Below are 57,671 nucleotides of genomic sequence, written 5' to 3'. Positions count from 1 at the left end.
AGCTGGGCGGCCAGGGCCGCACCCGAACTCCCGCCGGGTACCGTCCCGGCGGTCGCTCCGTCGTCCTCCGGGAGCACACGGGCCGGCCAGAACACGCCGACCGCCATGGACGTGGCGAGGTGGGGGCCGAGCATGCCCGCAGTAAATCCGGCTTTCGAGTACTCATTGACCGGGAGGCAGCAAGTGGATCGGAAGTTCCCGGCCGCTGTCCGAAAGAACAGGTCTGCGAGGCCGAAACGATGGTATCGGCGCCATTTCCTCTGGACGGTCATTCAAATCATCATCTATCTAGCAGGGTTCCTCGTATTCGCCTGGTCGGTGTATTTCTTCCTCTTCGTCGAAGCGTTAGGCTGGAAGCTCCCAGAATTCCTCAAGAGCGCCGAGACCAGCTGCGCCGAAAACGGCCTCACCTGCGCGCTCACCTCTGGATTCGCGGCACCGCTGCTATCGCTCGCACTGACCTCCGCGATTTTCGTGCTCATCAGAATCCGCCGGGTGACGCAGCACATCATGAAGCTCGCCCGGAAGAGACCGAGTGACCTGGTGGAGACGGCCGGGAAGATCGATCGCGTGGTGGGCCGCAGGGACCTCTGTCAGGTGATCATAAACAACATGCGCGAGCGTCGGATCCGCCGTCCGCACCTGCTCGTGGGCGGTGTGGGCGCAGGGAAGACCGCCGTCCTGGTAGACCTGACGAAGCGCCTGGCCAAGCACGGCGCGGTCCCCGTGCCGATCCGGCTCCGCGACGTTCAGGATCCGAACCGACTGGTTTTCCGTGAACTGGCTTACAAAAGGTTCCTCTCGGAGGTTGAGCCCAGGCTGCTGTCGACTAACGAAGGTGAACGGGTATGGCGGAACCTCTGCCGGGACAGCAAGATCGTCGTGCTCGCGGACGGCCTGGAGGAATGCCTCAGCCGGGACGCCGCCAGCAATCGCGACACCGTCATCCGCCTCGCCATTCACAAAGCCGACGAAATGGCACTGCCGCTGATCATCACCTCCCGGCCGCACGAGTCACTCCAGAGCGCAAGTGCCGTGATCATGGAGCTGGAACCGCTGAGCCAGCAGGCCGCACTGAGCTACGTGAGCAGACCTGGCACCCGCGGTGAGGACCAGCACCGGCTGGGCTGGATCGTGGCGACCGCCGAAGTGGCGGAGGCCCCGATCTACCTCAAGATCACGCATGAGCTTCACGAGAACGGGCTGGACCGCACCGCCGCCGCGTGGTCCGAGAACGCTCTGGACACGCGCTGTGCCGACCGCTCACGGCTCCGGTGGCTCCTGCTCGACACCTGGATGCAGGCAGTACTCGAAGGCCACCTGCACGGGGACGTCTCGCTGGAGCGGACACAGCGAGAGCAGGCCGTAGCGCTGCTCTCAGCATTGGCCTGTGTGGGGCTGAAGATGGACACACTGGATGTCCGCTTCACCGACCTCGTCGGCAAGCCCGGGAGCCCGGACAGGCCATGCGTGAAGCTCCGTAACAGGCTGGAGACCGAGCTCGGGCATCCGCCGTCCCGTCCGGAGCTGCTCTGGGCCGCGTCTTTCGGCGAACGGCTCGACCTCGTCGAGGTGCATCAGAGCGGGGTGCGCTTTCAGCACAGCGTCATGCAGGCCTATCTCGGATCCCGGCTGCTGGAAACGGCTCTCGCGGACCCGGGGTACCTCAACGACGCGCTGTGCGATCCGGCGGACCGGGTGGATCCTGGCAAGGAATTCCTGATCGCGCTCGTACTCTGCTCCCGCGCGGCACCGGACCCCGACGGGCAAGCCAGAAAGCGAGCCAACACGGAGCTCACGAGGCGGCTTCTCCGGCGGGCGGCGACTCCCGATGGCACCAAGGCCATCAAGCTGATCAATGCTTTCGCCGCGGCATTCGAGATCGACAGCGCCAGTGACCAGCCGAGAATCCACGACATCGCGGACCAGCTGAAGAAGAGGTGGAACGACCTCAAGGAGGCGGCGGACCCGCGCAGCCTTGAGGAAGCCAAGCTCCAACTCGTAGTTCGCTTCGGTGAAGCCGCTCGCGCCATTTCCGAGCGCGGCACCCGGGATGACTCCACTGATCTGAACGAAGCGGTTCAGCGCGCATACCGTGCGCTCTTCAAGATCGGCGTGACCGAGAGATGCTATGCGGTGCGCTTCGCAATGGCGCAGCAACTCGGCGCGGGTGGCGCCGATGCGTTCCACGCTCTCCAAGACGACCTCGTTCGGGCGTGGACGTCGCGCGCCGAGGAGGTGGAGAGCCGCGGCCCCGAGGAATGGAGCAGCCTCGTCACGTGCGCCTGGATCACGCCACTCCTGGTCGGCTCCATGCCGGAGTATCCCGCGCCAGGTCAGGGCGACGGACTGTCGCAGCTGAAGCGATGGCTGCGTGGCTGGGGGGACTCTCCCCAGGAGCAGGCCTGTCGGTCGATCTCCTTCGAGATGGCACTCGCGCAGGGCTTCAAGTACGCGGCGAACAGGGGACCGCGCCATCCTCGCGCCCCGAAGTGGGCCCGGGACGTGCTGTCCGAGACCGCGGCTGGGATGCTCAAGGGGGCCCGTTTCTGGTTCTCGCAGCTCACGCTCGTTCAAGCCCTCGTGCTCTACACCTTGTCCGAAACCGGAGGAAGACCGCCTCGCCGCGGTCACGGATCACATCCCAAGCAGACCGTCCGCCACTGGCTTGAACTCGCGGCGACGGGAGCCGCAGTCGAGCGCCCCGAACACCTCCATCCGTTCGTGTGTCAGACCGGCAGACTGGCCGTGCGGGCCCTCATCAAAGCCGAACCAGAGCGATTCCTCTGGATCGACGAAGCGGGCGTCGTCGCCCATGTCGGGTCGCGCGCGACCGCCCCGGCCGAGGACCGCAAGCTGTGGATTCCGCCGTCCACCGGCTGGGTCGTGCTCGACCACAGAGCTCAGCGGCTGGTCGCCGACGTCTTCGTCCTGCTCAATCTGGCCGAACGCGGGGGCGGGATGAGCGACCGTGAGGGGCACCTCGCCCAGACGGCCACCGTCGGTGTGCCGCCATGCCTTACGGAGAGCCGCGATCCGCTCCGTCTCGACCTGACGGTCGGCACCGGGACAGCCCCGGTGGCCGGATCGACCTGCAAGGACGGCTGCCCGTTCGAGCTCTGCCCCTACCCTCCGAGGGGCGGGGACTCCGTCCGGGCCGAGCTCAGCGAGGCGTTCTGCCACCGGCAGCAGCTGCTCACGCTGGGGGTTCTTCGTGCCTGGCCGAAGCGTCACCTCAGGCCGTCTGGAGGGCGATGGCTACCCGGGCGAGCACCACGATCCGCCCGAAATAGGAGCAGGGCGGTCACCGTCGATGACTGCTGCGACACTGCATCGGATCAGCACCACGATCCAATCACCAAACTTTCGGCACCAGCACGCCCACCCGGAGACGGTCGACTCGGTGCTCCGGAAGCTACTGCGGAAGCCCGGGTTCACCTGGAGCGAGCATGGCGCGGAACTGCTGCGCCGGCGCAAACCCCTGGTACTACGAGCAGGAGCTCCGCCCTGGCGTTTCCGTGATCGGCGAGCGCCTCACCGAGCTTGCTGCGGGCGGCCGACGGCGAAGCTTCACGAGAGTGCGACGCGCCTGAGGTAGGCGCCGGCAGTCAGTAACGCCCGCCCCATGTACGGGATCGCCCTCTCGGTCAAATCGGTGATCGCCTGGTCGACAGGACGCTGAGGAACGGTCGGACCCGCTCATCTCGATTCAACGGCAATGCATCCAACCTGGTGCGAGATGTCGGCGGTGCCTGGTATTAACTGTGTGCATCCTTCACATAAACCACCTGGTCGGCGGGCTTGACTAGGTGGCGTGTCCGGCCTACGGAGGTATCGCTGAGCATGCAGGACCGGTCGACATCGCGTTCCGTGCCCACCAAGCCCGGCGACCCCGGCCTGGACCGGCTGACGACAGTGCTGGGGAGTTGGCGGAACTCGCTGCTCGACATGGGCGGGCGCAACCGATTGCTCAACTTCCGGCACACGAGGTCGTCCACGCTCGAACTGCTGTCCCCGGATGTCTCCGCCGTACTGGCCGGGCTGGCCAAGGGGTGGGACTTCGCGCCGGTCGACGAGGAGGCCGCGGCGGAGGAATCGGCGGTGTGCGTACCAGCCGACGCGATCCCCGGACTGGTCACGCAGAAGGCCACTCAGAGGTCGCTCGACGGCGCACTCCACCAACTGCGCGGCAAGTCCCAGCAGATGTTCAACGACTACGGCCTGTGGGTGCTCTGGCTCGGCGTCGGGATCCTGGACTGGTGTGAGGACGGGGCGAGCGAGACGAGTTCGGCACCCCTGCTGCTCGTTCCCGTCGAACTGCGCCGGGACGGTCGAGGACGGGTCCAGCTCTGGCTGGGGGAGGACCAGGACAGGATCCACAACCCGGCGCTTGCCGTGCGGCTTGAGCGCATGGGCATCGACTGGAGCCCCGTGACCGGCACCGACGTGGGCGATCCGTCCGCCGTGCTGGCCGAGGCTCGGCAGATCGCCGCTGAGCGCGAGGGCTGGCAGGTCGAGGAGCGGCTGGTCCTCGGCCTCTTCGCCTCGTACAAGGAGGCGATGTACCAGGACCTCCAGCAGAACGAGGCCCAGATCTCCGCCCACCCTCTGGTGCGGTCTGTCGCGCTGGGTCCGGACTCCGGCTTGCCCCCCGAACTGATCGACTTCACGCCGGCGGACCTGGACCGAATCGATGAGCTTCAGCTCCCCGAGCGGACGCCGCTGGTCCTGGACGCCGATGCCTCGCAGCGCCAGTGCATCGCCGCCGCCCTGGAGGGTCGTTCATTCGTCATGAGCGGCCCACCCGGTACGGGCAAGAGCCAGACCATCACCAACATGATCGCCGCCCTGATACACGCGGGGCGCAGTGTCCTGTTCGTCAGTGAGAAGGCAGCGGCACTCGACGTGGTGCGCAACCGCCTGCGCGGCGTCGGCCTCGGCGACTTCGTGCTGTCCCTGCACAGCGGCGACACCTCCCGTAAAGCCGTGGCGGTGGAGCTCGCCAGGGTACTGACCACCGAGGCACGGGTGACGGGCGCGGCCGAGTACGAGCTGGACCGGGCCCGGCAACTGCGCGAGGAGCTGTCCGCCTACGCCGCGGCCATGAACCAGACCCGTGGGCCGCTCCAGCGGTCCCTGCACGACGTCCTCGGCCGGTTGGTTCTCCTGGAGCGAGCCGGTACACCGCAGGTGCCGCTGAACGCCGGGAACGTCGGCTCCGTGCGGGCGCTGGAAGCGGGGGCCCTCCAGGCTATGCTGGCCGCCGCCGAGGCCATCGGCCGGGCCTGGCGTCCGGTTGCCGAAGGCGAGTCGTTCGCATGGCGCGGGCTGATCGGGGCGGCGGCGCTGGCCGCCGCGGAGGAGGCCGCCGACGCGCTGACCAGCATCGGTGCGGCCTCCGCGTGCCGGCCGTTCGCGACGACCGTCCCGGAACCGCAGACGTCTGATGCGCTGAACCAGCTTGTTGGGGAGGTGCGAGCTGGTCTGCCGGAGCGGGCTTCCGGCGTCGGCGCCGCTCTGCCTTCCGCATGCTCCGCAGCGCTGGCTCAACTCGCCGGTCTTCTCGGGATGCCCGAGCCGGCCACACCCAGAGCCGCCTTCGCGCTCCTTGAGCTGGCCGATCTCGCCTCCGCGGCACACCGCCCGCCGCGGGAGTGGTTCGACGCCATGACCCTGCGGCAGGCGCGGCAGGCCGAGCAGGCGCTCGACGTCGCGATCACCACGGCGACGCACGCCCGCAGCGTCGCCGAGGACGTTTTCGGGGAGCAGGTCCTCACCGCCACCGAGCTGCCGGAGCTGGTCCGGCGCTTCGCGGAGGAGCACCGCGGTCTGATGGGTCGGTTCTCCGCCCGGTACAAGGCTGATCGGGCGGCCGTGAGCGCGCTCGTCCATGACGGGATCCCGGCCCGGACGGGCATCGGGCGCCTGCCCCAGGCACTGGCCTGGTACTCGGCCTCGGCTGAGGTCGAACGGCTCACCCGGCTCCACGGTGCGCTGTTGGGCCGGTACATGCCCCGTGTGCCGGGCGACCAGCCGGCGCTTCGTGAGGCGCTGGCCACCGCCGCCCGCATCGGTGAGTTGACCCACAGTGTCGAGTACCGGGACCGGTTGGTCGCGCAGCTCGCCGACGGGGCCCAGTCGGGTGAGCTGGCGCGAATCGCGGCCCGGGCCGCCCGGGAGGCGCTCACCGACTGGTGCGAGGCGACGCAGGAACGGGTCACCCGCTGCTCCAAGGCGTTCGCAGCGCTGCTCGGCCTCTTCGACAACTCGCGACAGATCGAACTGTCGCTCCAGTTGTCGAGCTCGCTCGACCAGGCCCGGACGGTGGTGGACGCACTGCTCGCCGACCGCGACGGCCCCGAGGAGTGGCGGGCCTACCAGGACGGCCTCGCCGTGCTGGCACGCCACGGTGCTGATGACCTGGTGGCCAGGACGGCCGAGCGCGGCGGGCTTCCCCGGCAACTGCCCGATGTGGTCGAGCAGGCCGTACTCAAGGTTTGGGCGGACGACGTCCTGTCGACCGATCCCCGGCTCCGCACCACCCGCTCGGCCGACCTAGATGCCAGAGTCGCGGACTTCCGGGATGCCGACCGCCGGCTGGTCGCCGCCGCGGCCGGTGCCGTGATCGAGGCCTGCAACAAGCGGAGGCCGCGGCAGCTGGCGAGTGGAGCGGCCGCAGTGATCGTCCGGCAGGCCGAGCTGAAGACCCGCCACATGCCGGTGCGCGACCTGCTCGGACGGTCGCGCCAGGTCGTTCCCTCGGTCAAGCCGTGCTTCATGATGAGCCCGTTGACCGTCAGCCAGTACCTGCCGGCCGATTACCACTTCGACGTCGTCATCTTCGACGAGGCGTCGCAGGTGCGTCCGGGTGACGCGATCAACTGCATCTACCGCGGCGACTCCCTGGTTGTGGCGGGTGACGCCAAGCAGCTTCCCCCCACCTCGTTCTTCGATTCCTCCGTGGAGGAGGAATCCGACGAATACGACGAGGACGTGCCGGACTCGTTCGAGTCGCTGCTGGACGCCTGCAAGGCCGGTGCCATGCGGGAGCTGCCGCTGCGGTGGCACTACCGCAGCCGGCACGAGGATCTGATCACGTTCAGCAACCGCTCCTTCTACCAGAACTCCATGGTGACGTTCCCCGGAGCCGTGGAGGCGGGAAACGACGTCGGTATCGAGTTCTTCGACGCTCAGGGCCGCTACGACCGGGGCGGCCGTCGCGACAACCGGACGGAGGCCGAGTTCGTCGCCCAGCGCGTGATCCACCACTTCGACACCCGCCCGGGCCGCACTCTCGGCGTGGTCGCGCTCTCCCAGTCCCAGGCGGCGGCGATCGACGAGGCCGTCCAGCAGGCGCGCCTGCGACGACCCGACCTGAACGGCCACTTCACCGAGGACCGACTCGACGGCTTCTTCGTCAAGAATCTCGAATCAGTCCAGGGCGACGAGCGCGATGTGATGATCATGTCGATCGGATACGGGCCGGACGAGCACGGCAAGCCAGTCGGCCTGAACTTCGGTCCGATCAACAAGGACGGTGGCTGGCGGCGTCTGAACGTGGCGGTGACCCGGGCCCGGTACCGGATGGAGGTGGTCGCCTCCTTCCGGGGTTCCCACTTGTCCGACAGCCCGAACCCGAGTGTCCAGCACCTGAAGCGGTACCTTGACTACGCCGAGCACGGTCCGGCTGTCCTCGCCCGCGATCTCGTCCAGGAGCAGGCCGAACCGGACAGCCCGTTCGAGGAGTCCGTTTTGCAGGTCCTGCGCGGCTGGGGCTACCAGGTGCAGCCACAGGTCGGCGTCGCCGGCTACCGGATCGACCTGGGCGTCCGCCGGCCTGACGCTCCTGGTGCGTACGTCCTTGGGATCGAGTGCGACGGCGCGATGTACCACTCTTCTCGGGTGGCACGCGACCGGGACCGCCTGCGTGAGGAGGTGCTTGCAGGGCTGGGCTGGCGGCTGCACCGGATCTGGGGGACGGACTGGTACCGAGGGCGCGCCGCGGCCGAGTCACGGCTGCGCGAGGCGGTGGAGCAGGCCATTGTACTGGCGTCGCTGAACGCGCCGGTTCGGGGGGACCACTCGGCTTCCGGTGTCGCGGCGACCGGTGCGCAGCCGTCGGGCGAGCATCGAACGGAGGGGGCCCGTTCGGACGGTCGGCGACTCGACCACGTTCCCCCGCAACCTCCGGCACCGGTCGAACACGAGCGGGTGCCGGTCGCCGCCCCGGACCGCGAGTGGAGCGTGCCCTACGAGACCTACCAGGTCTCGGTCACCTCGTCGTACGACCTGCACACCCCGGAAGCCCGGCCCGCCGTCGAACGCGTCCTGCTCGCGATCATTGAGCAGGAAGGGCCGATCCACGAGGAGATTCTGGTACAGCGAGTGCGCGAGGCCTGGGGAGTCGGGCGGGCGGCTTCGCGCATCCGGGACAACATCCGTGTCGTGCGCGACCGTTTGGTCCGATCGGGCCGAGCCACGCTGGACGGTGACTTCGTCGACCTGGTGCGCGATGGCGACCCGGCGGCGCGCCATCCAGGGCGCCACGCGGCGCGGAAGCTCGTCCACGTCGCACCCAGGGAACGGTGGCGTGCGTTGGTGGAGCTGGCCAACGAGTGCCCCGGCATGTCCCAGGACGAACTGGTGCGTCAGGCATGCGAGTTCTTCGGCTGGCAGCGGGTGACCAAGGAGACCCGGACCGGCCTGGAGGCCGATATCGCGAACCTGCGTGCGCAGGGCGTCTTCGACGTGACTTCCGGACACATCGCGACCACGGGACAGGGGGCGTGATCAGCTCTCCCGGTAGCGCGCGAAGACCCGGGCCCGCTCCTGCTCCCAAGTCCAGTCCGCTGCCGTGCGGTGGAACGGGGCCCCCTTGGCGAGCTCGAAGAACTGCCCCGCGGGCCTGCCGGTTGCCTTGAGGATCACGATGGCGGAGAGCATGGGATCAAGGCCCTGGCTGTCACTGCGGCAGGCGTCACCGAGCAGGAGGCTGATGATCGGGCCGCGGTAGTGGACGCCATGCCCCTTGGCCTTCAACTCCTCGCTGAGCGACTTGTACCAACCGTCGGAGCGGCCTTCTCGCGCCCAACGCCGGAGAATGTCCACCGTCTCGTCGAGTGCGGCCAGGTACTCGGCGTCGCCCTGCTTCATCCCAACCCCCTGTGTCCGACAACTCGCCTACCCTACAGGCGGCTTCATGATTGACTGCGCGCCATGCGGACAACGATCAAGTCTCCGCGGGGAGTCACCGGCTACGGTGCGGCAAGTGTGCAGGCCGCGCCGGATCTCGCCCGGATCCGGCTCGGCGTGGAACGGACCGAAGCAACGCCGCAAGAGGCCTTCACCGCCGCTCGCGCCGCGATATCCAGCCGTCCGACCTGGACGCCGCCGTGTGGACCGGAGTGGGCACCTTCCTGCGGGCCTTCGGTCCCGCCCGCCGGCGGGCCGGCCGCCGCGGCTGACGCTGAGATGTCCATCCGGCGGCGCGGGGATACGCTGAAAAAGCCCTGCGTAAAGCCAACACATGTCGGGTGGGCATCATGACCGAGATATCACGCAGGAATACCAAGAGCAACGACAAGACGCACCGTCGGATCGCGAGACCCCTGGTGGCGGCTGTGGTCGCCGCGGGGCTCGGCGCGCTCGGCGCCGGGGGCCCGGCGGCCGCACAGTCGCACGGGGTCGCGGCGTCCGCGGTGTCGCAGACGGTCCTGACGGCCGTGCCCAAGGCCCCGGCCGCCGGAGCACAGAAAGTCACCATCGCGAACTTCGCGTTCTCGCCCAGCACACTCACGGTCAGCGCGGGCACCACCGTCACCTGGACCAACACCGACAGCGACACGCACACGGTGACCAGCACCGGTTCCGGCCCGCTCGCCTCCGCGCCGCTGAACCAGGGCGCCTCGTACAGCTACACCTTCACCACGCCCGGGACGTACGCGTACATCTGCTCGATCCACCCCTTCATGCAGGGCACGGTCGTGGTGCAGTAGATCATCGCGAAGGAGGCCGGCTGAGTGGAATGCCGCGCCCGCGGCCACGTCCTGACTCTGTCTGAGATCGCGATTCGGCATCGCGTGCCGGTCGCCGACCGGCGGGGCACGGAGACACCGTTGGAGGCATTCCACCATGTCCGTCGAGCTGAACCACACCATCGTCTTCTCCCGTGACCGTCAGGAGTCCGCCGAGTTCGTGGCCGGCATCCTGGGCCTCGAACTCGGGGCGGCGTGGGGCCCGTTCCTGCCACTCGCCACGGCGAACGGAGTCACCCTCGACTTCGCCACCGCAGATCCCGAGCGCCTCACCCCGCAGCACTACGCTTTCCTGGTCTCGGAGGCGGAGTTCGACGGCATCTTCGCCCGGATCCAGCAGGGAGGCATCGAGTTCTACGCCGACCCGCACATGCAGCGGGTCGGCGAGATCAACCACAACGACGGCGGCCGCGGCGTCTACTTCCGGGACCCGTCCGGCCACGATCTGGAAGTCATCACCAGGCCCTATGGCAGCGGGTCCTGACGCTTCGTCACAGCGTGGGGCCTATCGGGCGGCGGCTCTGGAGCGTGAGGCCTCGATCTCGGCGTAGGCGTCGGCCTTGTTCGCCCAGTGGGAGCCCTCGACGGACTTTCCGGGTTCGAGATCCTTGTAGACCTCGAAGAAGTGGGTGATCTCGTTCAGGTCGTGCCGGGGCATGTCGTCGATGTCCTGCAGACGGGTGAAGCGGGGGTCGTGGGCGGGCACGCAGAGGATCTTCTCGTCCGGCCCCTTCTCATCGGTCATGACGAACATGCCGATGGCGCGGCAGGTGATGCCGCATCCGGGAAAGGTGGGCTCGTCGACGAGGATGAGGGCATCGAGGGGGTCGCCGTCTCCGCCGAGGGTGTCCTCGATGAACCCGTAGTCCGCCGGATAGCGGGTGGCCGTGAACAGCATCCGGTCCAGGCGGATCCGTCCGGCGGCATGGTCCATCTCGTACTTGTTCCGTGAGCCCTGCGGGATCTCGACGATCACCTCGAAGTCCACCTCGAAGTCCATGTCGCTCTCCTTCGCGATCCGTGGCGTCCGACGGCGTCGGCAGCACCATCTTCGAGGGGATCACTCGCCGTCGCATTCCGGGCACGCGATTGCCCTAACCCCCGTGGAGACCTCCGGCCCCCGGGGTTAGCCTCGGTCTGACAGTTCCCGGGCGGCGAATTCGCGCACCTGGCACCCCAGACACGACGTCAAGGAGGACGGAATGGCTGGGATCTTTCCTGTGGGCGCGTCCGTTGCGGCCGCGCCCGTGTTGACCGGGTCGGGCCGGACACTGCTGGTGATCGTCGCAGTGATCGGGGCGGGAGCCCTGATGGTGGCCGGGGCGTTCGCCCGCCAGGTCCTGGCCGCGGACGAGGGCACCGAAACGATGCGGCGGATCGCCGGGGCGGTTCAGGAGGGTGCGAACGCCTACCTGAGGCGTCAGTTCCGCACCCTGGGCGTCTTCGCGGGGGTGGTGCCCTTCGTGCTTCTGCTGCTGCCGGCGGACAACTGGGGGCAGCGGATCGGGCGTTCGGTGTTCTTCCTGGTCGGGGCGGCCTTCTCGGCGACGACGGGGTACATCGGGATGCAGCTCGCCGTGCGCAGCAACGTTCGGGTGGCGGCGGCGGCCCGGGCGGGGACGGCGCCGGTCCCGGCCGCCGAGTCCTGGGAAGGACCGACGGCGGCATCGATCGTGCGAAGGGTGTCGCACCGGGCGATGCGGATCGCCTTCCGTACCGGCGGGGTGGTGGGGATGTTCACCGTGGGGCTGGGCCTCATGGGGGCGGCGACGGTGGTGCTGATCTACCAGGCGAACGCACCGAAGGTGCTGGAGGGCTTCGGCTTCGGTGCGGCGTTGCTGGCGATGTTCATGCGGGTGGGCGGTGGGATCTTCACCAAGGCCGCGGACGTGGGAGCGGACCTGGTGGGCAAGGTCGAGCAGGGAATCCCCGAGGACGATCCCCGCAACGCGGCGACGATCGCCGACAACGTGGGTGACAACGTGGGCGACTGCGCGGGGATGGCGGCCGACCTGTTCGAGTCCTACGCCGTGACCCTGGTCGCCGCGCTGATCCTGGGCAGAGCCGCCTTCGGTGACAACGGGCTGACCTTCCCGCTGGTGGTACCCGCCATCGGGGTGCTCACGGCGGTCCTGGGCATCGAGATGGTCTCCCCGCGGCCCACGGACCGCAGCGGGATGACCGCCATCAACCGCGGCTTCTTCGCCTCCGCCGTGGTGTCCCTCGTCCTGGTGGCCGGCGCGGTCTTCGCGTTCCTCCCGGCCCGCTTCTCCGGTCTGCACGGGGTGTCCGCCGAGATCACCCGGCACGCGGGCAGCCCGCGGGTGTTCGCCCTGGCCGCGGTGGCCATCGGGATCGTGCTGGCCGCCGTCATCCAGCAGCTGACCGGCTACTTCACCGAGACCACCCGCCGCCCGGTACGGGACGTGGGCAAGACCTCGCTGACCGGGCCGGCCACCGTGGTGCTCTCCGGCGTCGCACTCGGCCTGGAAGCGGCCGTCTACTCCGCCGTGGCCATCGGAGCCGCCGTCTACGGTGCCTTCCTGCTCGGCGGCGGCTCGCTGATCCTGTCCCTGTTCGCGGTCGCGCTGGCCGGGACCGGACTGCTGACCACCGTCGGTGTGATCGTCGCGATGGACACCTTCGGCCCGGTCTCCGACAACGCCCAGGGCATCGCGGAGATGTCCGGGGACATCACCGGCGCCGGCGCCCAGGTGCTCACCGAACTGGACGCCGTCGGCAACACCACCAAGGCGATCACCAAGGGCATCGCCATCGCCACCGCGGTGCTCGCCGCCACCGCGCTGTTCGGCTCCTACACCGACACCATCGCGACCGCCGAGGAACAGATCGGCCCGGCCGCCCACGGTTCGAGCCTGAGCCTGGCCATCGACCAGCCCGACAACCTGGTCGGCCTGCTGGCCGGCGCCGCCGTCGTCTTCCTCTTCTCCGGTCTGGCGATCAACGCCGTCTCGCGCTCCGCCGGCTCGGTCGTCTTCGAGGTCCGGCGCCAGTTCCGGACCCGGCCGGGCATCATGGACGGCACCGAGCGGCCCGAGTACGGCCGGGTGGTGGACATCTGCACCCGCGACGCGCTGCGCGAACTGGTCACCCCGGGCCTGCTCGCCGTGCTGACCCCGATCGCCCTCGGCTTCCTGCTCGGCGTCGGCCCACTGGGCTCCTTCCTGGCCGGAGCGATCGGCGCGGGCACCCTGATGGCCGTCTTCCTGGCCACCTCGGGCGGAGCCTGGGACAACGCCAAGAAGCTGGTCGAGGACGGTCACCACGGCGGCAAGGGCAGCCCCGCGCACGAAGCCACCGTCATCGGCGACACCGTGGGCGATCCCTTCAAGGACACCGCCGGACCGGCCATCAACCCGCTTCTGAAGGTGATGAACCTGGTCTCCCTCCTGGTGGCGCCGGCGATCGTCAAACTCAGCTTCGGCCCGCATGCCAACCTGGGCCTCCGGCTGGCCATCGCGCTGCTTGCGCTGGCCGTCGTCGTCCTCGCCGTGTGGATCTCCAAGCGCCGGGGCATCACCGTCGGCGCCGACGAAACGCCCACCGACACCCCCGCACCGGAGGAGCCCGCACCCGTCCGGTGAGGCGCCCGACCGCACCGACCGTGCCTCAGACCTTCGCGCCGTCCTCGGAACGAACGTGCGCCGGAAGGCCGTTGGCGCCGACGATGGTCTGGTCCAGGGCGGCCAGCAGGATGCCGAGCACGATGGTGCCGAAGACGACGTTCCGCTGCCGTACGTCGAGCACCGGCGGGGCGGAGGGCTCGGTCTCGCTGGCGACAGTCATGCCGCCAGCCTCCGGCGGGTACGGGCCGGTCGCGATCCGGTTCGGCCGTACGGGTGAGTGGAGGCCCGCGCCCGCGCCCGGGTGGCGGCGCGGTGCGGGCCGGGCGACGATGGGCCGAGCCGGATCCCCCCGGACACCGGGAAGGGGCTCCCAAATGATCGCCCAGTCCTCCCGCAACGCCGTGAACCCCGAGCCGCCCGGCGCCTCCGCCGCCGGCGGGCGGGCCGAGGCACGGCGCTGGCAGGCGCTCACGGTCTGCCTGGTCGCCGGGTTCATGACCCTGCTGGACGTCAGCATCGTGAACGTCGCCCTGCCGACCGTGCGGGCCGGGCTGCACATGTCCGACAGCGGCCTGCAGTGGGTGCTCAGCGGCTACGCGCTCGCCTTCGGCCTGGTGCTCGTCCCGGCCGGGCGGCTCGGCGACGCCCGCAGCCGACGGGCCGTCTTCCTGGCCGGGCTCGCCCTGTTCACCGCGGCCAGTGCCCTGGCCGGGGCGGCGCAGAACCAGGAGTGGCTGGTGCTGGCCCGGCTGTTCCAGGGCGCGGCCGGCGGTGTGCTGGTGCCGCAGGTGTCCGGCTTCATCCAGATCCTGTTCCAGGGCGCCGACCGTGGCCGGGCCTTCGGTGCGCTCGGCGCGACCATCGGGCTGTCCACCGCCGTCGGACCGCTGCTCGGCGGCCTGCTGATCCACCTGTTCGGCCCGCAGGACGGCTGGCGCTGGGTGTTCCTGGTCAACCTGCCGATCGGCGCCGCCGCGCTGCCGATCGGCTACCGGCTGCTCCCGGCCCCCGGCCCGACCGCAGGAGGGGCCGGGCACCGTGACTTCGACCCGGTCGGCGTGCTGCTGCTCGGCGCCGGGACGGTCGCGCTGCTGCTGCCCTTCGTCCAGGCGCAGCAGTGGCACGGTTCGGTGCGCTGGCTGCTGCTCCCGCTGGCGGCGGTGCTGCTGGCGGCCTTCGTCGGCTGGGAGCGGCACTACGCGCGGCGGTGCGAGCCCTTGGTGAGCATGGCGCTGTTCGCGGTGCGCCCGTACGCGGCGGGGGTGCTGCTGTCGCTGGTGTACTTCGCCGGGTTCACCGCGATCTTCTTCATCTTCACGCTCTACCTCCAGGTGGGCCTGCACTACTCGGCGCTGACGGCGGGCCTGGCGGTCACCCCCTTCGCGCTCGGCTCGGGGGTTTCGGCGGCGGTCGGCGGCCGGCTGGTGAGCCGGCTCGGGCGGCGGCTGGTGGTGGCGGGGCTGCTGCTGGTGCTGCTCGGCCTGCTGGCCTCGGCCCTGGCGGTGCAGCTGTGGTCGGGCCCCTTGGTGGGCTGGGCGACGGTCGGCCCGCTGCTGGTCGCCGGGGTGGGCAGCGGCCTGGTGATCTCTCCGAACCAGACCCTCACCCTCCAGTACGTCCCGCTCGCCCGCGCGGGCAGCGCGGGCGGTGTGCTGCAGACCGCCCAGCGGGTCGGCTCGGCGGTCGGCATCGGGGTGGTCGGCTCGGTCTTCTTCGCCCACGCCGGCGGCCGCCACCCGGACTGGGCGCTGGCCTTCCAACTGGGCGTCGCGGTGGCGGGGGGCCTGATCCTGATGGCACTGCTGGTGGCGCTGGCGGACGAGGTGGCGGGCCGGCGGGCGTAGGGCCTGACCCGGCTGTGTCGTGACGGCGAGGTTCGACCGGGCGGCGGCCGCGCGGTCAGTGGTCCCGGCGCTGGATCACCACCGCCGCGATGACCACCGAGGCGAGCGACCACACCGCGTAGGTGGTCCAGGAGCCCGCGACCGTGGCCGGGTAGTCGGTGGGCCGCGTGCCCGCCAGGGTGATGCGGGCCAGCCGCTGCCAGGCGGCGAAGGGCAGGGCGTGCAGCACGTCGGCCGTCCAGCGGTAGCGCTCGGTCACGAAGGACGGCAGGAAGAACAGCACCACCACGGTGCCCACCACCGACCCCGCGCTGTGCCGGATCAGGGTGCCGAGGCAGAGCCCGACCAGCGCGCACACCGGGGCGAACAGCGCGGCCGCCGCCACGTACCGCAGGGCTGTCGGGTCGGTGATGGACTGCCCGATGCCCCGGTCGGCCAGGATCGCCTGGGTGAGGCCGAAGGAGACGCCCGCAGTGACCACGCCGAAGCCGAGCATCACCGCGGTCAGCACGCCCGCCTTCGCGAGCAGCACCGACCGGCGGTCGGGTACGGCGGCCAGCGTGGTGCGGATCAGCCCGGTCGCGTACTCGCCCGCGATGACGGTCGCGCCGAGGCCGCCCGCGATCAGCATCAGGATGTCGGCGGAGCCGGTGTGGAAGGAGTTGTTCAGTGCGACCTGGGCCATCACCGCCGGGTCGCCGTCGCCGGGCGCGTAGTGGTCGTGGGTGTACTGGGCGGCCTTGAGGTTGGCGGCGATGATGACGAGCGTGCCGAGGCCGAGCACCCAGGGGATCGAGCGCAGGGAGCGGAACTTGAGCCACTCGGCGCCGAGCAGGTCGCCGAAACGGGGGCGGGGGAGGGGAGTTGCGGTGCTCAACGGGGCTCTCCGGCGAGGTACTCGACGCTGTCGGCGGTCAGTTCCATGAAGGCCTCCTCCAGGGAGGCGCCGCGGGCGGTCAGGGCGTACAGCAACAGGCGCTGCTCCAGGGCGAGTTCGCCGATCCGTTCGGCGTCCAGGCCGGTCACGCCCAGGGTGCCGTCCGGGCCGGGCCGCACGGTGGCGCCGGCGGCGCGCAGTACCGCGGCCAGCCGGTCGGCTTCGGCGGCCCGGACGGTGACTCCGGCCCGGCCCGCGCGGGCGGCGAACTCGGTGAGGCTCTCGTCGGCGATCAGCCGGCCGCGGCCGATCACCACCAGGTGGTCGGCGGTGTGCTCCATCTCGGCCATCATGTGGCTGGAGACGAACACCGTCCGCCCCTCCGTGGCGAGTCGGCGGAACAGTCGCCGCACCCAGAGCACGCCCTCCGGGTCGAGTCCGTTGAGCGGTTCGTCGAAGAGCAGCACGGGCGGGTCGCCGAGCAGCGCGCCGGCGATGCCGAGGCGCTGCTTCATGCCCAGCGAGTAGCCGCCGATCCGCCGCCCGGCGGCCTCGGAGAGCCCGACCTCGGCCAGCACCTCCTCGACCCGCGCGGCCGGGATCGCGTTGCTGCGGGCCAGCGCCAGCAGATGGGCCGCCCCGGTGCGCCCGCCGTGCACGTCGCCCGCGTCCAGCAGAGCGCCGACCTCGCGCAGCCCGCGCGGCAGGCCGCGGAAGGCCCGGCCGCCGACGGTGGCGGTGCCGGAGGTGGGGTCGTTGAGGCCGAGGATCAGCCGCAGGGTGGTGGACTTGCCCGCGCCGTTGGGGCCGAGGAAGCCGGTGACCCGGCCGGGGCGGACGGTGAAGGTGAGGCGGTCGACGGCGGTCCGGCGGCCGTAGCGCTTCGTCAGCTCGGTGACTTCGATCATGGGCACCACGGTGCCGGGGGAGGCCCTTCCGCCACATCGGACCGGTGTCGACACCGCAGGTCACCCCCGGCCGTACAACCACGGTTGGATGACGGTGCCCGCCCGCCTGGCTACGATCTCGATCATGCCCGCGACGCCCCCGCCCCCGCTGTTCCGGCGCGTCCCGCCCGAGGCCTGGGTCGCCCTCGCCTGGTGCGTGGCCGTCGGCTACCCCGCGGTGCTGCTCCGCGACACCGGGCGGCTGCACCACGGTGCCGCCGCGCACGGCGGCCTGCCGTTCACCCTGGCCGACACGGCGGTGGCCTTCCTCGGCGCCGCCCTGGTACGTCGGATGCCGATACTCTCGGTCGCGATCCTGCTGATCGCCACCTGGACGGAGACCGACGGCTGGGCCGCCAAGAACCAAGTGCCCCCGGCCGCGCTGCTCGCCGTGGACGTCGCGCTGTTCCTGATCACCGCCAGGGGAACGCGCCGCGGCTCCCGCGCCGCCTTCGCACTGGTGATGACCTTCCTGGTGCTGCACATGGGCCTGGTGCGCGGCAACACCGTCGGCATCTTCACCGGCACCCATATCGGCTCGGCCGACGGCGCCGCGCTGCTCGCCCTGGTCGCCTGGCTGGGCGGGCGCTCGCTCCGGCAGAACCGGGAGCACGCCGAGGCGCTGAGCAGCCGGGCCGCCGCCGAGGCGGTCACCGCCGAACGGCTTCGGATCGCCCGGGAGATGCACGACACCGTCGCCCACAGCATCGGCATCGTCGCCCTGCAGGCGGGCGCCGCCCGCCGGGTGATCGACCGCCGGCCCGAGCGGGCCAAGCAGGCGCTGGGTGAGATCGAGGCTGCCGGGCGGGAGACCCTGGCCGCGCTGCGCCGCATGCTGGTCGCTCTGCGCCAGGCCGACGGCGAGGTGTCGGACACCGCCCCGCAGGGCCTGGCCGACCTCGACCGGCTGGCCGAGACGACCACCGCGGCGGGCGTGCGGGTCGAGGTGCGACGCGAGGGCCAACAGGCCCCGCTGCCAACGGAGATCGATCTCTCGGCGTTCCGGATCATCCAGGAGTCGGTCACCAACGTGGTCCGGCACGCGGAGGTCCGGGACTGCCTGGTGACTGTCGGCCGCACGGCGGGGGAGCTCTCCGTCGAGATCACCGACCGCGGCCGGGGCCACGGCACCGCACCCGGCAGCGGCTTCGGCCTGGCCGGGCTGCGCGAGCGGGTCGCCCTGCTGCACGGCGAGTTCGAGGCCGGGCCGCGCCCGGACGGCGGCTTCCGGGTCGCCGCCCGGCTGCCGATCCCCGAGGAGGAGACCGCATGATCCGCGTGGTGCTGGCCGATGACCAGCCGCTGGTACGGGCCGCTCTGGAGATGGTGATCACCGAGACGGCGGACGTCGAGGTGGTCGGCGAGGCCGGCGACGGCGCCGAGGCCGTCCGGCTGGCCGCCGAACTGCGGCCGGACGTCGTGGTGATGGACATCCGGATGCCCGGCACCGACGGCATCGAGGCGACCCGGCAGGTGACCGCCGCGGGCGGGCCGACCCGGGTGGTGGTGCTCACCACCTTCGACGAGGACGAGCACGTGTACGCGGCGCTGAGCGCCGGGGCGTCCGGCTTCCTGGTCAAGGACATGGCGCTGGACGACATCCTCGCCGCCGTCCGGGTGGTCGCCGCCGGGGACGCGCTGATCGCACCGAGCGTCACCCGCCGGCTGATCGGGGCGTTCGCGGGCCGGCAGCCGACACCGGTCCCGGCACCGGTGCCGCGCCGGCTGGACGTGATCACCGACCGGGAGCGGGAGATCCTCACCCTGGTGGGCCGGGGCCTGTCCAATACCGAGATCGCCGCCGAGCTGGTGCTCAGCATCGCCACCGTGAAGACCTACATGACCCGGCTGCTGGCCAAGCTGGACGCCCGCGACCGGGTGCAACTGGTCATCCTGGCCTACGAGGCGGGCCTGGTCTCCGTCCCCGGCTGACCAGGTCCACCTGCGTCAGTGCTTGATCGCCACGCCCGCGTACATCGCGATGTCCTGGTCGCGGACCACCGGGGCGTCGGCGTCCGGCCGCCAGTGGTGGACCAGGGTGACGCCCGGGTCGAGCAGCTCGTAGCCGTCGAAGAAGGCCTCCGTCTCGGCCTTGTCGCGGATCTGCAGCGGGATGCCGCGCGCGTTGTACTCCCGGCCGACGCCACCCACCCCGACCGGGTCGGTGTCGCCGGTGAACACCGTCAGGGCGAGGAAGCTGCCGGGCGCCAGCGCGTCCATGAAGCGGCGCACGATGCCCTGCGGGTCGTCCTCGTCCAGCACGAAGTGCACGATGGCGATCAGCGACAGTGCCACCGGCTGCGAGAGGTCGAGCACCTCGCGCAGCCGGGGGTTGTCGATGATCGACTCCGGGTCGCGGAAGTCGGCGTCCACGTAACAGGTGCGGCCCTCGGGCGTGCTGGACATCAGGGCCCGCGCGTGGGTCAGCACGATCGGGTCGTTGTCCACGTACGCGACCCGGGTCCCCGGGGCGATCGCCTGGGCGATCTCGTGCACATTGGGCGAGGTGGGGATGCCGGTGCCGATGTCCAGGAACTGCCGCACCCCGTACTGCTCGGTGAGGTGGCGCACCGAGCGCTGCATGAAGTCGCGGGTGGTGCGCATCGAGACCGGCAGCGACGGCCAGGCCCGCACCGAGGCGTGCGCGGCGACCCGGTCCGCCTCGAAGTTGGTCTTGCCGCCGATGAGGTAGTCGTACACCCGCGCGGAGTGCGGTACGTCCATCCGCAGGTCCACCGAGGGGTAGTCCTGCGGTGGTTCCTGCTGTGATTCCTGCTGGGCCCGGACCTCGTTCGCCATGCTCGCCTTCCCGTTGCCGCTGGGCATCCGTCACCGGCCGCCACGACGGCGGTCCTCGGTGCGCATGGTAACGGTCATCCGGTACGACGAGATGACGAACCATCAGGCCCGGGCCTCCGGACTCCCTGCCTCGATCCCGACCGCCTGATGGGGGAGCGCCCCGGACCCGGCCTGCCCGCCGTGCCCCGCCGTCAGCTCCACCGCCGCGCCGATCCAGGCCGCACCGAAGGCCCAGGTCGCCACCCACTCGCACAGGTACATCGGCCGCGTCGCCCAGTCCGCCCCGAACCCGGACAGCCCGCAGACGGCCGCGGCCAGCAGCGCGACCAGGATCAGCACCCCCGCCGCCAGGTAGGCCGCGCCGACCCGGGCCGGCTGCGCCGAGCGCGGATTGCGGAAGGAGTAGAGGCAGAACAGCGCCAGCATCACGAACAGCAGCGCGGCGAAGACCAGATGGAACACCCCGACCACCCGCTGCACCTCCGTCGGGTCCCCCGGTGCCGTCGGGCACAGCGCGACCCCGAGGGCGAACACCCCGGCCGCCGTGCTCCACCGGTCGTCCCGCCGGTCGAAGCGGTAGCAGATCAGGAACACCCCGAGCGCGCACAGCGCCCCGACGAGGACGTTCCGCGTCCCGGTGTAGTACGCGGCGCTCATCGAGGTCGGCCAGAAGCCGTCCGTGCCGCGCCCCATGACCTCGTCGGCCAGCCAGTTGCCGACCGGCAGTGCCGGCGGCAGCAGGACGCCGATCGCCCCGACGCCGAAGCGCAGGAAGCTGACCGTCCGTTCGTCCTGGATGTTTTGCTGCTGTGGTGAGTCGGGGGTTCTCTCGCTGCGCAGGTCGTCGCTCAAGGACGCCTCCTCGCCTACCGTACGGGCAGCCGTGGCCCGCGGATCGTCCGGCCGCTGGGGAATCGCGTGGGGCGGTGTCGACGGGCGCCGCCGCACGGGAGCGGCCGTCAACTGGTTTACCCGCAACGGAGATCGGCGCACCACTGGATCAGGTGGTTTGCGGCGGAGCCGACTTGACGCGACGGTGCTACAGCGCGGCCTCGGCGCCGGGGTCGAGCACGAACTCGGCGTCGTCCGCGTCGTAGTCGTACAGCTCGCCGTAGCGGCCCCAGTCGATCGCGGTCTCCAGCTGGCGGCGGGCGTCCTCGGTGTCGAAGCCGGCCCGCAGCAGGTCCAGGAAGAGGTCCTCGCGCAGCTTGTGGTTCTCGGTGGCGGCCAGGGACTGGACGATGGCGCGCACCAGCGGCGCGCGGCGGGCGGCGTTGCGGGCGAAGAGCTGCTTGCTGGTGAGGATGTCGGCGTCGGCGAACTCGCGGCCGGCCGGGGTAATGGCGAAGCGGCCGTCGGTGGTGCGGGCGAGGTCCAGCAGGACGGCGGCGTCGACCAGCGGCAGGAGGTCGTCGACCTCGAAGTTCAGCTCGTCGGCGATCTCGGCCAGGCCCTCCTCGCCGCCCATGGCCAGCAGGATCTCCAGCAGACCGGCCAGCCCGCCGACGGTGGCGGGCGGCAGCGGGGTGGTGATCGGGGTGGCGGCCTGCCGGGCGGCGGGTTCGGCGGCGGGCTGCTCCCCGCGGCCGGTCAGGATGCCGTAGACGGTGTCGACCAGGGCCTCGAACTGGGCGGTGCGCCGGTCGCGCGGGCGGGGCAGGTCGACGGTCAGTTCGGAGCGGATCCGGCCGGGGTTGGAGGACAGCACCAGGATCCGGTCGGCCAGCAGCACGGCTTCCTCGATGTTGTGGGTGACGATCAGGATCGACTTGACCGGCGCCTCGTGCCCCTCCCACAGGCCCACCAGCTCGTTGCGCAGGTTCTCGGCGGTCAGCACGTCCAGCGCGGAGAAGGGCTCGTCCATGAACAGCGCGTCCGGCTCCACCACCAGTGCCCGGGCGAAGCCGACCCGCTGGCGCATCCCGCCGGACAGCTCCTTGGGGTAGGCGCCCTCGAAGCCGTCCAGACCGATCAGGTCGATCGCCCGCAGCGCCCGCTCGCGCCGCTCCGTCTCTTCCACTCCGCGCGCCTGCAGGCTCAGCTCGACGTTCTGCTGGACGGTCAGCCAGGGCAGCAGGGCGAAGGACTGGAACACCATCGCCACCCCCGGGCTGGCAGCCCGCAGCGGGGCGCCCCGGTAGGTGACCGTGCCGGAGGAGGGCGCGATCAGCCCGGCCAGGCAGCGCAGCAGGGTGGACTTGCCGGAGCCGGACTTGCCGAGCAGGGCGACGATCTCGCCCTCGGCCAGGTGCAGGCTGATGTCGTCGAGCACCGGCAGCGCCCGGCCGTCCGGGGTGGTGAAGGTCTTGGTCACGTCGGTGGCCTGGACGATCGTGGTGCGGCTGGCGGTGGTCATCGCGGACGGGCTCCTCGGCAGCGGGTGCAGCGGGTCGTCAGAGGGCGTAGCGGGTCTCGGAGAGCCGGTAGAGGCGGCGCCACAGCAGGCGGTTGAGCGCGACCACGTAGACGCTCATCACGCTCACCCCGACCAGGATCTTGGGGAAGGCGCCGGTGCCGGTGGCGTCGGTGATGTAGGCGCCCAGCCCGGTGGCGGTGAGGTGGTGCGAGCCGTAGTCGACCACCTCGGCGACGATCGAGGCGTTCCAGGCGCCGCCGGCCGCGGTGATGCCGCCGGTGACGTAGTACGGGAAGACCGCCGGGAGGATGAAGGCGCGCCAGCGCAGTCGGCCCCTGACCTGGAAGCCGGTCATCGCCTCGCGCAGGTCGCTGGGGATCGCGGAGGCCCCGGCGATCACGTTGAACAGGATGTACCACTGCGCGCCGAGCGCCATCAGCAGCACCGAGCCGATGTTCAGCGAGATCCCGAGGGCGACGAAGGCCGCCGTGGCGAAGGGGAACAGCAGGTTCGCCGGGAAGCTGGCCAGCACCTGCACCACCGGCTGGGCGAAGCGGGTGACCTTCGGGTCCATCCCGATCCAGACCCCGACCGGCACCCACACCACGGTCGCCGCCACCATCAGTACCAGCACCCGGGCGAAGGTGGCCGCGCCGAGCGCGAAGGCGTGGCCGAACTCGGCGAGGCCGACCGTGTTGTGGATGTAGTCGAAGGCCTTCCAGGCGCCGAAGACCACGACCGCGGCCACCGCCCCGGCGAAGAACACGTCCCCGGTGCGCTCCCTGGAGACGGGGCGGGCGAGCGGGTGCTCGGCCAGGCCGAAGACTTGCGTGCCCCGGTCCAGCGCGAGCCCGAGCGGGCGCAGCGGCCGGGCGGCCAGCTCCGGCAGGCTGGAGCGGCGCAGCAGGTCGAGGACGACGCTGCGCGGTCGGTCGGCGGACTCCGTCTCCTCCACGCGGAACCGCTCCGACCAGGCCGTCATCGGCCGCCAGAACAGCACGTTGACGGCGATCACCATGACGACCATCACGCCGATCGCGATGCCGACCTGCCCGAGGTCCCCGTTGCCGATGGCGGTGGCCGCGTAGGAGCCGACGCCGGGCAGCGCGTAGCGGTGGTTGAGCACGCTGATGGACTCGGAGGCGGCGAGGAAGAACCAGGCGCCGCCGAAGCTCATCATCCCGTTCCAGACCAGCGGGATCATGCCGCTGGGCACGTCGAGGCGCCAGAACCGCTGCCACTTGGTCAGTCGCATGACCCGGGCGGCCTCGTCCAGTTCGCGCGGCTGGCTGACCAGCGAGTAGTAGAACGCAAAGGTCATGTTCCAGGCCATCGAGGTGAAGATCGCGAAGATCGACGCGCATTCGAGGCCGAGCGTGGAGCCGGGGAAGAGGTTGATGAAGGCGGTGACGGTGATCGACAGGAAGCCGAGGATGGGCACCGACTGGAGGATGTCCAGGACCGGCAGCAGCACCTTCTCCGCCCGTCGCAGCCGGGCCGCGGCGGTGGCGTAGGCGAAGGTGAAGAGCACCGAGGCGACCAGCGCGACGAACATCCGCAGCAGTGAACGCACCGCGTAGAACGGCAGGTTGGACGGATCGGTGGACACGGTGGCGGGCGCCTGCTCGGGCAGGAACGGCGCGTTCAGCGAGGGGGCGAGCCGCAGCAGCCCGTACAGCAACGCCACCAGCGCGGCGCCGACCAGGAGGTCCACCCAGCGCTGCTCGGGGCGGCGCCACACGCCGCGCGAGGGGAAACCGCCGTCGCCGCCGGCCACCCGCACCACCGCCCGTCCGCCGCTCGCCGCCCTGGGGCCGACCGCACCGGCCCGACCGTGCACCAGCCTGGTCGCAGACGGACGGGCCCGCCACCGGAGGCGGCCCTACGGGTGCCTCCGGTGGCGGGGTCCGGACGGGTCGAGGCGGGGCCGACCGGCCGCGCCGTCAGCGGGTGGGGCTGCCGGTACGGGCGATCAGCGTGTTCAACAGGGCGGCCCCGCGCTCGGCGTCGTCGACGCTGATCGCGAAGTCCTTCCCGCGCTTGGTGCGGACCACCAGGCACTCGCCCCGGCGCAGGAACACGGTGGTGCCCCGACGGTTGGCGCGGTAGCCCCAGCCGCCGGCCGCGCGGGCGGTGAGCCGCTCGACCCGGGCCGAGACGAGCTCGGCGGGGGAGAGCTTCCGGACGGGCCAGCCGAACGGGCCGAAGCCGACGTGCAGTCCCTCGTCGGTCACCCGGACCCGCACCGAGGAGCAGAGCAGGAGGACGACCGAGGAGAGGGCGAGGATGACGACGGTCACCCAGTCGGGCTCCGCCAGCCCGCCCACGGCGACCAGTACGGCAGTCACCGGGATCAGCGCCGTGACGGCGGCGAGCAGCTGCAGCCACGGGTTGGCGGCCTGGGAGAGCCAGGCCGTTCGCTCGCCGGCCCTCAGTTCCAGCACCGGCGTGCCGGGCCGGGCCGGGGCGGTGGCGCCCGGGCGGGTGGCCAGCCAGGACAGCACACCGGCCAGGCCCGCCGCCACGACGATCACGACCACCTCGATGCCCATCGGCGCGGCGTCCTGCCAGCGCGCACGGTCCAGGTTGGCGCGCACGATGGAGGTCTGCGCGCCCGTCAGCAGCATCCCGGTGAAGGCCAGCACCGGCCCGGCCCACTGGCGGGCCGGGTCGGGCCGGAACCGGACGGCGACGGCGAACCCGAGCGCCACCAGGAGCCAGACGCCGGCCGGGAAGAGTGCCGCCGCCGTCACCGACATCGAACCGTCCGGGTCGCGCCCGCTCCAGTGGGTCGCCACCTGCGCCGGCAGCCGGTCGCGTGCGGCCAGCGGCAGCACGATCAGCAGCGCCAGCACACCGAGCGTCCAGGCCGCCGCCCCCAAGAGCGCCCCCCGGCGTACCGGCCGGCTTGAGACGGGCTCTCCTACGGGCTCTTCGTCCCTCACGACATCCCCCTGATCAGATCCACGAGATCGTTCCTGCTGTAGCCGGCCCGGGCCGCGTCCGCGATCAACTGCCGTACCCGGTCGACCAGTTCGGCGCGCGTTCCGGCGTCCGCGGCGACCGTGATGCCACGGCCCCGGCGGAACTCCAGCACCCCCTCGTCGCGCAGCGCGCGCAGCCCGCGCAGCACGGTGTTGGTGTTGACGCCGAGGGCCCGGGAGAGCTCCCGGGCGGGCGGCAGTTTGTCGCCGGGGGCGCACTCGCCCTCCGCGACGGCCCGTCGGATCGCGCCCGCCACCTGCTCGTGCAGCGGGCGGGCGTCGCCAAGGTCCAGCTTCAGCAACATGGTGCTACTGACGATAGCACCATCCAGATCTGGTGCGTACGGGCGATCCACGGTCGACCATGGACCTGGAGGCGGTGCGGTGAGCGGACGGCTGCGGGTGTTCCTGGGGGCGGCGCCGGGGGTCGGGAAGACGTACGCCATGCTCGCCGAGGGGCGGCGGCTGCGCGACGACGAGGGCTTGGACGTCGTGGTCGGCCTGGTCGAGACGTACGGCCGCCGGGGCACCGAACAGCAGCTCGGCGACCTGCCGGTGCTGCCCCGCCGGACCGTCCACTACCGGGGCGCCCGGTTCACCGAACTCGACACGGCCGCCCTGCTCGCCCGCCGCCCCGCACTCGCCCTGGTTGACGAACTCGCCCACAGCAACGCCCCCGGCACCGGCAACCCCAAGCGCTGGCAGGACGTCCGCCAGCTCCTCGACGCCGGCATCGACGTCGCCACCACCGTCAACATCCAGCACCTGGAGAGCCTCAACGACGTCGTCGAGCAGATCACCGGCGTCGCCCAGCGCGAACGGATCCCCGACCAAGTGGTCCGCGCCGCCGACCGGATCGAACTGGTCGACCTCAGCCCCGAGGCCCTGCGCACCCGGATGGCCCAGGGCGGGATCTACCCGCCCGACCGGGTCGACATCGCCCTCGACCACTACTTCCGGGCCGGCAACCTCGGCGCCCTACGCGAACTCGCCCTGCTCTGGCTGGCCGACCGGGTCGAGGAGGAACTCGCCGACTACCGCGCCCGGCACGGCATCCGCGCCCCCTGGGAGACCAAGGAGCGCATCGTCGTCGCCCTCAACGGCGCCCCGCAGGGCGAGCACCTGATCCGCCGCGGCGCCCGCACCGCCACCCGGGTGCACGGCGACCTGATCGGCGTCCACATCCGCCCCGACGACGGCACCACCACCCACGAGCCGCCCGGCCTGGCCGCGCAGCGCGCCCTGCTGCACGAACTCCACGGCAGCTACGTCGAGGTCAACGCCGGGGACGTCGCCGGCGCCCTGGTGGACTTCGCCCACGCCGAGAGCGCCACCCAGATCCTGCTCGGCCCCACCAGCCGCAGCCGGCCGCGCGAACTGCTCTCCGGCTCCGTCATCAACCGGGTGATCCGCCTGGCCGGCCCGATCGACGTCCGGGTGCTGCCCCCGCCCGAACCCGGCCTGCTGGCCGTCCCACCCGCCCCCAGGCGCCGCCGCCCGGCGGCCGTACCGCTGCCCCGGCGCCGGCTCGCCTGGCTGCTCGGCCCGGCCACCGCCGTCGCCCTCGCCTGGGCGCTCTCCCCGCTGCGCGGCTCGCTCGCGCTCGGTGGCGTGCTGCTCTGCCTGCTGCTCGCGGTCGCCGCCACCGCCCGGCTCGGGGGCCTGCTGCCCGCCGCCGGCACCACCGTCGCCGGGGCGCTCGCCGCCGACTGGTTCTTCACCACGCCCTGGCACAGCCTCACCGTCCAACGCGGCGCCGACCTCGCCGTGCTCCTGCTCTTCCTCGCCGTCGCGGGGATCATCGCCCACCTGATCGACGGCCTCGCCCGCCGCTCCCAACAGGCCGACCGGGCCCGCGCCGAGGCCGCCGTCCTCGCCCACCTGGCGGGCGAGACCGTCGAATCCGGCGCCCGGGCGCTGCCCGACCTGGTCGCCGAACTGCGCCAGGTCTTCGGCCTGGACGGCGCCGTCGTGCTGGTCCGCACCGGGCAGCTCTGGCAGCCCGCCGCCGCCTCCGGCGCCGGCTACCCGCTGCGCCCCGACGAGGCCTCACTCGCCGTCGAGCTCGGCCCCGACACCGTCCTCGCACTGCGCGGACCGGCACTCAGCGAGGAGGACACCCGGCTGCTGGGCCCGTACGTCACCCAGCTGCGGCTGGCCCGCGACCGCGAGCGGCTCGCCGCCCAGGCCGCCGCGGCCGAGACCCTCGCCCACACCGACGCCCTGCACACCGCCCTGCTGGAGGCGGTCGGCCAGGACCTGCGCGCCCCGCTGGCCGCGCTGCGTCGGGACGCCGCCGAACTGCCGGCCCCGCAGCGGCGGCGGATCGACGCCGAGGTACGGCGGATGGAGCGGCTGGTCGCCAACCTGCTGGACCTCAGCCGGCTGCGGGCCGGGGAGATCCCGGTGGTACTGCGGCCCACCGCGCTGCGCCCGGTGGTGGCGGCCGCGCTCTCCGGCGCGGGCTTTCGCGGGAACGGCGAGGTCCGGCTCGCCCTGGGCGACGGGTTGCCGCCGGTGCTCGCCGACCCGGGCCTGCTGGAGCGCGCCGTCGCGGACGTGCTGGCCGTGGCCGGGCGCCCGGCCACGGTGGACGCGGGCACCGTGGCGGGCCGCGTCCACCTGCGGGTGAGCGCCCCGGGCGGGGCCGAGCCGGTCGGGCTCACCGTTGCCCGGGGCTTCGTGGAGGCGATGAACGGCGAGCTCACCGTCGAACCGGCCGCCGGCGGCGGGACGGCCTACCTGCTCGACCTGCCGTGCGCGGCCTAGCCGTATCGGTCACTTCGGCGCCGTCACGCAGCCGGGTGGTGGCGGCGGGGAGCTTGCGCACGGTGTAGGTCGAGTCGAACACCTGGGGCACACGTCGCTCCACGCACTTCCTTGAAAGTTCGATATCGAACGGCCCGGCCCGCCGGGTAGGCCGAACGGGTGAGGGCGGGCCGGGCGTCCGTCCGCGTATGGAGTGCGTTGGGAATGGCGTCCGGACCGTCAGGGAGCCGTCAAGAACGGCTGGTCGGCGCCCGGACGGCGGTTGGGTGGAGAGCGACGGACGACGCGACCAGACGAGGACGGATCATGCACGGCAACGGTCGGCACCAGGACAGCGCGGGCCCCAGGGTGGTGGTCGGTGTCAGCGGGTCGCTCGGAAGCCTCGCGGCACTGCACCGCGGCGTCGCCGAGGCCCGCGAGCGTGGCGCCGTCCTGGTGCCGGTACTCGCCTGGGAGCCGCCCGGCGGCGAGCTCGGCTACCGCCGCTCGCCCTGCCCGCCGCTGCTGGCCGCCGTACGGGAGGCCGCCGAGCAGCGGCTGAACGAGGCGCTGGACGCGGCCTTCGGCGGGGCCGACCCTGGCGTGCCGATCCGGCCGGTGGTGATCCGCGGCGAGTCCGGGCCCGCCCTGGTGCACGTCGCCGACCGGGCCGACGACCTGCTGGTGCTCGGGCAGAGCGGCGGCCTGCTCCGCCGCCGACTGCGGCGCTCGGTGTCCGCGTACTGCGCGAAGGAGGCCGACTGCCCGGTGCTGACCGTCCCGGTGCCCGAGCTGCTGCGCGACCTGGAGGCCCTCCACCGTCGTACCCGCTGGCACCTGCCGGTCGGCCCCGCGCCCGAACTGGTCGCGGCGAAGGGATAGTCCGCGGTGCGGATGTACTCGGCGCGCGCCGGCGGCACCCGCTACCACCCGGTGCTGGACCGCCTCTCGACGGGCGCCTCGGGCGCCGTCGCCCTGCTCGGCGGTGGCCTGCTCGCCCTCGGCTTGCGCGGGCTCGGCGAACTGCACTCCGGCTGGCTCGCCCTCGTCGCCTACCTGGCGCTGTGCGGCCTGGTCGGCGGCTTCGCCCGCCCGCGGGCCGCGCCGCTGGTCGGCCTGGCCGCCTGGCTGTGCTGCAACGCCTTCGCCGAACACCGGCACGCCGAACTCGGCTGGTCCGGGCCCTGGCCGGAGGCCCGGCACTTCGCGGTGTTCACCGCCACCGCCCTGCTGGTCTCCCTGCCCACGGCCCTGCCCCGCCGGACGGTGCGGGCGACGCCGGTGCGCCTGGACCGTCCGGTCTGAGGCGCCCTCCGAGGACGGTCCGCCCGCGCGGGCGGACCGCGCCGGATCCCGGGGCTCCGGCCGGTACTCCGGAGCTCTCGGCGACCGGTGCAGAACAGGTGAGGCGCCCCCGGCGCCTCCCGGTGGAGTGGCCGCCGTTCGGACAGCGGGTCCGCCGCCCGCAGCGGCCACTCCATCAAGCCTTCAGCTCGCGATCCTCCGTCAGGGGTCGTGCCAGGCAAGCGAGTTGGAGGCCCCGGCGGGGCGGCCGGGATAAGGGCGCGCAGAATGTCCGTATGCGGATGACGAACACGCCGAACATGCCGAACACGCCTGACGCGCGGAACGCGCCGGTCACGCCGGTCACGCCGAGGACGGTGACGGTCGAGGATGCCGGGCCGATGGCCGAAGTGCTGGCGCGGGCCTTCGGGGACGACCCGATGATGTGCTGGTTATTCCCCGAGGGTGCCACCCGCCCGGCCGCGCTGGGCGGTTACTTCACCACGCTGCTCACCCGGCAGTACCTGCCGCACGGGGTGTGCGAGCGTACCGAGGACGCCGCCGCGTTCTGGGTGCCACCGGAGGCGCAGGACAAGGCCGTCCCGGACGCGGAGACGATCCGGGAGCTGACCGGGCTGCTCGGCGAGCGGGCCGAGCCGTTCCGGCGCTCCGTCGAAGCGGCCGCCGCGAACGCGCCGCAGGAGCCGCACTGGTACCTGGCGGTGCTCGGCGCCGACCCCGTCGCCCAGGGGCGGGGACAGGGATCCGCCCTGCTGCGCGCCGGGCTGGCGCGGGCCGACGAGGCGGGGCTGCCGGTCTACCTGGAGTCCTCCAAGGAGGCGAACCTCGCCGTGTACGGGCACTTCGGCTTCGAGGTGCTGGAGGAGATCCGGCTGTCGGGGAACGGGCCGATGCTGTGGGTGATGCGACGCGCTCCGCGCGACCCGGCGGAGGGGCTGCGACGCGCGGCGTCACGGCGGCAGCCACGGACGTGACGATCCGCGAGTAGGCGTCCATCGGCGCCTCGGCCTCGGGGACACGGCCCGGTCCGGAAGCGTGTCGGCCACGGTGCTCACCCCTCTCGCGGGCGCGGGGTCGGGTTTCCGCAGGTCTGCGGGCCCGCGGGCCCGCACGTTTCTGCAGCTGGCAACAACGGCACCGCGTGCCGGCTTCCACCTCCGTCCTGACGGGTTCCTGACGCCGGGAAAACTGCAAAGATCAAGCAAAGTAGGCGTAGAGTTCGAGCAAAGCCGCATCTGTGGGAGGGGCTCATGGACACCATGCTGGAGCCGGACCGGCGCACGCTCGGAGACCCGGGCGGCGGGCGGCTCGGGACGGAACACCTCCTGATCAACGTCGCCGGGTCGTCGGGCCCCGCCGGAGCGGCGCTCGCCGCCGTCGGGGCGACGGCGGACCTGCTGCACTCCCTGCGCCGCGACCGCGACGGCCGGTGGGGCGCGGACGACGGGACCGGCGACGGGGTGCCCGCCCGGGACGTGCTCGGCCCCGCCGGGGACGACGCCCTGGTGCTGACCGGCGCCGCCGCCCGGGTGCTCACCGAGGCGACGGAACGCGCTTGCCGGGACGGCGAGCGGAGCTTCACCGCCGAGCACCTGCTGCGCGCCCTGCTCGCCGACGACCGCACCCGCGCCGCCGAACTGCTGCACGCGGTGGGCGTCCCGCCGCAGGCCGTACTCGACCACCTGGACAGTGCCGGCGTTCTGTACGGTGCCACCGGCCAGGACGGCGCCGAGGTTCCGGGCCGCGCCGCGGTCCTGGGCGGCGCCGCGCCACAGGCCGTACCGGACCGTCCCGGCACGGCCGCGCCGCAGGCCGGCGGCGAGCGCCCGGACCCCCTCGACCCGTTGCTGCACCCCACCCGGGAGGCGCTGCTCACCCGCCGCAGCCACCGACTCCCGCGCTGGAAGCGGCTGTTGCGGCCGGGGACGGCGGGGCGCGGAGCCTGGATCCGGCTGGAGGCGGACGCCCAGGCCCTGCGCTTCGGCCGCCGTACGCCCGGCACCGAGCACGTCCTGCTCGCGCTGCTGGCCGTCCATGAAGTGACCCGCCGTGAGCCCCGGGCGGGCGTGGACCGCGCCGGCGGCGAACTGCTCGCCGGCCTCGGCCTCGACTACGCCCGCCTCCACGCCCTCCTCGACGCCGGCGGGGTGTCGCTGCCCGCCGACCCGCGCTCCGTCGAGACCTACCTGTCCGGCGTCGCGGCCCAGGGCACCGAGCACCTGGCCCGGGCCCTGCTCGCGGAGGACACCCGCGCCCGCCGCCTGGTCGAGGCCCTGGGCGGCGACCTCTCCCCTGGCGGAAGGGCCTGGGCGGGCCTGCGGGCGGGCCGATAGGTCACGGCACGGCGGCGCCCGGCGTGATCGAGGCATCACGGCCGACGCCGCGCGACGGCGTCCCGGTGGGACGGGGCTCCACCTCGCCGAGCGGGACGCCCGGGTCGGCCAGCCGGTCGGCGTCCACCACCCGTTCCGAGCGGACCAGTTCGCGGATCGGGTCGGTGACGTCCCAGACGTTGACGTTGGATACCACGGATACCAGAGCTGGGGCCACGCAGGCTGGCCCCGATCCCCCCGCGATTGCTTCGTCCGTGAGCCCGGTTGCCGTAGCATGGCGGCCTTGACTCACCGTCAGGGGGCGTCTGTGGCCGCAGAGAGGTCGGAGTTATGAGCGTCAGTGCGCGCTACACCAAAGAACTCCGGGAACGGTTCGGCTACTCCGCCACGTGGTTTCCCACGGCCCGGATCAGGCTCGGTGATGTCGGGCGAATGGCCGGGTACCAGTTCGACCGGCTGGGCGGGCTCGCCGACTTCGGGGTGCGCTTCGAGTCGAGGGGGAGCGAGGCGATCGGGACGATCGAGTACGCCTCGGCGGGCGGGGTCGAGGTGTTGGTCGGTGGGGCGGCCGTAGCGACATCGGGTTCGTGGACGGCTCCGGCCGGGGCGACGGTCTCCATCACGTTCTCGCGCGAGGCGGCGGTGTGGTTCCAGGCCGAGGACTGTGCGGTCGAGGCCATCGAGGATCTGCTCGCTCTGGAGGCAGAGATCCTGGCTCTGAACGACGCGGGTGACTGGGAGGACGACCTGGTGGTCGTCACCGAGGTCATCCGGGCAGGGCAGGGCACGGTGCTCGTCTCCGGCGCCGGGCAGGGTGGGATCGACTTCAGCACCGAGGCGGCGGTGCCCGGGGCCACCGGCCGAGCCGGGTTGCGGGTCACCGCGTCGCGCAACATCGGGACCCAGGTGGTCGGGCACGGCGACCTTACGCCGCTGTTCCGGGCCAAGGGTGTCCGGCGGCGACTGCTGCGGCGGGCGACGCTCGATACCCGGCTGGACGGGAGTCCGCCGCTCCCGCGGCTGCCATCGGAACAGTTGTCGGCCGTCTTCCTTGGCGATGTTGACTATGAGCACTTCGCCTGACGAGGGCCGTTCCACGCCCGAGTGGGAATTCCTCGCGGCCTTCGGCGGCATCGACGAGGACGCGGTCCGGTCTGGCCGGATCAGGCTGTCGGTCGGTTCCGCCTTGGCGGCCGCGGTCCGGGCGCTGGGCACGGGTGTCGGCCTGGAAGACGCCCTGAGCGGGGTCGAGCGTCAGATCGCACTGGGAGCGACGGCGCAGCGCCTGGTCTTTCTCCGGGCTGTCGAGCGCTTCGAGGCCGACCGCGACACCACCCCAACCACTTTGCTGTCCGGCCTCTGCGACCTGCACCTACATGCATTCGAGCTGGAACGGCGGCTCGGACGCCGGGAGCGGGCCAGACAGCACCTGCTCCGCGCGGTCGCGACTGGTTTCAGCCACGCCCTGCCCAAGCGCCACCTGGTCGATCTCTACGTGGAATTCGGCGAGTACCGGGCCGCGGTCGACACCCTCACCAAGGCGGTCGACGACGCGGGTGAGGACGCGACACGGCGTGCAATGGCCTTGTTCCAGCTCGGGGATGACCTCGCGCCGCTGAGCGCGGAGCAGAGCACGGTCTGCTTCGAGCGGGCCCGGGAGCGAGACCGCGAAGGCGTTGGCGGCGTTCTGGCCGAGTACCGGCTCCGGGCTTCGGATGGGGCAAAGCCGTCCGAGGAAGTGATCGCCGACCGGCTCGACAGAGGGCTCAAGCGACTCCTTGCCGGGGATCGGGGCGTTGCGATCGACCTCCTGGTCTCCGTCCTCGCCTGGCGCCAGTACTCGCCCCGCGCGTGGTTCGGCCTGGGTATGGCCTACCGAGCGGCGGCCCCCGGCTTCCTGCTGCCCCCTGAGACGCTGAGCGATGCTCAGCGGAACGATCTCCTCAAAGCCGTCGAGGCCCTGCGCATGGCTGGGGACCTCGAGCCCACCGGGCCCAGACCGCACTACGAGATCGCCCTGCTCGAACTGGTCCTGGGCCGCCCATTCGCCGCCCTGCCGGCGATGAACCGCTATCGATCGCTCCGTCCTGACGATATGACCGCCCTCGCCTATACCGGACTGATCCACCTGTGGACGGGAGATTTCCGTGCCGCGGTCTCGGCAACACTTGAAGTGCTGGAACAGGACCGGGAGAACGTGGTCGCCAAACACATGCTCCTCACACTCTGGGAACTCAAGGAGGGTCGGTGACCTCCCAGGACGACTTCACGGCGGAGCTGGCGCGGGTCCGCCTCGACGGCCCGTTCGTCTCGCTAGTCATGAAGGAAGAATCCTTTTTGACCATCGGTGTCGGCGCGCCCGTCATTGTGCTGCCGCAGAACCTGCTCCGGCCTGTACTGGGAGGGGGGAGCCTCAGCGAGGAACTGCTGACGGAGGGCCTGCGTCAGTCCGTAGCGGAGCTCCGCCGTGTGGAGCCGACGGCTCTGCTGGCGGAAAGCCTGCTCAGCCTGGCCCGGGCGAGCGAGGGCGGCGAGGCACTGGAACGACGTCTTGGCATGGTCGTGGAGGCGATCGCCGTCCTGCACGGGGTTGGCGCTCCGCACCGCCTGCCGCGCGCCTACGTGGCCCTCAGCGACGTTCTGAAGGCAATGGACCGCCTCTACGATGCCTTGGCGGCACTCGAGCGCGCCGCCGAAGCCGAACGCGAGCACCGTGACGCCGGCGCGCTCCTCGCGATCCACTACGGGCGGGCCACCATTTTTCGTCTGCTCGGGCTGCAGGCCGAGGCGCTGCCAGAACTCGATCGCGCGACCGTGGCACTGCGCGGCATCGGAGCGGGTACCACGGACAGGCTGTGGGCGATACGGATCCGGTCGGAGACCGTGTTCTGTCTCAGTGAGCTGGGCCGCGTCGAAGAGGCCCTCGCGGAGGCGGAAGCCTGGTTCGAATCCGATCCCGGAGAATTCCTATCCGCGCCCGCTTTCGTGCGGGCCGATCTCATACACCGCCGGTCCGGCGCCGCTGCTGCTGCGGACGGCTATCTGGAAGCGGTGATTCGTGCTGCGGAGGACGTCTCCTCATACTCCTCCACCCGGTTCCGGCGCAGAGCCCGTGATCGCCATGACGTGCTTTTCAGCACGTCCATCAGTGCACTGATCGAGGCCGGCCGGCCCGCTTCCGCTTTGGTGGCCTGGGAGATGGCGAGATCCGGATCGGCGCTGCTGCCCAGGGACGACGAAGCCTACGAGTCGGCGCTCAGGGACGGCGTTCGCGACGAGATCGTCGCCGAGGCGTCGCAGCTCGTCGAAGACGCCCGCGGCGCGCTCGCCACGGGAGACCGCTCAGCCTTGGCCGAATGCCAGGACCGAGCCGACTGGCTGCTGTTCCGGAACGACATGCTCGGCCGGATCCCCCGGCCGCGAGCATCCTCTCGCGAGCTGGTCGACGGGTGGACGGCGGACCTGCGCGGTGCGATCGACCCGGGCACGCTGCTGCTCTCCTATGCCGCGATCGGCGAACGCATCTGCGTGTTCGCAACGACCTCGGAATCGCTGGTCTGTGAGCCGCTGGGGGTGTCCAGGCTTGAACTGAGACTGCTGGCGATGAGCGCCGCCCGGGAATGCCGTGGCCTACTTCCGACCGATGCCCTGGACGAGTCGGCCCGACGACTTCTCGCGCCGGTGGGCCGGCTCGTCGCAGAGGCCGAGGCGTTGGTGATCGTCCCGTGCGCGGAACTGCAAGGCCTGCCGTTCCACGCCATGGGCCCGCTCCGCGGCAAGGCCGTGGCCTACGGCACCCGAGCGGCCGATCTGCGGGCGGGCAAGGGCGGCCACGATCGCCCTCTGAGCGCGGCGTCGCACTGGACCGGACTGGGAGCGCCGGTCGTCTCGTACTCCTCGTCCTCGGAACTCACCCATGTCCGGGCGGAACTGCGGGACATCAGCGCGCACTTCGAGTCCCCGAACATCGTCCTTGACCCGCCGGCCACTGCGGCTGACCTGCTCGATTCCGCAGCCCGCAACGACGTTCTCCACCTTGCCTGCCACGCCGCCTTCGAACCCGCCGCCCCGCTCCTGTCACGGCTGCTACTCGCGGACCGGCCTGTCTTCGCCTTCGAGATAGCGGTGACGCCCCTCAACACTGCCCATGTCGTCCTCAGCGCCTGCGAGACGGCTGACGCCGCGGCACACCAGGGCGGCCACACCCAGAGCCTCGCCTCGGCGTTCCTGACCGCGGGCGCGTCCGGTGTGACGGGATCGCTGTGGCCAGTCGACGACTCAGCGGCCGCCCGATTCCTGACGACCCTCTATGAACGGCGGATCAACACCGGCGCCTCAATGGCCGAGGCGCTCGGATGGACTCGGTCAAGGTTCGCAGAGGAAGCGCTTCACCCCCACTACTGGGCGCCGTTCGTGTACATGGGCGCGCTGGGGGCCGATCGATGAACCATATCTGGGTCCAAGGAATGCACGTCCCACTCGCCGATGAGCCTCGGGCGCTCGTGCCTCGCCAGCAACCGAGCGTGCGCGGTGTGGAGCGGATGAGTTCCGGGCCGGCCGTCGAGGATGAGGTCGATTTCCGGGTCTGTCGACTCCGGCCCGTTCACCGTACCGATGGTGTGCTTCTCATCTCCTGCGGTCTTCGAGTGCGCATCTCCGACGCGGTCGCGCTGCGCTGGACCCGGCTCAGGATCACGCCCGCGGCGGAGGATGTCGAGGTGGTGTCCGGGTTCCCGCGGTCGGTTCTGGAGACCCGGCTGTTCACCGACTGCTTCAGCCTCTCGCCGGCCGCCGAGCTGGAGCGCGAGGAGTTCGACAGTCACGGCCCGGCCGGTCCGGAGGCGCACTTCGCGCCCTATCTCGTCGCGGGCCGGATCGAGCCATGCGGGATCTTCTGGGATCTTCACTCGGCCGACGGCGCACTGCCCGACGGAGCGGACCGGCTCGTCTTTGCCGCGCGCAGCTCGAACGATGCCAGCATCGCCTTCGAGATCAGCGCCATAGTCTCGGTTGCGGCAGTCACGGGATCGGTCGTCGAGCGGCGCGAGAGTCTCCTGGAGCTGCCGCCGTACGTCCAGGCCGTTGGACCTCCGCTTGGTGAGCCCCGTCGGTGACGCGTCACGAAGTAGAGACGGTTCAAGCGCTGTACATCAAGTCAGTTGTGTTTGGCCCTGTGCTCACCGACGAGAAGAATCGAATTTTCTACCTCGCTCAACCCAGGTACACACTGCTCTCACCCGTCGCCGTTGGTCATGGCGGGCAGTCTTCGTAGCCGGACTGAAAGGGTCCTGCCGGAGGGAGCGATGGGCGTCGGCGACCTCGTCTCAGGACTTCCGTTCCTGCTCGCGCCGCCAGCCCTCGGTGTTGGGTTCCATGGAGGCGGCGGCACCGGCCGAGTGGGTGCGCGTGCGCCAGGCCGCTTTCGAGAGGTGAGTGAGGGCACGGACCAGGCGTTGGACGGCGGCTGTGTCCGTACCGGACGGGAGCGGGGCGAGGCAGGCAGCGAGGCCACTGTCGTCCGTTCCCCCAGGTCGCGATCAGCTCGTGTCGAACGGGGTCGACGCAGTGGCAGGTCATGAGCTACTACCTCCGGAGCTGCGCGGCGCCGATTCGGTAGCGCACACCAATCTGATGTAGCGTCAGATTTAGGTGGGTCCGCGTCCGCTCTGGCAGGGGAAGTTGTTAGGACCCTGTGCATTAGACGGCCCCGGTGCCTTGCCGAACGCGCGCTGTCAGATGGTAAGGGTCGGGCCCGCCCAGTACGCCACCTCTTGGCGCACGGGCCGGAATCCCGCCGCCACGGCGAGGGTTCGGCTGGCGTGGTTGTTCCGGGGTGCTGACCAGGTTGGAGTCAGTCCCAGTGCGTGGGCGGCTGCGGTGGCGGCGTGGACGCAGGCGAGTGCGAGGTCGAGCCGGCGGAAGGCCGGGTCGGTCGCCACGGCGATGTCGAGGTGGTCGCGTCCGACGAGGTAGCCGCAGGCGAGTGAGGCCAGGTACGGGCCGAGGAACGCGCCCCAGGCGAAGCCGCTGGTCGTGAGCGCGCGATGGCCACCCCAGGTCTCGGCGATCCAGTGCGGGCCGCCCGCGCGTGCTACGGAGGCGTTGGTGCGACGGGCGAGGCGATCAAGGCATGGCTCGTCGGTGGCGTGCAGCGGGCGTACCCAGGCTGCCGTGTGCCGGGACACGGGCCGGGGCCGCTCCGTGTGGACGTGCAGCACGCGGACCCACGGGGTGATGTGGGCGAAGGTACGGCCCAGCAGGGGGAGGAAGCGGTCCGGCGCGTGGAACTGTCCTCGTCCGAAACGGGCGAGGACGCCTGGGTCCAGGCGGTCGGGGTCCCCGCGCAGCAGTCGTTCCGGCCCGCAGTGCACCAGTAGCGCCCGGACCGCGCCGGGGTCGTCCGTCCACCAGCCGCCGTGGGCACTCCGTTCGACGTGGGCGGCAAGGAGGCTCGCGCCGGGCAACTCGGGGGTGAACCAGGCGGTGGCGGGAAGGGCGGTTCGGGACATCCGTCCAGTAGGCAGGCCGCGACCATCGTGCGTCGGCTCGTTGACGAAAGCCTGGTGGTGTCACAGCTCTTGTTGACGGAACCTTGGCGAATGTGCCGGAAGTTCAAGGGCGGTTGGGGGGTAGGAGTGTCAACGCCTCGTCGGCAGTGCGTCAGGGGTTCGTCAGGGAGGGTGAACGAGCTTGCCCCGGGCGTCCGGGCAGGTTTTGATGGGACGCATGCACCGCTCGACACGCCATCACGACCGCCCGCCGCATAGTCGGCCGCGGATCGTCGCTGTCGCGGTCGCAACCGCCGTCCGGTAGGACCGAGCTCCTTCCCGCTGGTCGTCGGCCGAACGCACGGGCCCGGTTCCGTTCACCGTCGTCCGTGTCGATTGTCCCTGCCCGTCCCCTGCCGTGCTCGGCTCCGAGCGCGGGGGACGGGCGGTTCATCGCTTCACACCCTTGTCGCGCGGGCGGCCCCGGAGCGCGTGGCCTCGCGCCGTGTCGTCGCCGTACCCCGCGGGTGCCCTCCCACCCTGGATGAGTCATGTCCGAATCCGTCCTGTCCGCCCGCACCGCCCTGGTCACCGGCGCCTCCTCCGGCATCGGCTGGGAGACCGCCCGGCTGCTCGCCGGGCACGGCGCGACGGTGCTCGTCCATGCGCGCACCACCGTCGAGGCGGAGGGCGCCGTCGAGCGTCTGGTTGACGCGGGCGCCCGCCGCGATCAACTCGTCAAACTGGCAGCCGATTTCACCAAGCTGTCCGAGGTCGCGGTGCTGGCCGGCACGGTCGTCGAGCACTACCCGTCGCTGGGCCTGCTGGTGAACAACGCCGCCGTGATGGCGCCCGAGCGCTGCACGCTGACCGACGACGGCAACGAGGTCTCGCTGCAGGTCAACTTCCTCGCCGCGCACCTGCTGTCCAAGCTGCTGCGCGCCCCGCTCTCGGCGGCCGGCGACGCGCGGATCGTCAACGTCTCCTCCCCGCTGCACCGCACCGCGTCGATGAACTGGTCGGACCCGCACCGGGTGAAGAAGTACTCGCGGATCGCCGCGTACGCGCAGTCGCAGCTGGCGCTGACCATGGCGACCGCCGAGATGGCCCCGGCCGGTTCCGGCATCACCGCCGTCAGCCTCAACCCGGGTCTGTGCGACACGGCGCTGCTGCCGCTGTACGGGCGGGTCGGCGCGCCTGCCGCCGAGGGCGCGGCGGCCGTGGTGCGGCTCTGCCTGCCTGGGACGGTCGTCGCCAACGGCGCCTACTTCGACGGCGGCGTCATCGCGCCGACCGCGGCGGCGGTCCAGGAGGAGCGCTCGGTGAAGCGGCTGGCCAAGCTCGCCGACCAGCTGGTCGGCCAGGCCGTCTGAACCGCACCAACCCGACGCCCCAGCCTGACGATCACGAGAAAGAGCACGATGTCCAAGCGCGCCCGCAAGAAGAAGGCCCGGCGGAAGAAGAAGGCGAACCACGGCCGCAAGGCCGGGCAGAGCTGACTCCGTAGACCCACCCGGTGCCGCGTGCCACCGGCACCGGGTGAACTCCCGTGGCCCTCGCGGCCCGGCGTCCGGTTGTGCGGACGGCGGGCCTCGGGGGCCGCAGCATGTGAGCGGCGTTCTCGTTGCCGACACCGAGTCGGAGCTGCTGCGCGCACTGCGGATCGGCCGGGGGGACCAGGCGTACGGTTCCAGCCCTGACCTGTGGCGACAATGCTTCGTCAAGACGGCTGTCGAGGGCGTCAAGGACCCGTCAAGGCGGGCGGGCGCATGTTCGAGCACGCCTAGCGTGATCTGCGAGGAAACGGTTCGCCGCCCGGGCGTGGGGCCTGACGGCGAACCGTTGGCCGAATCCCGACCCCGGCGGGTTCCTCCGGGGAAGATTCGGCGGCCAGTGAAACAGGGGGAGGGGGCGCGCGGCGATGCCAGCGGGTACGTCGGGTGGTACGGCTGTCGAGGAGAAGACGGTCGCGTCGGAGAAGGCGCGACCGGAGACAGTCGCTCCACTCCCCGCGCCGCGCGCCCCCCATCAGCGGCCCGCGCGCTCCTGGCGCAGCCGGGCCTGGTGGAACACCCCGCGTCTGGTGCGCGGACTCACCGGGCTCTGCCTGGTGGCGCTGCTCGCCGCCGGCGCGGCGACCGGCAGCGTCCTGGGTGGCGCCCGGGACGGCGCGGACGTGATCGGACACCGGGCCGCCCCGCAGGTGGTGCGCTCGGCCGACCTCTACTTCGCGCTCAACGACATGGACGCCCAGGCCGCCAACCTGCTGCTGTTCGGCGCCGACCCGGACTACACGGCGCTGCGCAAGCAGACCCTGGACACCTACGAGCAGCGCCGCACCCAGGCCGACAACGACCTTCAGCGTGTCGCGGAGGCGGTAGCCGGTGATGCCGCCGGGCAGCGGGCCGTGCAGACCGTCATCGGTGAGCTCGGCCAGTACGAGGCCCAGGTGGCCCGTGCCCAGTTGCTGGAGGAGCAGGCCCACGCTCAGGCCGGCCGGCCCTCGGCGGACGCCCTCGCCGCCTACCGCCAGGCCACCGACCTGCTGCGCCAGCGGCTGCTGCCAGCCGTCGACGAGGTGACCAAGGCCAACGCGTCCGTCGTCGATCACAACTACGGCGACCAGCGCGACGCCCTGGCCGGCGGGTGGTGGACGATCCTGGTCTTCGGGCTGCTCGCGCTGGCCGCCCTCGGGCTGCTGCAGCGACTGCTCGCGGTGCGCTTCCGGCGGCTGGCGAACGTGCCGCTGGTCGCCGCCACCCTGCTCGCCCTGGCCGGGCTGATCACCGCGCTGACGCTGGCCTCCCGGGCGGACCACCACCTGGTGGTCGCCAAGAGCAACTCCTTCGACTCGGTGATCGCCCTCAGCCGGGCCCGCGCCGTGGCATACGACCTCAACGCCGACGAGAGCCGCTACCTCACCGACCCCGCCCGGGCGGCCGCCTACGAGCAGAGCTACCTCGACAAGACCCAGGCCTTCGCCAGGGTCGACGGCGCCACCCTCGCCACGTACAACGACAAGCTCGCCGTGCCGGCCGACCGGCACCGGGCCGACCACGGCCAGGTGGGCTTCGGCGGGTACCTCGGCGACGAACTGCGCAACATCACCTTCCCCGGCGAGCAGGACGCGGCGGAGCGGGTGCTCGCCGCCTTCCAGCAGTACCAGCGCGACGACCGGAGGATCCGCGAGCTGAACGCCCAGGGCAAGCTCAAGGAGGCCGTCACCTTCGACACCGGCCTCACCCCGGGCCAGTCCAACGCCGACTTCGACGCGCTCAGCGCAGCCCTCGACGACACCCAGGCCATCAACCAGCGCGCCTTCGAGACCGCGGTCGCCACCACCGACGACGACCTCGACGCCGTCACGGCCAGCCTGGGCGCGGCGGCGCTGGCGGCGGCGCTCGCCCTGACCGCGTCGGGCGTACGGCCCCGCCTGCGCGAGTTCGCCTGAGCCGGGCGGCGGTGAGCTGCGGACCGGGGCCTCAGGTCTCGTCCGGCAGTGGCAGCGAGAACTCGTAGCCGTGTTCCGACGGCCCCTGAAGAAAGACCAGCTTCACGGTGAGTCGGTCGGCCTTGGCGGCGACCGCGGGCTGCCCGGAGATGGTGCCCTCCGTTCGTAGCCCGTCGGTGCTCAGCCCGTGGGCGCCGCCGTAGTCGGTGTAGTGGTTGCCGAGGTCGTCCGTGGCCTCCAACCAGAGGAACAGCGGCGGGGCGGCGGAGGAGACGGGAGGGGCGTCGTCCGGGAGGGGCGGCGTGACGGAGTACGTCACGGTGAACTCCTCCGCCGTCCGGGTGAGGGAATGGACCGTCAGTTCGTACTGCCTGTCCAGGACCTCGATCCGCTGCCTGCCGAGACCGTGCATCGCTGTGTCCCTCCTCGTCTTCCGCCGGCCGGTCAGGCGCTGCCGGGCGTCGGGACCTGGCAGGTGATGTAACGGTCGGCCGCAGTGTTCGGCTTGGAGCCCTTGAGGAACCAGTAGAAGGTGACCTTGTTGCCGGTCTGGATGGTGCCACCGCCACCGCCGCCGATGAACTGGTAACTGTTGAGGCTGCCGTGGAAGTTGTACCAGTTCGGCTCGGTGTGCGGGTGGTACGGCGGGTTGATGGCGCGGCCGTTGACGTAGGAGTACGGCATCGTCACGGTCACGGCCGGTCCGAGCGCGGCCTTCGCGGTGTTGGAGAGCTTGAAGCTCCAGGCCAGTGTGCCGCCCGGCGAGCGCTGGAACTGGACGGTGGAGACCGCGTGCGTCCAGGTGCCCGTGCACAGGGTGTTGGCCGGGGTGCGGAGGTGGACGGCGAGGGCGCGGGCGGCGGGGCTGTCCGCGGCGAGGCCCTCGCCCGTCGTGACGGTTCGGAAGCCGCCGCCGTTGGCCTGTGCGTCCGGTGTGGCCGCGCTCGCCGGTGCGGCGCCGACGGCCAGTAGGGCGGCGGCGGTCACGGCGCCGAGCGCGGCTACGGTGAAGCGGGAGACTGTGCGGGAAACCATCGAATTCCCTTCATTGCAACGGTGGTTGCCGGGTCTGCTCCACCCTTGCCGCCTGGCTGTGTCGTGGGCAAGGCAGCGCGACGTCAGGGGCCTGTATGGAAAGCGCAGACGGGGCTCCGGATCCGCGGGATCCAGACGAACGCGACGCGCATTAATGATCCGTTGTGATTCCGCGGGTCGGGCGCCGATGGTTGTTACCCGCCGGTACGCTCGGGCGGTTTTTCATTGGGGGGTGCCGGGGCTGAGCTCCGGCAGTGAAGTGGGGGTGTGCAGAACGATGTCCGATCGCTCGACCGCGTTCGACCGGATGATGAATCCGTGGGCTTACGATGCCGAAGGCAATCTGACGGCCCAGGCCCAACGCCAGGAGACGGCCCGGACCCGGCTCGACTCGGCCGACGCACCGAGTGGCGGCGGAGGCGGCGGATTCTCGGTCAAGCTTGGGGAGTTGACGGCAGCCGCCACGGACGCCGAGCAGATCAACTGCCGCCTGAGCGGCGAATGCCAGGGGGCCGACCAGAAGATGGCGGCGGTTGCCGGAGGCCTCCCGGGTTTCGGTGTGGGGGCGGCGTGCAAGGAAGCGTCGACCACCTGGGACAAGCAGATCCAGGCACTGACCAAGGTCATCGGCGGGCTCGCCCAGAACCTTCGGGCGAGCGTCAACAACTACCAGTCCACCAACTCGGCCGCAGCCGCCGGATTCCAGGGCTGACGGGGGACGTACACCATGGTCGACTTGCACGATCTGAGCAACGCCAAGGTGGACGTGCTCACCGCCGCCGCCACCTCCTGGGAGCAGATCGCGACGAAGCTCAGGGCGATGGACGGCGAGTGGAACAGCGTCGTCGTCGCCAAGGTCAACGGCTCGGGCTGGACCGGCAAGAGCTCGGAGCTGGCCAAACCGGCCCTCCAACGCGGCAACGACCAGCTTGGCGCCGCTGCGACCGAGGCCGCCGCGATCGCCTCCGTACTGGGCGAGGCGGCCAGGGACATCCAGGCCGCCAAGGACAAGGCCGCAGCGGTCGTCGCGGAGGTCACGGCGGCCGGATACACCGTCAGCCCGGACGGCGGCACGGTCAACTGGCCGGCGCCGGACAAAGCGACCGTGCACGACCCGGAGGCATCGCGGACCTACCAGGACAAGTGCCGTGCCAAGGCCGAGGGCTTCCAGCGCCGGATCGGGAACGTTCTCAGGGAGGCCACCGAGGCCGACCAGCGGGCCTGTTTCGCCCTGCGCGCCGACGCCACCACCGACAAGGACGGCTCCTTCAACGCCCAGGCAGTCGGAGGCGGCCCCGAGGCGGACGCGAAGCGTGCCGCCCAGCTGGCGGCCAAGGGAAAGAAGCTCACCGATCCCGACCTCCTGGAGCTCAACAGCCTGTTGGCCGCCCACGGCGGTGACCCGGTGTTCACCACCAGGTTCTACGAGACGGTCGGACCGAAGGGCCTGCTGGTCTTCTGGGACAACATGGTCGGCGCCGACTCCGGCGTCGGGGGCGTGAGCGACGCCCGCCTGCAGCAGTACCAGGACCTGCAGAAGAACCTCGGCACCACCCTGGCCACGGCCACCCGAACCTCCAACCAGCCGCACCTGTCCGACCAATGGGCCGCCGACCTGCGCAAGGCAGGCGCCGAGCTGCTGTCCGAGGAGCCGCCGGTCGGGATGGGCACGAGGCCCTACATCCCCCGCGGGTACCAGGTGCTGGCGGGCATCCTGCGGACCGGGAACTACGACCCGCACTTCCTCAACCCGATCGCCGAGCACGTCCTCCAGCTCGATGCCAAGGACACCAACCGGACGAGGCCGTTCTGGCCCGACTTCGGGGGCGACAAACGGGGAATCTTCAACATCGTCGGCCAGGACGGTGCAGCGGGCTACCAGCCGCTCACGGGAATCCTGGAAGCGCTGGGCCACATCGTGGACAGCACGCACAAGGACACCCTCGCGGTGGCGCAAGACGTGGCCGGTCAACAGTGGGATTCCGGCCGCAGCGCCAGCGGGAACAGCGCGGCTCAAGCCGTCCGGGACGCGGCTGTCGGGAGCGGTCTGAGCGGGAAGGACATCAATGACCTCGCCGCCAACGCCGGGCACAGTGCCGTGCAGGGCGGCGCGGCGGGTGCCGTGGCGAACCGCACGGCCGGGGGGAAGGGGTGGCGGGGTACGGCGGTACGAGGTGGCGTTGCTCGCCGGAGGACTGGCGGCCGTGTTCACGGCGACCGGGGTCGTCGGCTATCTGGACTGGCGGGCGCACGAACCGGACGAGGACCGGAGCAGGGCCACGTCCTTGTGCAGACTGCCCACGGGGCCCGACACACCGCTCGGTCGGCTGCTGCCCACGGGTCGGCAGGACGTCCAGGAGCGGGTTCACGGTTCGGGCGATGAGGGGGCGTCGGAGTCCTGCACGATCCGGGTGGACGGCCGGACCGCCCTGACCGTCACCACCGACCGCCACGTGGGACGCGCCGTACTGCCACCCGAGCTGGCCCAGCAGAGCGGTGCGGAGAGCTTCGGGGTCGGCAGCTCCTCGGCCGCCTGGGCGCGGGGCGCCGCCGTCGTGGAGTACTGTCCTCGCCCCAGCTTGTTCTACCACGTGCTGTTGCGGGTCGTGCCGGGCGAGGCCGTCCGGGTCGGTCGACCGGAGGCGGACCGGGCCGATTTCGAGGACATCGCCAGGTCCGCCCTGCCGAACGAGGTGATTGCGGGATGCTAGTGAAACGGCTCCGATGGACGGTAGGGTCCGCTGCAGTCGTGCTCGTCCTCGGCGCCGGCCTGATCGGCTGGCACCGCCACCTCGACCAAGGCGTGAAGCACCCGCCGGCCGTGGACCTCTCCCACGGAGAGTGCCGGGGAACCCTCGACGACCCGCGCTTCGCCGCGTCCCTGGGGTCCACCCGACAGGTCCGGGTCGACACCACGTTCCTGGCGGGGAGGACACACTTGCCCGATCTGCTGGCGTGCTCCGTGGACGGCGAGCACCAACGGGACCTGAGCGTCAGGGTGGACGGCGCGAGCGACGAAAAGGATCAAACCACCCTTGAACGGAAGGAAGTACCGGAGGACGCTCAGGCGTTCCCGGGCGGTGAGGGCGACGACCGCGCCGCCGTGGTCCGGTTCACCTGCGTCGCCGGATCACCCACCGACGGCACACAGCGGACCTGGTACTACGTGGCGACGGCCGCGGTCCAGAACGCCAGGGGCAACTCCGACCCCGCCCCGGGCCGGCAGAAGACTGCGGAGCTGGCGGTGGCGTTCGCCCACCGGGCAGCCGAGAAGGCCCTCGGCTGCACCAACACCATCGACCTGCCCGAAGGGCCGTACGTGTTCAGCCCGCTGCCTCCGCAGCTGATGCCCCCGCGGGCGGGTCAGGGCTCGTAGCGGTAACCCATGCCGGCTTCGGTGATCAGGTGGCGGGGGTGGGCGGGGTCGGGTTCGAGTTTGCGGCGCAGGCCGGCGACGTAGACGCGCAGGTAGTGGCTCTGCTCCTCGGCGGTGGGGCCCCAGACCTCGCGCAGGATCTGCCGGCCGGAAACCAGGTGCCCGGGATGGGCCAGCAGGAGGGTGAGGATCTTCCACTCGGTGGGGGTGAGCCGCACGGGCCCGTTCGGGCCGGTGGCGGTGGTGGCATCGGTGTCGATCTCGTACTCGCCGATCCTGGGGTTGTGTTCGCGGACGAGGTGGAGCGGTCTGCGCAGGACGGCCCGCAGCCGGGCGAAGAGTTCGTCGGGGTCGAACGGTTTGGTGACGTAGTCGTCGGCCCCGGCGTCGAGGGTGCGGATCATCTCCTCGGGGCCGGTGTGCCCGGAGAGCACGATGATCGGCGCATCGAGGTGGGCGCGCATGCCCTTCAGGACGTCGATGCCGCCGAGGTCGGGAAGGCCGAGGTCGAGGAGGACGGCGTCGGGCTGCTCACGCTCGGCCACGTCGAGTGCCCCCTGGCCGCTGTGCGCGGTGAGGACCGAGTAGTGGCGGGCACTGAGGTTGATCCGCAGGGTTCGCAGCAGCAGCGGATCGTCGTCGACCAGCAGGACGCGGCTCACTGTTCCTCTTCGAAGTGCGTGGCGGCGGGCAGGGTGAGCAGCATGGTGGTGCCGCCGCCGGGGGTGTCCTCGACTTCGAGGGTGCCGCCCATGGCTTCGGCGAGGCCGCGGGAGAGCGCGAGGCCGAGGCCGACGCCGGTGGTGTTGTCGGTGTCGCCGAGGCGTTGGAAGGGGAGGAAGACCCGGTCGCGGTCCTCGGGGGCGATGCCGGGGCCGCGGTCGATCACCCGGATCTCGACCTGGTCGGCGTGGTGACTGGCGGTGATCAGGACGGGCGCGCCGGGGGCGTTGTGCCGCAGGGCGTTGGCGATGAGGTTGGCGAGGACGCGTTCCAGCAGGGGAGGGTCGGCAAGCACCGGCGGGGCCGTGTCCAGGTCGAGCGGCTGGACGGCGGCGTCCGGATCGGCGAGGGAGTCCATGGCCCGGGGCAGCACCTCGTCGAGCTGGGCGGCCTCCAGGTGGAGGGTGAGGGCACCGGCCTGGAGGCGGCTCATGTCGAGGAGATTGTCCACCAGCGCGGTGAGCTTGAGCAGCGACTCGTTGGCCATGGTGAGCAGTTCGTCGCGGTCGGCGGGTGCGAACTCCACGTCCGCGCTGAGCAGCGAGCCGACGGCGGCGAGGGAGGCGGCGAGTGGGGTGCGCAGGTCGTGGCTGACGGCGGCGAGCAGGGCGGTGCGCATCTTGTCGGCGGCCTTGATCGGTTCGATCTCGGCGGCGGCGGTGGCGAGGCGGTCGCGCTCCAGCGCGGCGGCGATGTGCGCGGCGAAGGCCGTCAGGACGCGCTGGTCGGCGGCGGAGACCCGACGTCCGGCCAGGACCAGCAGCGCGTCCGGTCCGGCCGGCAGTTCGGTGACCGTGCGGTCCGCGGCCGGCTCGCCGTCGGCGTCGCTGCGCGCGATGGTGCCTCCGTCGCGGTCCAGCAAGGAGACGGAGTCCAGGCCGAAGGCGGTGCGGGTCTTGCCCAGCAGAGCGGGCAGCGCGTCGGCGCCGCGCAGCACGCTACCGGCCAGGGTGGAGAGGGCCTCGGCCTCGGCAGTGGCGCGGGCGGCCCGGGTGGTGAGGCGGGCGGCGTGGTCGACGACCGTGGCGACGGTGAGTGCGACGACCGCGAACACCACCAAAGCGATGAAGTTGTTGGTCTCGTCGATGGTGAAGGTGTGGACGGGCGGGATGAAGAAGTAGTTGAGCAGCAGCGAGGCCACCAGCGAGGCCAGCAGTGCCGAGGTCACGCCGCCGAGCAACGCGACCGCCACGACACCGAGTTGGAAGATCAGCGCGTCGGTGGTGAGGTTAACCGAGTGATGGAACTGGGACAGCACGCTTGTCAGCAGCGTGGGCACCACCAGGCCGGCCAGGTAGCCGGCGATGGTGCGGCGCTTGGAGTGGCGGGGGCCGAGCTTGGGCAGTACCCGGCCGCGGCCGGTGAACTCGTGGGTGACCATGTGGACGTCGATGTCCTCGGACGCGTCGATGGTCGTCTGGCCGTTGCCGGGGCCGGTGAGGAAGCGGTTGATCCGGCCGCGGCGGCTGGTGCCGAGCACCAGCTGGGTGGCGTGGTGCGCGCGGGCGAAGGCCAGCAGCGCGGTGGGGACGTCGTCGCCCACGACGACGTGGTAGCTACCGCCCAGGTCCTCCACCAGCTGCCGCTGCTGGGCGAGCGCCCCGGGCGAGGCGCCGGCCAGGCCGTCACTGCGGGAGACGTGCACGGCCAGCAGCTCGCCGCCGGCGGTGCGGTCGGCGATCCGGGCGGCGCGGCGGATGATCGTCTCGCCCTCGGGGCCGCCGGTGATCGCCACGACGACGCGTTCGCGGGTCTCCCAGACGCGGTCGATGTTGTGGGTCGCGCGGTAGTCGCGCAGGCCCTCGTCGACCCGCCCGGCCACCCACAGCAGCGCCAGTTCCCGAAGTGCTGTCAGGTTGCCGACGCGGAAGTAGTTGGACAGGGCCGCGTCGACCTTCTCGACCTTGTAGACGTTGCCGTGGGCCATGCGTCGGCGCAGTGCCTGCGGGGCCATGTCGACGAGTTCGATCTGGTCGGCGCGGCGGACCACCTCGTCCGGGACGGTCTCGCGCTGGGGGATGCCGGTGATCTTCTGGACGACGTCGTTCAGCGATTCCAGGTGCTGGATGTTGACGGTGGTGATGACGTCGATCCCGGCGGCGAGCAGTTCCTCGACGTCCTGCCAGCGCTTGGCGTTGCGGCCGCCGGGGATGTTGGTGTGCGCCAGCTCGTCCACCAGCGCTACCTGCGGGCGGCGGGCGAGCACCGCGTCGAGGTCCATTTCCTCGAAGTCGGTGTCCCGGTAGTGCCGGCGGAGGCGGGGGACCACCTCGAGTCCGTCGAGGATTCCCGCAGTGTGCTTGCGCCCGTGAGTTTCGATGAAGCCGACGACCACGTCCGCGCCGCGATCCCGCCTGCGGTGGGCCTCGTCCAGCATCCGGTAGGTCTTGCCGACACCAGGGGCCGATCCGAGGTAGACCCGCAGCCGTCCGCGGCGGTGAACGGTGCCGGGGGCGAGGTCAGGGGGCATGGGCGCTGCGCTTTCTGGCGAAGGGCGACCGGTACGGCTGTGATGTCGGCCCGGTGGTGGTGAGGGGGACCCCGCCGGGCGGACGGGGAGAACGGGTGACCGACCCGGGTGCGGCATGGTGTGCACCGCGCCCGGGTCGGCTTGGAACCTCAGCGTGCCGAGGCGGTCACTTCGCCTCGCTGACGGCCTTGTTGAGGAGGACGACGTTGACGCCCTCCTGGCCGAGGAAGCCGAGGGAACGGCCCTCGCTGTACGTGTCGACCAGCTTGGCGACCGTCTCCACCGGGAGGTTGTGCTCCTTGGCGACCCGGTTGACCTGCTCCTTGGCGTAGGCCACCGAGATGTGCGGGTCGAGGCCGGAGCCGGAGGCGGTCAGCGCGTCGGCCGGGATGCTCGCCGGGTCGACGCCGTCGAAGGCGGCGACGGCGGCGCGGCGGTCGTTGACGGCCTTGAGCAGGTCGTCGCTGTTCGGGCCGAGGTTGCTGGCACCGGAGTTGTCGCCGGCGTAGTTGTTGGCGGAGGGCCGGGGCTGGAACCACTTGGGGTCCGGCTTGGGCTCCTCCTTCGGGTCGTCCGGGTTGGCCTTGGGCAGGTTGTAGTTCTGGCCGAGCAGGCTGGAACCGATCTCCTTGCCGTCGGACTTCACGATCGAGCCGTTGGCCTTGTCGCTGAAGGCGACCTGGCTGATGCCGGTGATCAGCAGCGGGTAGGCGATGCCGCACAGGACGGTCATCACCAGCAGCGCCCGCAGCGCGGTGAGGTGGGTGCGCACGATGGTGGGCATGGTTCTCGTTCTCTCAGCTCAGACCGGGGATGAACTGGACGATCAGGTCGATCAGCTTGATGCCGACGAACGGCACCACCAGACCGCCGACGCCGTAGATCCCGATGTTGCGGGCCAGCAGCGAACTCGCGTCGGAGGGCCGGTACTTCACGCCGCGCAGGGCGAGCGGGATCAGGCCGATGATGACCAGGGCGTTGAAGACGATCGCCGAGGTGATCGCGGACTGGGGGCTGTGCAGGCCCATGATGTTCAGGTGCTTCAGGCCCGGGTAGACCCCGGCGAACATCGCGGGGATGATCGCGAAGTACTTGGCCACGTCGTTCGAGATCGAGAACGTGGTCAGCGCGCCACGGGTGATCAGCAGCTGCTTGCCGATCTCGACGATCTCGATCAGCTTGGTCGGGTTGGAGTCCAGGTCGACCATGTTGCCGGCCTCCTTGGCCGCCATGGTCCCGGTGTTCATCGCGACGCCGACGTCGGCCTGGGCGAGCGCGGGGGCGTCGTTGGTGCCGTCGCCGGTCATCGCGACCAGCTTGCCGCCCTCCTGCTCCTTCTTGATGAGGGCCATCTTGTCCTCGGGCGTGGCCTCGGCGAGGAAGTCGTCCACGCCGGCCTCCTCCGCGATCGCCCTGGCGGTCAGCGGGTTGTCGCCCGTGATCATGATGGTCTTGATGCCCATCCGGCGCAGCTCGTCGAAGCGCTCCCGCATGCCCTCCTTGACCACGTCCTTGAGGTAGATCACCCCGAGGACACGAGGAGCCTGGTCACCGGACTTCGTGGCCACCACCAGCGGCGTACCGCCGGCGGCGGAGATGCCGTCCACCAGCTGTGCGACGTCCGATCCGACCGAACCGCCGTTCTCGGTGACCCAGTTGGCGACCGAGCCGGCCGCACCCTTGCGGATCTGCGTACCGTCCACGTCCACGCCCGACATGCGCGTCTGGGCCGTGAACGGGACCCAGGTCGCGTGGGCGAGCTCGCCCTGGGCGCGGGCCCGCAGGCCGTACTCGGTCTTGGCCAGGACCACGATCGAGCGGCCCTCGGGGGTCTCGTCCGCGAGGGAGGAGAGCTGGGCGGCGTCCGCCAGCTCGCCGATCTCGACGCCCTCGGCGGGCTGGAACTCGGCGGCCTGGCGGTTGCCCAGGGTGATGGTGCCGGTCTTGTCGAGCAGCAGGGTGTTGACGTCGCCCGCAGCCTCGACGGCGCGCCCCGACATCGCCAGCACGTTGCGCTGGACCAGCCGGTCCATGCCCGCGATGCCGATCGCGGACAGCAGCGCGCCGATGGTGGTCGGGATGAGCGCCACGATCAGGGCGACCAGGACGATCATCGACTGCGGGGCACCCGCGAACGTCGCCATCGGCTGCAGGGTCACGACCGCGACCAGGAAGACGATGGTCAGCGAGGCGAGCAGGATGTTCAGCGCGATCTCGTTCGGCGTCTTCTGCCGGGCGGCGCCCTCGACCAGGGCGATCATCCGGTCGATGAACGACTTGCCGGGCTCCGAGGCGATCTTGACCACGATCCGGTCGGACAGCACCTTGGTGCCGCCGGTGACGGCGCTGCGGTCGCCGCCGGACTCGCGGATGACCGGCGCGGACTCACCGGTGATCGCCGACTCGTCCACGGACGCGACACCCTCGACGACGTCACCGTCGCCCGGGATGGTCTGCCCGGCCTCCACGACGACGTGGTCGCCGAGTTGGAGCGCGGTGCCGGGGACCTCCTCCTCGTCCTGGGTCGCGGGCCAGTTGGTGAGGCGTCGGGCGACGCTCTCGGTCTTGGTCTTGCGCAGGGTGTCGGCCTGGGCCTTGCCGCGGCCCTCGGCGACGGCCTCCGCCAGGTTGGCGAAGATCGTGGTGAGCCACAGCCAGACCGTGATCGACCACGCGAAGACGCTGGGGTTGGCGATAGCGGAGATCGTGGTGACCACCGAGCCGACCTCGACCACGAACATGACCGGGTTCTTGACCATCACCCGGGGGTCGAGCTTCTTCACCGCGTCGGGGAGCGAGGTGACGATGAGCTTGGGGTCGAGAAGGCCGCTCTGGACCCGGTGGGGGGTCGTGCTGTGGTCGACCGGTGCGGGGTTGTGGGTGGTGGACATCAGTGGAGACCTTCTGCGAGCGGCCCGAGGGCCAGGGCCGGGAAGTAGGTGAGGCCGACGACGATCAGCACGACGCCCGACAGCAGCCCGACGAACAGCGGCTTGTGGGTGGGCAGGGTGCCCGGAGTGGCCGGAACCGGCTGCTGCTGGGCGAGCGAACCCGCCAGCGCCAGGACGAAGACGATCGGCAGGAAGCGGCCCAGCACCATGCACAGGCCCAGCGCGGTGTCGTACCACGGCGTGTTCACCGTGATGCCGGCGAACGCCGAACCGTTGTTGTTGCTCGCCGAGGTGAACGCGTACAGCACCTCGGAGAAGCCGTGGGCGCCCGAGTTGAGCATCCCGGCCCGCTCACCCGGCAGCGCCATCGCCACACCCGTGCCGACCAGCACCAGGATCGGCGTGGTGAGGATGTAGAGGGAGGCGAACTTCATCTCGCGGCCGCCGAGCTTCTTGCCCAGGTACTCGGGGGTGCGCCCGACCATCAGGCCCGCCACGAACACCGCCACGACGGCGAGGATCAGCATGCCGTACAGACCGGAGCCGGTACCGCCGGGCGCGATCTCGCCCAGCATCATGTTGAAGATCGTGATGCCGCCGCCGAACGGCGTGAACGAGTCGTGGAAGGAGTTCACCGCACCGGTCGAGGTCAGCGTGGTCGAGGCGGCGAACAGGGTCGAGGCGGCGATGCCGAACCGCTGCTCCTTGCCCTCCATCGCTCCGCCCGCGGCCTGCAGGGCGGTGCCGTGGTGCTGCGACTCGGCGAAGGTCAGCAGAGCGACCGAGGCGACCCAGAACAGGCCCATCACGGCGACGATCGCGTAGCCCTGGCGGTTGTCGCCGACCATCTTGCCGAAGGTGCGCGGCAGCGCGAACGGGATCACCAGCAGCAGGAAGATCTCCAGCCAGTTGGTGAAGCCGGTCGGGTTCTCGAAGGGGTGCGCCGAGTTGGCGTTGAAGAAGCCGCCGCCGTTGGTGCCCAGCTCCTTGATGACCTCCTGGGAGGCCACCGGGCCGCCCGGGATCTTCTGCACGTCGCCGGCCAGGTTGGCGACCTCGTGGAAGCCGTGGAAGTTCTGGACCACGCCGTTGGCCACCAGGACGAGGGCGAGCACGATCGAGATCGGCAGCAGCAGGCGCAGCGTGATGCGGGTGAGGTCGACCCAGAAGTTGCCGACCCGGTCGGTCTTGTTCCGCATGAACCCGCGGATCAGCGTGGCCATGACGGCGATGCCGACGGCGGCGGAGACGAAGTTCTGCACCGCCAGGCCCGCCATCTGCACCAGGTGGCCCATCGCGGACTCGCCGCTGTAGGACTGCCAGTTGGTGTTGGTGACGAACGAGATCGCGGTGTTCCAGGCCTGGTGGGCCTCCATCTCCGGAACGCCGAGGCTGAGCAGCAGGTGCGTCTGGAGGCGGATCAGGGCGTAGAGGAAGAGGACGGAGACGGCAGAGAAGGCGAGCACCGAGCGCAGGTAGACCGGCCAACGCTGGTCGGCGTCACCGTCGACGCCGATCAGCTTGTAGATGCCGCGCTCGACTCCGAGGTGCTTGGCGGTGGTGAGGAGCTTGGCGATGTAGTCGCCGAGGGGGCGGTAGCACAGGGCCAGCGCGCCGACGAGGGCGAGGGCCTGCATCCAGCCCGCGAGAGTGGAACTCATGATCAGAACTTCTCCGGGAAGATCAGCGCGACGACGAGGTAGCCGACGAGCGCGACGGCGACGATGAGACCTGCGAGATTCTCGGCGCTCACAGCTTCTCCACCCCCTTCGCGACCAGGGCGATGACGGCGAACACGGCAACCGTGAGGCCGACGAACACAAGATCGAGCATGAGTTCCACCAGATGGGGGATGTGGGGGACGCCGCAGGCAGCACCCGGAGGCGTGCGCGGCGCCGGCGGACGAACCGGCAGAGGGCAGCAAAGCACCCGCATGGAACGCGTCATCGTTTCCTGACGCGTTCCATACGGGTGAATCGGAACCTTGATGCGGCTTTGACGGCGGCGTCACGCGCGTGAGACCAACGGTTGTCCGAAACGTTTCCCGCAGGCGGCCCGCCTCGGCCGGAAAGGTCGTGGTCAACCCTCTTCGCGAGGCCGATGGCGGTGCAGAAACCGGCCATGGGCGGCTTCGGAGTGGGTGACGACGTAGACGTCGATGTCGTCGCCGGAGCCCTCGATGATGGTCTCGCCAGTGCCGCGGCTGAACAGGCCCTTGAGGCGGCTGCGGCGGGTGGCGCCGATGACGATCTGCGTGGCGTTGACCTGCCGGGCGAACGCCAGGACCGCCTGCGCCGGATCGCCGCCGGTCACCGTCTGCCAGCTCCCGCCCAGGCTCTCCACCAGGGCGCGCTGGCGGGCCAGCAGCCGGGGGGAGGCGCTGGCCAGTCCGTCGTCGTGGGTGACGTGGACGGCCAGGAACTCGCCGCCGGCCCCGCGGGAGGCGGTGCGCTTGGCCCTCCTGATGAGGGTGTCGCCTTCGGGACCGCCGGACAGGGCGACCAGGACGCGTTCCCGGGTGCCCCATGGTTGCTGGATGCCATGGTCGTGGCGGTAGCGCAGCAGGGCCTCCTCGACCCGGTCGGCCGCCCAGAGCAGGGCGATCTCCCGCAGGGCGGTCAGGTTGCCGGTGCGGAAGAAGTTCGCGAGTGCCGTGTCGATCCTCTCGGGCGGGTAGATGTTGCCGTGCGCCATCCGCCGTCGCAGGGCCTCGGCGGACATGTCGACCAGCTCGATCTGGTCGGCGCGGCGCACCACGTCGTCCGGGACGGTCTCGCGCTGCCGGATGCCGGTGATCTGCTCGACCACGTCGTTCAGCGACTCCAGGTGCTGGATGTTGACCGTGGAGATGACGTCGATCCCGGCCTCCAGCAGTTCCTCCACGTCCTGCCACCGCTTCTCGTTCCGGCAGCCGGGGACGTTGGTATGCGCCAGCTCGTCCACGAGGGCGACCTGGGGGTGGTGGGCGAGCACCGCGTCCAGGTCCATCTCGGTGAAGGAACACCCCCGGTACGACATGGTGCGGCGGGGGACCGTCTCCAGGCCCTCGGCCATCCGGCGGGTCAGCGGCCGACCGTAGTCCTCGACGTAGGCGATCACCACGTCCGTGCCGCGTGCAGCGCGCCGCTGGCCCTCGGCGAGCATGTCGTACGTCTTGCCGACCCCGGGGGCGGCCCCGAGGTAGACCCGCAACCGGCCACGAGGCACCGCCGCCGTCCTTCCCAGCCGCCCGGCGGAACCCGGGACGGCTCGACAGCCTTCGTGTCCATGGTCGTCCTTGCACGTACGGAGGCGCACCGGGAGACCCGCCGCGGTGCTCGCGCCCGGTGTGCGCCGACCGTGCTCCCGGTGACGTGCGGATATGCCCTGCCGCTCCCCGCTAATGTCCCGATAAGATGACCGCAGGTGTGCCGGGAAGTCTGGTCGGCTCGGGGGACGACTGCGGCGATCGGGCGGCGGTGACCCCGCTCGTCGTGATGAGGTCTTCACCACCGATGCACGTTGTCGGGATCGTTCTCGTCCTGGTGGTTCTGGCCACCGCCGTGGCCACCTTCGCCCGGCGCCTGCGCGTGCCCGCGCCCTCGCTGCTGGTCCTGGCCGGCGTCGGGGCGGCGCTGGTACCCGGTGTCCCCGCCCTGCACGTCCCGCCGCAGATCATCGGCATGGTGGTCCTGCCGCCGCTGCTCTACTCCTCCGCCGAGGAGCTGTCGCTGCGCGACCTGCGCACTGTCTGGCGCCCGGTGACCATCCTCTCCTTCGGCCTGGTCTTCGCCTCCGCCGCCGCCGTCGGCTTCACGGCCGTCGCCGTCGCCGGGCTCCCGCCCGCGATGGCCTTCGTGCTCGGCGCCGTGCTGTCCAGCACCGACCCCGTGGCCGTCACCGCGCTCGGGCGCCGCCTCGCCCTGCCCGGGCGGGTCCAGGTGCTGGTGCAGGCGGAGAGCCTGTTCAACGACGCCACCTCGCTGGTGCTGTTCAAGGTGGCCGTGGGCATCGCGGTGGCCGTCGGCGCCTCGGTGAGCGTGCCGGCAGCCGGCGGGGAGTTCCTGCTGCTCGGTGGGGGCGGAAGCCTGGTCGGCGCAGCCGTCGCCGGGCTCGTCTGGCTGGTACGACGCCGCACCACCGACCCGGTGCTGGAGACGGTGATCGCACTGGTCACCCCGTACGCGGCGTACGTGCTGGCCGAGTCGGTGCACACCTCCGGCGTCACCTCGGTGGTGGTCGCAGGCGTGCTGCTCGGCCGTTCCGGCCACCGGCTCACCGACGCGCACATCCGGTTGCAGTTGAACGCCGTGTACGCGGTGGTGGTGTTCCTGCTGGAGAGCGTCGTCTTCAGCATCGTCGGCCTGGAACTGCCCACCCTGGTCCGCGACCTGCCTGCCGGAACCGGGCTCTGGCCGGTCCAGGCGCTCGCCCTGGCCGCCGTGCTGATCGCGGTGCGGGTGCTGTCCACGCTGCCGCTGACCCGCGCGGTCAAGCCCACCCAGGGGCGGCTGTCCTGGCGGGTGGCCGGGGTGGTCACCTGGGCCGGCACCCGCGGCGTCATGCCGCTGGCCGCCGCCCTGTCCATCCCGCTGGTCACCGACGACGGCACCAAGCTCGCCGGACGGCCCCTGGTCCTGGTTCTGACCACCGCTGTCGTGGTGTTCACCCTCGTCGTCCAGGGCCTGACCCTCGCCGCCGTCGTCAACCGCTCCGGCCTCGCCCTCGAACCCGAACACACCGCCCGCGAGGAGGACGACGCGCGCGACGCCCTCAACCGCGCCGCCCTCGACCACGTCGAACACCTCGCCGAGTTGGAGACCCTGCCCGACACCACCCTTGACCGCGTGCGCCGTGGCCTCACCGCCCGCCTCGACCGCACCCCCGAAGCCGCCGACGGCACCACCGCCGACGCCGCCTACCGGCAACTGCGTCACGAGGTCATCGCCGTGCAGAGCACCGAGCTGCACCGCCTCTACGACGAGCACCGCATCAGCGACACCACTCGCCGCCGCCTTCAGCACGACCTCGACCGCGAGGAGGCCGCCCTCGGCACCCCGTGACCCGTCGGCCTTCCGCAGAGGTTCAGCGGCGTTGCCGCGGTGGGAACACCGCGGTGAGTGTCGCGCACACGGCCGCCCCGAACAGGAGCCCGCCCCACGGCACCACACCAGCAGGACGGTGCGTCACCAGCCCGCAGACGAAGAGGGCGGTTCCGCCGCACACGAGGAAGAGAACGGAGGCGCGAAGCGCGGACCGCCACCGGTGGCGTACTGTCCCTGAGATCGGCGGCGCCGCCGGGCGCAGGTCGGCGGTGGCCCGGCCGGGTGGCCACCCGGATCCCGCGTCGGGGGGCTGCGCCCGCGCGCCGCCGGGGCCCGCTAGGCGACCGCGGGGCGGCCCGGGGCCGCTAAGCCGACCGCCCGCCCCAGGGACACTCGCTG

At 71.3% G+C, this 57,671-nt stretch carries 47 protein-coding genes (1 of these 47 running past the window's edge); 24 read left to right on the top strand and 23 right to left on the bottom strand.

Features of this window, described 5'->3' with window-relative positions; translation table 11 throughout:
- Window positions 1-107, bottom strand: the 5' end (the start) of a protein-coding gene (locus tag ACIRYZ_RS28800) for a hypothetical protein (RefSeq protein ID WP_402949570.1). 883 nt of this gene lie to the left of the window's left edge; the window shows 107 of its 990 coding nt (coding positions 1-107); the start codon lies at window positions 105-107; its stop codon lies off the left edge, out of view.
- Window positions 108-183: 76 nt separating this feature from the next.
- On the opposite strand from ACIRYZ_RS28800, the gene ACIRYZ_RS28795 reads away from it, so the two are divergent.
- Window positions 184-3,522, top strand: coding sequence for a hypothetical protein (locus tag ACIRYZ_RS28795; RefSeq protein ID WP_402949567.1), 3,339 nt, complete (start codon window positions 184-186; stop codon window positions 3,520-3,522).
- A 348-nt stretch (window positions 3,523-3,870) separates the two neighbouring features.
- Complete coding sequence (locus ACIRYZ_RS28790; protein WP_402949565.1) at window positions 3,871-8,790, top strand: DUF3320 domain-containing protein; 4,920 nt, start codon at window positions 3,871-3,873, stop codon at window positions 8,788-8,790.
- Here ACIRYZ_RS28790 and ACIRYZ_RS28785 read toward each other — a convergent pair whose 3' ends face one another.
- Window positions 8,791-9,153, bottom strand: coding sequence for a hypothetical protein (locus ACIRYZ_RS28785; protein WP_402949563.1), 363 nt, complete (start codon window positions 9,151-9,153; stop codon window positions 8,791-8,793).
- 389 nt (window positions 9,154-9,542) lie between these two features.
- Between ACIRYZ_RS28785 and ACIRYZ_RS28780 the strand changes: the two genes are divergently transcribed.
- Both ACIRYZ_RS28780 and ACIRYZ_RS28775 read left to right on the top strand, forming a co-directional pair.
- A complete protein-coding gene (locus ACIRYZ_RS28780) occupies window positions 9,543-9,995 on the top strand; it encodes a cupredoxin domain-containing protein (RefSeq protein ID WP_402949560.1) in 453 nt (150 codons plus the stop codon).
- A gap of 136 nt (window positions 9,996-10,131) precedes the next feature.
- On the top strand, window positions 10,132-10,518 hold the full coding sequence (locus tag ACIRYZ_RS28775) for a VOC family protein (protein ID WP_402949557.1): 387 nt from the start codon (window positions 10,132-10,134) through the stop codon (window positions 10,516-10,518).
- A gap of 21 nt (window positions 10,519-10,539) precedes the next feature.
- Here the strand turns inward: ACIRYZ_RS28775 and ACIRYZ_RS28770 are convergent, their stop codons facing one another.
- The gene (locus ACIRYZ_RS28770) at window positions 10,540-11,022 is read right to left on the bottom strand and encodes an inorganic diphosphatase (RefSeq protein WP_393037463.1); all 483 of its coding nucleotides are present in this window, start codon (window positions 11,020-11,022) and stop codon (window positions 10,540-10,542) included.
- Between the two features lie 214 nt (window positions 11,023-11,236).
- On the opposite strand from ACIRYZ_RS28770, the gene ACIRYZ_RS28765 reads away from it, so the two are divergent.
- Window positions 11,237-13,639 carry a sodium-translocating pyrophosphatase gene (locus tag ACIRYZ_RS28765; protein WP_402949554.1) on the top strand — a complete coding sequence of 801 codons (2,403 nt, stop codon included), beginning with the start codon at window positions 11,237-11,239 and terminating at the stop codon, window positions 13,637-13,639.
- Between the two features lie 25 nt (window positions 13,640-13,664).
- Here the strand turns inward: ACIRYZ_RS28765 and ACIRYZ_RS28760 are convergent, their stop codons facing one another.
- On the bottom strand, window positions 13,665-13,841 hold the full coding sequence (locus ACIRYZ_RS28760; RefSeq protein ID WP_402949719.1) for a hypothetical protein: 177 nt from the start codon (window positions 13,839-13,841) through the stop codon (window positions 13,665-13,667).
- Between the two features lie 154 nt (window positions 13,842-13,995).
- Here ACIRYZ_RS28760 and ACIRYZ_RS28755 point away from each other — a divergent pair, with 154 nt between their 5' ends.
- Window positions 13,996-15,465, top strand: a complete 1,470-nt coding sequence (locus ACIRYZ_RS28755; RefSeq protein ID WP_402949551.1) for an MFS transporter — start codon at window positions 13,996-13,998, stop codon at window positions 15,463-15,465.
- A gap of 55 nt (window positions 15,466-15,520) precedes the next feature.
- On the opposite strand, the gene ACIRYZ_RS28750 is transcribed toward ACIRYZ_RS28755, so the two are convergent.
- Entirely contained in the window at window positions 15,521-16,342 is an 822-nt protein-coding gene (locus ACIRYZ_RS28750) for an ABC transporter permease (RefSeq protein ID WP_402949549.1), read from the bottom strand.
- Complete coding sequence (locus ACIRYZ_RS28745; RefSeq protein WP_402949546.1) at window positions 16,339-17,250, bottom strand: ABC transporter ATP-binding protein; 912 nt, start codon at window positions 17,248-17,250, stop codon at window positions 16,339-16,341. The genes ACIRYZ_RS28750 and ACIRYZ_RS28745 overlap by 4 nt, the downstream gene beginning before the upstream one ends.
- A gap of 124 nt (window positions 17,251-17,374) precedes the next feature.
- On the opposite strand from ACIRYZ_RS28745, the gene ACIRYZ_RS28740 reads away from it, so the two are divergent.
- Window positions 17,375-18,562 carry a sensor histidine kinase gene (locus tag ACIRYZ_RS28740; RefSeq protein WP_402949544.1) on the top strand — a complete coding sequence of 396 codons (1,188 nt, stop codon included), beginning with the start codon at window positions 17,375-17,377 and terminating at the stop codon, window positions 18,560-18,562.
- Window positions 18,559-19,221 (top strand): response regulator, encoded by a 663-nt coding sequence (locus ACIRYZ_RS28735; RefSeq protein ID WP_402949541.1) that lies wholly within the window; start codon window positions 18,559-18,561, stop codon window positions 19,219-19,221. Before ACIRYZ_RS28740 ends, ACIRYZ_RS28735 begins: the two co-directional genes overlap by 4 nt.
- 15 nt (window positions 19,222-19,236) lie before the next feature.
- Here ACIRYZ_RS28735 and ACIRYZ_RS28730 read toward each other — a convergent pair whose 3' ends face one another.
- From ACIRYZ_RS28730 to ACIRYZ_RS28705, 6 genes are all read right to left on the bottom strand, one after another.
- On the bottom strand, window positions 19,237-20,088 hold the full coding sequence (locus tag ACIRYZ_RS28730; RefSeq protein ID WP_402949539.1) for an SAM-dependent methyltransferase: 852 nt from the start codon (window positions 20,086-20,088) through the stop codon (window positions 19,237-19,239).
- Between the two features lie 102 nt (window positions 20,089-20,190).
- Window positions 20,191-20,940 carry a hypothetical protein gene (locus ACIRYZ_RS28725; RefSeq protein WP_402949536.1) on the bottom strand — a complete coding sequence of 250 codons (750 nt, stop codon included), beginning with the start codon at window positions 20,938-20,940 and terminating at the stop codon, window positions 20,191-20,193.
- A 187-nt stretch (window positions 20,941-21,127) separates the two neighbouring features.
- A complete protein-coding gene (locus tag ACIRYZ_RS28720; RefSeq protein WP_402949533.1) occupies window positions 21,128-22,444 on the bottom strand; it encodes a nitrate/sulfonate/bicarbonate ABC transporter ATP-binding protein in 1,317 nt (438 codons plus the stop codon).
- A 37-nt stretch (window positions 22,445-22,481) separates the two neighbouring features.
- On the bottom strand, window positions 22,482-24,284 hold the full coding sequence (locus ACIRYZ_RS28715; protein WP_402949530.1) for an ABC transporter permease: 1,803 nt from the start codon (window positions 24,282-24,284) through the stop codon (window positions 22,482-22,484).
- A 103-nt stretch (window positions 24,285-24,387) separates the two neighbouring features.
- Complete coding sequence (locus ACIRYZ_RS28710) at window positions 24,388-25,389, bottom strand: DUF1648 domain-containing protein (protein WP_402949527.1); 1,002 nt, start codon at window positions 25,387-25,389, stop codon at window positions 24,388-24,390.
- Entirely contained in the window at window positions 25,386-25,733 is a 348-nt protein-coding gene (locus tag ACIRYZ_RS28705; RefSeq protein ID WP_355672729.1) for a GntR family transcriptional regulator, read from the bottom strand. Before ACIRYZ_RS28705 ends, ACIRYZ_RS28710 begins: the two co-directional genes overlap by 4 nt.
- A gap of 79 nt (window positions 25,734-25,812) precedes the next feature.
- Between ACIRYZ_RS28705 and ACIRYZ_RS28700 the strand changes: the two genes are divergently transcribed.
- The 5 genes from ACIRYZ_RS28700 to ACIRYZ_RS28680 all read left to right on the top strand — a co-directional run bounded on the left by ACIRYZ_RS28700 (window position 25,813) and on the right by ACIRYZ_RS28680 (window position 31,814).
- Entirely contained in the window at window positions 25,813-28,197 is a 2,385-nt protein-coding gene (locus tag ACIRYZ_RS28700; RefSeq protein WP_402949524.1) for a DUF4118 domain-containing protein, read from the top strand.
- Between the two features lie 306 nt (window positions 28,198-28,503).
- The gene (locus ACIRYZ_RS28695; protein ID WP_402949522.1) at window positions 28,504-29,058 is read left to right on the top strand and encodes a universal stress protein; all 555 of its coding nucleotides are present in this window, start codon (window positions 28,504-28,506) and stop codon (window positions 29,056-29,058) included.
- A gap of 6 nt (window positions 29,059-29,064) precedes the next feature.
- Window positions 29,065-29,481, top strand: coding sequence for a hypothetical protein (locus ACIRYZ_RS28690; protein ID WP_402949519.1), 417 nt, complete (start codon window positions 29,065-29,067; stop codon window positions 29,479-29,481).
- Window positions 29,482-29,780: 299 nt separating this feature from the next.
- Entirely contained in the window at window positions 29,781-30,455 is a 675-nt protein-coding gene (locus tag ACIRYZ_RS28685) for a GNAT family N-acetyltransferase (RefSeq protein ID WP_402949516.1), read from the top strand.
- Between the two features lie 276 nt (window positions 30,456-30,731).
- Complete coding sequence (locus ACIRYZ_RS28680; protein WP_402949514.1) at window positions 30,732-31,814, top strand: Clp protease N-terminal domain-containing protein; 1,083 nt, start codon at window positions 30,732-30,734, stop codon at window positions 31,812-31,814.
- Window position 31,815: 1 nt separating this feature from the next.
- On the opposite strand, the gene ACIRYZ_RS28675 is transcribed toward ACIRYZ_RS28680, so the two are convergent.
- Window positions 31,816-32,010 (bottom strand): hypothetical protein, encoded by a 195-nt coding sequence (locus tag ACIRYZ_RS28675; RefSeq protein ID WP_402949511.1) that lies wholly within the window; start codon window positions 32,008-32,010, stop codon window positions 31,816-31,818.
- A 134-nt stretch (window positions 32,011-32,144) separates the two neighbouring features.
- On the opposite strand from ACIRYZ_RS28675, the gene ACIRYZ_RS28670 reads away from it, so the two are divergent.
- From ACIRYZ_RS28670 to ACIRYZ_RS28655, 4 genes are all read left to right on the top strand, one after another.
- A complete protein-coding gene (locus tag ACIRYZ_RS28670; RefSeq protein ID WP_402949508.1) occupies window positions 32,145-32,897 on the top strand; it encodes a hypothetical protein in 753 nt (250 codons plus the stop codon).
- Complete coding sequence (locus ACIRYZ_RS28665; protein WP_402949505.1) at window positions 32,881-34,065, top strand: tetratricopeptide repeat protein; 1,185 nt, start codon at window positions 32,881-32,883, stop codon at window positions 34,063-34,065. Before ACIRYZ_RS28670 ends, ACIRYZ_RS28665 begins: the two co-directional genes overlap by 17 nt.
- Window positions 34,062-36,260 carry a CHAT domain-containing protein gene (locus ACIRYZ_RS28660; protein ID WP_402949502.1) on the top strand — a complete coding sequence of 733 codons (2,199 nt, stop codon included), beginning with the start codon at window positions 34,062-34,064 and terminating at the stop codon, window positions 36,258-36,260. The genes ACIRYZ_RS28665 and ACIRYZ_RS28660 overlap by 4 nt, the downstream gene beginning before the upstream one ends.
- 200 nt (window positions 36,261-36,460) lie before the next feature.
- Window positions 36,461-36,928: a hypothetical protein gene (locus ACIRYZ_RS28655; RefSeq protein ID WP_402949499.1), complete on the top strand. Its 468-nt coding sequence runs from the start codon at window positions 36,461-36,463 to the stop codon at window positions 36,926-36,928.
- A gap of 618 nt (window positions 36,929-37,546) precedes the next feature.
- On the opposite strand, the gene ACIRYZ_RS28650 is transcribed toward ACIRYZ_RS28655, so the two are convergent.
- The gene (locus tag ACIRYZ_RS28650) at window positions 37,547-38,323 is read right to left on the bottom strand and encodes a GNAT family N-acetyltransferase (RefSeq protein ID WP_402949497.1); all 777 of its coding nucleotides are present in this window, start codon (window positions 38,321-38,323) and stop codon (window positions 37,547-37,549) included.
- A gap of 530 nt (window positions 38,324-38,853) precedes the next feature.
- Here ACIRYZ_RS28650 and ACIRYZ_RS28645 point away from each other — a divergent pair.
- Together ACIRYZ_RS28645 and ACIRYZ_RS28640 are read left to right on the top strand one after the other, a co-directional pair.
- On the top strand, window positions 38,854-39,675 hold the full coding sequence (locus tag ACIRYZ_RS28645) for an SDR family NAD(P)-dependent oxidoreductase (RefSeq protein ID WP_402949495.1): 822 nt from the start codon (window positions 38,854-38,856) through the stop codon (window positions 39,673-39,675).
- A 710-nt stretch (window positions 39,676-40,385) separates the two neighbouring features.
- On the top strand, window positions 40,386-41,753 hold the full coding sequence (locus ACIRYZ_RS28640; RefSeq protein WP_402949492.1) for a hypothetical protein: 1,368 nt from the start codon (window positions 40,386-40,388) through the stop codon (window positions 41,751-41,753).
- A 31-nt stretch (window positions 41,754-41,784) separates the two neighbouring features.
- Here ACIRYZ_RS28640 and ACIRYZ_RS28635 read toward each other — a convergent pair whose 3' ends face one another.
- The gene (locus ACIRYZ_RS28635; protein WP_402949489.1) at window positions 41,785-42,165 is read right to left on the bottom strand and encodes a hypothetical protein; all 381 of its coding nucleotides are present in this window, start codon (window positions 42,163-42,165) and stop codon (window positions 41,785-41,787) included.
- A 32-nt stretch (window positions 42,166-42,197) separates the two neighbouring features.
- Window positions 42,198-42,788: a hypothetical protein gene (locus ACIRYZ_RS28630; RefSeq protein ID WP_402949486.1), complete on the bottom strand. Its 591-nt coding sequence runs from the start codon at window positions 42,786-42,788 to the stop codon at window positions 42,198-42,200.
- Between the two features lie 277 nt (window positions 42,789-43,065).
- Between ACIRYZ_RS28630 and ACIRYZ_RS28625 the strand changes: the two genes are divergently transcribed.
- From ACIRYZ_RS28625 to ACIRYZ_RS28610, 4 genes are read left to right on the top strand one after another with little or no spacing between them, the layout of a single operon-like run.
- Entirely contained in the window at window positions 43,066-43,500 is a 435-nt protein-coding gene (locus tag ACIRYZ_RS28625; protein ID WP_402949484.1) for a type VII secretion target, read from the top strand.
- A 24-nt stretch (window positions 43,501-43,524) separates the two neighbouring features.
- Window positions 43,525-45,171: a hypothetical protein gene (locus tag ACIRYZ_RS28620; protein WP_402949481.1), complete on the top strand. Its 1,647-nt coding sequence runs from the start codon at window positions 43,525-43,527 to the stop codon at window positions 45,169-45,171.
- Between the two features lie 28 nt (window positions 45,172-45,199).
- Window positions 45,200-45,499 (top strand): hypothetical protein, encoded by a 300-nt coding sequence (locus ACIRYZ_RS28615; RefSeq protein WP_402949478.1) that lies wholly within the window; start codon window positions 45,200-45,202, stop codon window positions 45,497-45,499.
- Between the two features lie 38 nt (window positions 45,500-45,537).
- Window positions 45,538-46,164, top strand: a complete 627-nt coding sequence (locus ACIRYZ_RS28610) for a hypothetical protein (RefSeq protein WP_402949476.1) — start codon at window positions 45,538-45,540, stop codon at window positions 46,162-46,164.
- Here the strand turns inward: ACIRYZ_RS28610 and ACIRYZ_RS28605 are convergent.
- The 7 genes from ACIRYZ_RS28605 to ACIRYZ_RS28575 all read right to left on the bottom strand — a co-directional run bounded on the left by ACIRYZ_RS28605 (window position 46,152) and on the right by ACIRYZ_RS28575 (window position 55,455).
- Window positions 46,152-46,826: a response regulator gene (locus ACIRYZ_RS28605; RefSeq protein WP_402949474.1), complete on the bottom strand. Its 675-nt coding sequence runs from the start codon at window positions 46,824-46,826 to the stop codon at window positions 46,152-46,154. The two genes, ACIRYZ_RS28610 and ACIRYZ_RS28605, sit on opposite strands and share 13 nt — an antisense overlap.
- Window positions 46,823-49,357: an ATP-binding protein gene (locus ACIRYZ_RS28600; protein WP_402949471.1), complete on the bottom strand. Its 2,535-nt coding sequence runs from the start codon at window positions 49,355-49,357 to the stop codon at window positions 46,823-46,825. The genes ACIRYZ_RS28605 and ACIRYZ_RS28600 overlap by 4 nt, the downstream gene beginning before the upstream one ends.
- Window positions 49,358-49,523: 166 nt before the next feature.
- On the bottom strand, window positions 49,524-50,141 hold the full coding sequence (gene kdpC / locus ACIRYZ_RS28595; RefSeq protein ID WP_402949469.1) for a potassium-transporting ATPase subunit KdpC: 618 nt from the start codon (window positions 50,139-50,141) through the stop codon (window positions 49,524-49,526).
- 13 nt (window positions 50,142-50,154) lie between these two features.
- The gene (gene kdpB / locus ACIRYZ_RS28590; RefSeq protein WP_402949466.1) at window positions 50,155-52,248 is read right to left on the bottom strand and encodes a potassium-transporting ATPase subunit KdpB; all 2,094 of its coding nucleotides are present in this window, start codon (window positions 52,246-52,248) and stop codon (window positions 50,155-50,157) included.
- Complete coding sequence (gene kdpA, locus ACIRYZ_RS28585) at window positions 52,248-53,909, bottom strand: potassium-transporting ATPase subunit KdpA (RefSeq protein ID WP_402949464.1); 1,662 nt, start codon at window positions 53,907-53,909, stop codon at window positions 52,248-52,250. The genes kdpB and kdpA overlap by 1 nt, the downstream gene beginning before the upstream one ends.
- A gap of 2 nt (window positions 53,910-53,911) precedes the next feature.
- Window positions 53,912-54,001, bottom strand: coding sequence for a K(+)-transporting ATPase subunit F (gene kdpF / locus ACIRYZ_RS28580; protein WP_037830997.1), 90 nt, complete (start codon window positions 53,999-54,001; stop codon window positions 53,912-53,914).
- Window positions 54,002-54,327: 326 nt separating this feature from the next.
- On the bottom strand, window positions 54,328-55,455 hold the full coding sequence (locus tag ACIRYZ_RS28575; RefSeq protein ID WP_402949460.1) for a universal stress protein: 1,128 nt from the start codon (window positions 55,453-55,455) through the stop codon (window positions 54,328-54,330).
- A gap of 287 nt (window positions 55,456-55,742) precedes the next feature.
- On the opposite strand from ACIRYZ_RS28575, the gene ACIRYZ_RS28570 reads away from it, so the two are divergent.
- On the top strand, window positions 55,743-57,290 hold the full coding sequence (locus tag ACIRYZ_RS28570) for a Na+/H+ antiporter (RefSeq protein ID WP_402949458.1): 1,548 nt from the start codon (window positions 55,743-55,745) through the stop codon (window positions 57,288-57,290).
- The last annotated feature ends 381 nt before the right edge of the window (window positions 57,291-57,671 follow it).

Origin of the sequence: Kitasatospora sp. NPDC101155 (assembly GCF_044768305.1) — a bacterium.
Classification (GTDB): Bacteria; Actinomycetota; Actinomycetes; order Streptomycetales; family Streptomycetaceae; genus Kitasatospora.
The sequence above is the reverse complement of the archived record's forward strand: the minus strand, read 5'-3'. Positions and strand labels throughout refer to the sequence as shown.

Excerpts from the sequence above, each read along its gene's own strand:
- ACIRYZ_RS28785 (WP_402949563.1), bottom strand. The coding sequence starts at position 9,153 with ATGAAGCAGGGCGACGCCGAGTACCTGGCCGCACTCGACGAGACGGTG.
- ACIRYZ_RS28780 (WP_402949560.1), top strand. The coding sequence starts at position 9,543 with ATGACCGAGATATCACGCAGGAATACCAAGAGCAACGACAAGACGCAC.
- ACIRYZ_RS28775 (WP_402949557.1), top strand. The coding sequence starts at position 10,132 with ATGTCCGTCGAGCTGAACCACACCATCGTCTTCTCCCGTGACCGTCAG.
- ACIRYZ_RS28765 (WP_402949554.1), top strand. The coding sequence starts at position 11,237 with ATGGCTGGGATCTTTCCTGTGGGCGCGTCCGTTGCGGCCGCGCCCGTG.
- ACIRYZ_RS28760 (WP_402949719.1), bottom strand. The coding sequence starts at position 13,841 with ATGACTGTCGCCAGCGAGACCGAGCCCTCCGCCCCGCCGGTGCTCGAC.
- ACIRYZ_RS28755 (WP_402949551.1), top strand. The coding sequence starts at position 13,996 with ATGATCGCCCAGTCCTCCCGCAACGCCGTGAACCCCGAGCCGCCCGGC.
- ACIRYZ_RS28745 (WP_402949546.1), bottom strand. The coding sequence starts at position 17,250 with ATGATCGAAGTCACCGAGCTGACGAAGCGCTACGGCCGCCGGACCGCC.
- ACIRYZ_RS28740 (WP_402949544.1), top strand. The coding sequence starts at position 17,375 with ATGCCCGCGACGCCCCCGCCCCCGCTGTTCCGGCGCGTCCCGCCCGAG.
- ACIRYZ_RS28735 (WP_402949541.1), top strand. The coding sequence starts at position 18,559 with ATGATCCGCGTGGTGCTGGCCGATGACCAGCCGCTGGTACGGGCCGCT.
- ACIRYZ_RS28730 (WP_402949539.1), bottom strand. The coding sequence starts at position 20,088 with ATGGCGAACGAGGTCCGGGCCCAGCAGGAATCACAGCAGGAACCACCG.
- ACIRYZ_RS28720 (WP_402949533.1), bottom strand. The coding sequence starts at position 22,444 with ATGACCACCGCCAGCCGCACCACGATCGTCCAGGCCACCGACGTGACC.
- ACIRYZ_RS28705 (WP_355672729.1), bottom strand. The coding sequence starts at position 25,733 with ATGTTGCTGAAGCTGGACCTTGGCGACGCCCGCCCGCTGCACGAGCAG.
- ACIRYZ_RS28695 (WP_402949522.1), top strand. The coding sequence starts at position 28,504 with ATGCACGGCAACGGTCGGCACCAGGACAGCGCGGGCCCCAGGGTGGTG.
- ACIRYZ_RS28685 (WP_402949516.1), top strand. The coding sequence starts at position 29,781 with ATGCCGAACACGCCTGACGCGCGGAACGCGCCGGTCACGCCGGTCACG.
- ACIRYZ_RS28680 (WP_402949514.1), top strand. The coding sequence starts at position 30,732 with ATGGACACCATGCTGGAGCCGGACCGGCGCACGCTCGGAGACCCGGGC.
- ACIRYZ_RS28670 (WP_402949508.1), top strand. The coding sequence starts at position 32,145 with ATGAGCGTCAGTGCGCGCTACACCAAAGAACTCCGGGAACGGTTCGGC.
- ACIRYZ_RS28665 (WP_402949505.1), top strand. The coding sequence starts at position 32,881 with ATGAGCACTTCGCCTGACGAGGGCCGTTCCACGCCCGAGTGGGAATTC.
- ACIRYZ_RS28650 (WP_402949497.1), bottom strand. The coding sequence starts at position 38,323 with ATGTCCCGAACCGCCCTTCCCGCCACCGCCTGGTTCACCCCCGAGTTG.
- ACIRYZ_RS28645 (WP_402949495.1), top strand. The coding sequence starts at position 38,854 with ATGTCCGAATCCGTCCTGTCCGCCCGCACCGCCCTGGTCACCGGCGCC.
- ACIRYZ_RS28635 (WP_402949489.1), bottom strand. The coding sequence starts at position 42,165 with ATGCACGGTCTCGGCAGGCAGCGGATCGAGGTCCTGGACAGGCAGTAC.
- ACIRYZ_RS28630 (WP_402949486.1), bottom strand. The coding sequence starts at position 42,788 with ATGGTTTCCCGCACAGTCTCCCGCTTCACCGTAGCCGCGCTCGGCGCC.
- ACIRYZ_RS28625 (WP_402949484.1), top strand. The coding sequence starts at position 43,066 with ATGTCCGATCGCTCGACCGCGTTCGACCGGATGATGAATCCGTGGGCT.
- ACIRYZ_RS28600 (WP_402949471.1), bottom strand. The coding sequence starts at position 49,357 with ATGCCCCCTGACCTCGCCCCCGGCACCGTTCACCGCCGCGGACGGCTG.
- kdpC (WP_402949469.1), bottom strand. The coding sequence starts at position 50,141 with ATGCCCACCATCGTGCGCACCCACCTCACCGCGCTGCGGGCGCTGCTG.
- kdpB (WP_402949466.1), bottom strand. The coding sequence starts at position 52,248 with ATGTCCACCACCCACAACCCCGCACCGGTCGACCACAGCACGACCCCC.
- kdpA (WP_402949464.1), bottom strand. The coding sequence starts at position 53,909 with ATGAGTTCCACTCTCGCGGGCTGGATGCAGGCCCTCGCCCTCGTCGGC.
- ACIRYZ_RS28570 (WP_402949458.1), top strand. The coding sequence starts at position 55,743 with ATGCACGTTGTCGGGATCGTTCTCGTCCTGGTGGTTCTGGCCACCGCC.